This window comes from Chthonobacter rhizosphaerae (genome assembly GCF_013839525.1).
GTDB lineage: Bacteria > Pseudomonadota > Alphaproteobacteria > Rhizobiales > Pleomorphomonadaceae > Chthonobacter > Chthonobacter rhizosphaerae.
The window spans coordinates 1-57,070 of the sequence record NZ_JACDIS010000019.1 but is presented as its reverse complement, the minus strand read 5'-3'; the positions used below and the strand labels follow the sequence as shown (position 1 = coordinate 57,070).

Genomic DNA, 57,070 nt, shown 5'->3' with positions numbered 1-57,070 from the left:
TCAGGATCACCTGGATCTCGCCGCGATAGTCCTCGTCCACGGTGCCGGGGCTGTTCAGCACGGTCACCCCGTGCCGGACCGCGAGCCCGGACCGGGGCCGCACCTGCGCCTCGAAGCCCGGCGGCAGCGCGATCGCGATCCCGGTGGGAACGAGGGCGCGGGCGAGGGGCCCTAGCGTGATCGGCGCGGCGCAGGCGGCGAGGAGGTCCATCCCGGCGGCGCCGGTGGTCTGGTAGGCGGGCAGCGGCAGGTCCGCCCCATGGGGCAGGCGGACGACGGCGACGGTCGGTTCAGTCATCAAGGGTGCGGATCCGGAACGGGTCAGGGAGCGGCGCCGAGGCGCGCGGCGATCACCCGGACGAGGCGCTCGGCGACCTCGTCCTTGGTGAGGGTCGGCCAGTGCTCGGCGCCATCGGCCGAGATCACGTGCACCGTGTTCCTGGTGCCGCCCATGACGCCGGTTTCCGGCGAGACGTCGTTCGCCACGATCAGGTCGGCGCCCTTCCGGGCGAGCTTGGCGCGGCCGTTCGCCTCCACGTCGTCGGTCTCGGCGGCGAAGCCCACGACCACGGCGGGCCGGCCGAAGCCGAGCTGGCCGATCGCCTTCAGGATGTCCGGGTTCTCGGCGAGATCGAGCACGGGCGGCCGGCCGGAACCGTCCTTCTTGATCTTGGACGATGTTTCGGTGGCGACGCGCCAGTCCGCCACCGCCGCCGCCATCACGGCCACGTCCGCCGGCAGCGCCTGCTCCACGGCGGCGAGCATCTGGCGGGCGGTCTCCACCTTGACGACGGTCACGCCCGGCGGATCGGGGATCGCGACCGGCCCGGAGACGAGCGTCACCGAGGCTCCGGCCCGGGCCGCGGCCGCCGCGATCGCATGGCCCTGACGGCCGGACGAGCGGTTGGCGATGTAGCGCACCGGATCGATCGGCTCCAGGGTCGGGCCCGAGGTCACGATCACCCGGCGGCCGGCCAGCAGGGCGCCGCCGCCCGCGCCGGCGAAGAAGCGCTCCACCGCGGCGACGATCTCCAGCGGCTCGGGCAGCCGGCCGACGCCCTCCTCGCCGCGCTCGGCCATGCGGCCGGAGGCGGGCTCTATCACCACCACACCGTCGCGCTTCAGGGTCTCGGCGTTCCGTCGGGTGGCCGGATGGCTCCACATCCGCGGGTTCATGGCCGGGCAGACCATGACCGGCGCCGTGGTGGCGAGAAGGCAGGTGGACGCGAGGTCGTTGGCGAGGCCGTTCGCCATCTTGGCCATCAGGTCGGCGGTCGCCGGCGCCACGAGCACCAGGTCGGCCTCCCGCGACAGGCGGATGTGGCCGATCTCCTGCTCCTCGGTGAGGTCGAACAGGTCCGTGTGGACGCGCGTCTCGGTGAGGGCGCCGACCGCGAGCGGCGTCACGAACTCCGCGCCCGCCCTGGTCAGGATGGCGCGCACACTCGCGCCGCGCTCCTTCAGGCGGCGGATGAGGTCGAGCACCTTGTAGGCGGCGATGCCGCCGCCGATGACGAGGAGGATGCGCTTGGAGGCGAGCATGGGACCGGTCCGTCGGTGGGCCTGAACGGCGGGACCCTAGCGGCAACCGGCCGGGAAGGCAAAGCGGCAGAAGGGGCCGTTCAAAGCTTGCGCAGCATCACGGTCTCGATGGCGTGGCTACCGCCCTTGCGCAGGATCAGGTCCGCCCGCGGCCGCGTCGGCAGGATGTTGTCCTTGAGGTTCGGCAGGTTGATGCGGTCCCAGAGCCCGTTCGCGATCGTGACCGCCTCCTCCTCGGAGACCTCGGCATAGCGCCGGAAGTAGGAGCGCGGATCCCGGAAGGCGGTCTCGCGCAGGCGCATGAAGCGCTCCACGTACCAGCGGCGGAGGTCGTCCTCGTCCGCGTCGATGTAGACGGAGAAATCGAAGTAGTCCGACACGAAGGGCACCGCCTTGCCGTCCTTCGGCAACCGGCTCGTCTGCAGGACGTTCAGCCCTTCCAGGATCAGGATGTCGGGCTTGTCGATGGTGATGGTCTCGCCCGGCACCACGTCGTAGACGAGGTGGCTGTAGACCGGCGCCGTCACCTGGGGCCGCCCCGCCTTCACCTCGGACAGGAAGGACAGGAGCGCGGGCAGGTCGTAGCTCTCCGGAAAGCCCTTGCGCTCCATCAGGCCCTCGGCCTTCAGCACCGCGTTCGGCAGCAGGAAGCCGTCCGTCGTCACCAGGGCCACCTTCGGGCTGGACGGCCAGCGCTGCAGCATGGCCCTCAGGATGCGGGCCGTCGTCGACTTGCCCACCGCCACGGACCCGGCGATGCCGATCACGAACGGCATCTTGGCGTCCGAATGCCCGAGGAAGCTGCGGGTCGCCCGGTGCAGGCCCTGGGTCGCCTCCACGTAGAGGGAGAGAAGCCGCGACAGCGGCAGGTAGATGTCCGACACTTCCGGCAGCGACACGGGGTCGTTCAGCGCGCGCAGGCGCACCACGTCCTCCAGCGTCAGCGTCAGCGGCGTGCCCTGGCTCAGCGAAGACCATTCGGCCTTGGAGAAGACCTGGTATGGCGAGACAGTCGTCCGGGCGGTCTGGTCCATCGGGATCACCTCGACCAGCCGGGGTCGGGCCGATCGCACAACGGCCCGCGCGCGCCGGAAGGGCCGCGAGCTCTGAATATGACGGTCTTCTATCACGACCGATCTTGCGATTGCGTTAGTCTTTCGGCCGTTGCGCCTTCTCGACGAGGCCCGAACGGCCGGTGCGCCCGGCAAGTTCCGCCATGACGGCCTCGAGCTTCACGTCGGCGAGCGCCAGCACCACCAGGAGATGGTAGAGGAGATCGGCGGTCTCGGAGGCGAGCCCGGCCTTGTCGCCCGAGACGGCGGCGATCACCGCCTCCACGGCCTCCTCGCCGAGCTTCTGGGCCGCCTTCGGCATGCCCTTGGCGGCGAGCTTGCGGGTGTAGGAGGTCTCGTCCCCGGTGGCGAGCCGCTCGCGGATCACGGCCTCCAGGTCGTCGAGCGTGAAGTCGCTCATCGGGGCCCCGCGAGTTCGGACGGGTCGAGCCGCATCGGGATGCCGGCCGCCGCCATGTGGGCCTTGGCCTCGCCGATCGTATGGGTGCCGAAGTGGAAGATGGAGGCGGCCAGCACCGCGGTCGCGTGCCCTTGAAGGATGCCCTCCACCAGGTGATCGAGCGTGCCGACGCCGCCGGACGCGATCACCGGCACGGTCACCCGGTCCGCGATGGCGCGGGTGAGCGGCAGGTCGAAGCCGATCTTGGTGCCGTCCCGGTCCATGGAGGTGACGAGGAGCTCCCCCGCCCCGAGCCTCACCACGTCCTCCGCGAAGGCGAGGGCGTCGATGCCGGTGGCCTTCCGGCCGCCGTGGGTGAAGATCTCCCACCGGGGCGCCTCGTCCGGCCCGCTCACCCGCTTGGCGTCGATGGAGACCACGATGCACTGGTCGCCGAACTTGTCGGCGGCCCGGCCGACGAAGGACCGGTCCGCCACCGCGGCGGAGTTGATCGACACCTTGTCGGCGCCGGCCAGCAGCAGCGCGCGGATGTCGTCGTTGGTGCGGATGCCGCCCCCGACGGTCACCGGCATGAAGCAGAGGGCGGCCGTGCGCTCCACCACGTCGAGGAGGGTGCCGCGCGCCTCGTGGCTCGCGGTGATGTCCAGGAAGCAGAGCTCGTCCGCCCCGGCGGCGTCGTAGGCGGCGGCCGCCTCCACCGGGTCGCCGGCGTCGCGCAGGTCGACGAAGTTGACGCCCTTGACGACGCGGCCGTCCTTGACGTCGAGGCACGGGATGACGCGGGCCTTCAGCATGGGCCGGCCTCCTGCCGGGCGATCAGCGCCAGCGCCTCGGCGGCGTCGAGCCGCCCGTCGTAGAGCGCCCGGCCCGTGATGGCGCCGTCGAGGATGCGGGCGTCCGGCTCCAGCATCCGGGCGACGTCGTCGATGGACGCGAGACCGCCGGAGGCGATCACCGGGATCGACACCGCATGGGCGAGCGCCAGGGTCGCCTCCATGTTGAGGCCCTTCAGGATGCCGTCCCGGTCCACGTCCGTGTAGACGATGGCGGCGACGCCGGCGTCCTCGAACCGGCGGGCGAGGTCGACGGCTGAAAGCTCCGAGGTCTCCGCCCAGCCTTCCACGGCCACCTTGCCGCCCTTGGCGTCGATGCCGACCACGATCCGGCCCGGGTGCCGCCGGGCCGCGCCGCGGACGAGGTCCGGGTCGCGGAGCGCCACCGTGCCGAGGATGACGCGCGCGACGCCCTTCTCCAGCCAGCCGTCGATGGCCGCGTGGTCGCGGATGCCGCCGCCGAGCTGGACCTTCATGGCCGGGGTGACCGCCGCCAGGATCGCGTCCACCGCGGCGCCGTTGACGCTCCGGCCCTCGAAGGCGCCGTTGAGGTCGACCACGTGCAGCCACGGGAAGCCCAGCGCCGCGAAGCTGCGGGCCTGGTCGGCCGGGTCCGGGTTGTAGACGGTGGCCTGCCCCATGTCGCCGAGCTTGAGGCGCACCGCCTGCCCGTCCTTGAGGTCGATGGCCGGATAGAGGATCACGTCACGGCCTCCAGGCCAGGAAGTTGCGGATGAGCGCGAGGCCGAGTGTCTGGCTCTTCTCCGGGTGGAACTGGGTGCCGACGACGGTGTCCCGACCGACGATGGCCGTCACCGGCCCGCCGTAGTCGGTGGTCGCCACCCCGTGCGCCGGGTCGTCCGGCACGAAGTGGTAGGAGTGCACGAAATAGGCGTGGAGGCCGCGCTCGCCGGTCGGAACGTCCGCCAGGATCGGGTGCGGCCGGACGAGGTCGAGCGTATTCCAGCCCATGTGCGGCACCTTGAGGGCCGGGTCGGCGGGCGTGATCAGCCGCACCTCGCCGCCGATCCAGCCGAGGCCCTCGGTGGTGGCCTTCTCGCGCCCGCGGGCGGCCAGGAGCTGCATGCCGACGCAGATGCCGAGGAAGGGCTTGCCGCCCCGAAGCACCACCTCGTCGAGGGTCTCCACCATGCCGGGCACCGCGTCGAGGCCCGCCTTGCAGTCGGCGAACGCCCCGACGCCGGGCAGGACGACACGGTCCGCGCGCCGGACGACGTCCGGATCGGCCGTGACCTGGACCGCGCCCGCATAGCCGGCTTCCCGGGCGGCCCGCTCGAACGCCTTGGCGGCCGAGCGCAGGTTGCCGGAGCCGTAGTCGATGATGGCGACGCTCATGTCCGGCGGCCTTCTCGTTCGGGAAAGAGGCCGATCACCCCGGACGCGGCCGACCGGGGCGCGGCGGGTCCGGCGGGGGCGGGCGCGGGGGACGGACCCAGGCCGCTCAGCCAGTCCTCGAAGAAGCGCCGCTCGGCGGTGTCCCGGTCCCGGCCCTCGACGACGCCCACCAGGGCGAAGCCGCGCCGGGCCAGCGTCCAGCGTCGCATGGCGTTCGCCTCCAGGGCGAACCAGACGGAGAACAGGATGGCGATCGCCGTCGAGGGACCCTCGCCGACGAGGCGGCCAAGGAGGCCGATCGCGATCGAGCCGGCCAGGAAGCCGAGGAGCGGCCACCACATGCGCCGGTAGGGCAGCCAGAGGATCGGCACCAGGAGCGCCGGCCAGGCGAAGCCGTCCTTGACGAAGGCCACTCGGTCCGTGTCCGACGCGCTCCGCCCGTCCGCCGACGGCGCGTGCACCGTATAGAGGGTCATGGCCGTCACCCTTCCAGAACGCCCTTCGTGGAGGGCACCTTGTCCGCCTGGCGCGGGTCGATCGCCACCGCCTGCCGCAGCGTGCGGGCCAGCGCCTTGAAGCAGCTCTCGGCGATATGGTGGTCGTTCGAGCCGTAGAGCGTCTCCACGTGGAGCGTCACGCCGGCGTTCATCGCGAAGGCCCGGAACCACTCCTCCACCAGCTGGGTGTCGAAGGTGCCGATCTTCGGCGTGTGGAACGTGGTCCGGAACACCAGGAAGGGCCGGCCGGAGATGTCGATCGCGCAGCGGGTCAGGGCCTCGTCCATGGCGAGGTGGGTGTCCGCGTAGCGGGTGATGCCGCGCTTGTCGCCAAGCGCCTGGCGCACCGCCTGGCCGAGCGCGATGCCGACGTCCTCCACCGTGTGGTGGTCGTCGATGTGGAGGTCGCCCTCCGCCCTGACGGTGAGGTCGATCAGCCCATGCCGCGCCACCTGGGTCAGCATGTGGTCGAAGAAGCCGACGCCGGTGGAAATGTCCGCCGTCCCGGTGCCGTCCAGGTCGACGGCGACGGTGATGTCGGTTTCGTTCGTCTTGCGCGACAGGCGGGCGGTGCGCACGGGCGTCCAGGCTCCGGATCCAAGGTCAGAAAACGCCGGTGTTCTAACAGGCCGGGCGGGCGTTGCAAACCGTCGTTCAGGGCGCGCCGCCGTCCGTCGCCGCGAGCGCCGCCCGCGCCTCCGCCCGGACGGCCTCGTCCGGATCGGCGAGGAGCCGGTCGGCGGCCGCCGCGAGCGCCGCGGGCGCGAGCCGGCCGAGCGCCCACACCGCCGCGCCGCGGACGGGGGCCGAGGCGTCCCGCGTGAGGTCTTCCACGGCTCCGGCGAGGGCCGGCTCGCCGCTGTTCCCGGCCGCGATGGCCACGTTGCGGACGAACCGGTCGCGGCCGATGCGCTTCACCGGCGAGCCGGAGAAGCGCTGCCGGAAGGCCCCGTCGTCGAGCCGGAGAAGCTCCTGGAGCGGCGGCGCCTTCAGGTCGTCGCGGGCGACGAGCTTCGCCTCCCGGGCGGCCTGCGCGAACTTGTTCCACGGACAGGCGGCGAGGCAGTCGTCGCAGCCGTAGATCCGGTTGCCCATGGGCTCGCGGAACTCAGCCGGGATCGGCCCGTCGTTCTCGATAGTCAGGTAGGAGAGGCAGCGGCGGGCGTCGAGCCGGTAGGGCGCCGGGAAGGCCTGGGTGGGGCAGGCGTCCAGGCACGCCCGGCACGAGCCGCAGTGGTCCGCCTCCGGGACGTCCGCCTCCAGATCGGCGGCCGAGAAGATGGTGCCGAGGAAGAGCCACGATCCGAACGCGCGGGAGACGAGGTTGGTGTGCTTGCCCTGCCAGCCGACGCCGGCCCGCTCGGCGAGCGGCTTCTCCATCACCGGCGCGGTGTCGACGAACACCTTCACGTCCCGCCCGGTCTCCCGGGCGAGGAGGTCGGCGACCTCCTTCAGCCGGCCCTTGAGGACGTCGTGATAGTCGCGGTTGCGGGCATAGACCGAAAGGTTGCCCGTCTCGGGTCGGGACAGGGCGGCGAGCGGGTCGTCCGCCGGGCCGTAGTTGAAGCCGAGCACCAGGATGGACCGCACCTCCGGCCACAGCACGCGCGGATCGGCGCGCCGTTCCAGCGTCTCCTCCATCCACGTCATCCGGCCGTGATGTCCGTCCGCTACGAACCGGCGCAGGCGCTCGTCGGCGGGGGCGAGCGAGCCGGCCCGGACGACCCGGACCACGTCGAAGCCGAGCGCCGCTGCACGGTCGCGGACGCGTCTCGGCAGCCCTCCGGCGGAGCGGCCGTCGGTCAGAAGTCCAGGTCCGCGTAGCTCGGCGAGGCCGGCAGGCCCGGGACCTTGTCGGCGAGGAGCGAGCGGAACGACGGCCGGGACTTCACCCGGGCGTACCAGCTCGTCGCGTGCGGATCCTCGTCCCATGGCACCTCGCCCAGATAGTCCACCGCCGAAAGCTCCGCGGCGGCGGCCAGATCCGCGAAGGTCAGCCGGTCGCCGGCGAGCCAGTTTCGGGTTCCGGCCAGATAGCCGATGTAGCGAAGATGGTGACGGATGTTGAGACGCGCAGCCCTCAGGATCTGGCTGTCGGGAGCGCCGCCGCCGCGCGCGGCCGGGATCTCCAGCTTGAAGATGCGTTCATGGACGAAATAGCTGGTCACCTCGTCCTGGACCTTGTGGACGAACCAGTCCACGAGGCGGCGCATCTCGGCGCGCCCGTCCGGGTGGTTCGGCATCAGACGGCGATCGCCGAGCGCGTAGCCGCGGGTCTCGTCCACATATTCCATGATGGCGGACGGGCCCACGATCGGCGGCCCGTCGTTCTCCACGAGGACCGGCACCTGGCCGGCCGGATTGAGGGCCAGGAAGTCGGGCCGCCGCTCCCACGGCCTCTCGATGACCAGTTCCACCTTGGCTTCGTGCTCGGCCAGCATCAGCCGCACGAAGCGGGAGGACGCGGAGAATGGGTGGTGGTAAAGCTTCAGCATCGGCGTCCTGATCCGGGACCATCGCTCCGCCTCGTCCGGGGGCGCACGGAACGACCGGATGCGGCGACGGCATCCCGTTCATTCGTGCAAGGGCGGTTGCGGTCCGTTGGAAAGCGGGCGGCTTCGATATAGAGCCGTCCCGACCGGTGAACAAATAGTTTCAAATCGCCGCCATCCAGGAACGGGGCGGTGATTTTTTCCAAATGCGGAGACAGTTTATGGATCTTGTGGTCCTTATCAAAGCGCTGATTCTGGGTCTGATCGAAGGGCTGACCGAGTTCCTGCCCGTCTCGTCCACCGGGCACCTGCTGCTGGTCGGCCATTTCCTCGGCTTCACGTCCACCGGGCGGACGTTCGAGGTCCTGATCCAGCTCGGCGCCATCCTGGCGATCCTGACCGTCTACGGCGAGCGACTCGCCCGCATCGCCCTCGCGCTGCCGACGGACCCGAACGCGCGGCGCTTCGCGATCGGCGTCCTCATCGCCTTCCTGCCCGCGGTCGTGATCGGCATGCTGGCCCACGACTTCATCAAGACGGTCCTGTTCGAGACGCCGGCCGTCGTCTGCACCACCCTCATCATCGGCGGCGTCATCCTCCTGCTGGTCGACCACATGCACCTGAAGCCGCGGCATACGGACGCCACGCGCTATCCGCTCGGCACCTACCTGGCGATCGGCTTCTTCCAGTGCCTCGCCATGATTCCGGGCACGTCCCGGTCGGGCGCCACCATCGTGGGCGCCCTCCTGCTCGGCGCCGACAAGCGGTCCGCGGCGGAATTCTCCTTCTTCCTCGCCCTGCCCACCATGGCCGGCGCATTCGCCTACGATCTCTACAAGAACCGCGACCTCATCACCTTCGACGACGCGGCCGTGATCGGCGTCGGCTTCGTGGCGTCCTTCGTGGTGGCCGTCCTGGTGGTCCGCACCCTGCTCGACTTCGTGTCCCGCCACGGCTACGCGCCGTTCGCCTGGTGGCGGATCGTCGTCGGCACGCTGGGCTTCCTCGGCCTCTGGCTGGTCGGCTGACCGGCCGGCGCGAACGAAAAGGCCCCGGGCGGGACCGGGGCCTTTGCGTCGGATTCGGTGCCGCGCGACGGGCAGCCGTCCGCCCCCGGCGCGCTGGGGGCGGGTGCCGGAGAGGTTTCAGACCGGCTTGTGACGGTCGTACTGGCCGTGCCGCATGTAGCGGTAGAGATAGGTCGGCAGGATGGCGGCGAGCGAATGCGGCTCGATGCCGAGGCCGGCCAGCGTGCGGTCGTCCCGGATGGCGTCCTCCGAGACCACGTTGTCGGTCTTCAGGAGTTCCACCTGGTCGAGGGTCAGCGGCGCCCCCGGCAGCCAGGCGGTCAGCTTGGCCAATGCCTCGGCCGCCCCGAAGGGCAGGTTCACCAGCGCGCGCTTGCGCTGCGTCTCCTTGAGGACGATCTCCATCAGCTCGCGGAAGCTCTTCACCTCCGGTCCGCCCAGTTCGTAGACCGTTCCGCCCGGCACCCGGCCGTCCGCGGCTTCGGCCACGGCGGTCGCCACGTCGCCCACGTACACCGGCTGGAAGCGGGTGCGGCCGCCGCCGATCAGCGGCAGGGCCGGCGCGAAGCGCGCCATCTCGGCGAAGCGGTTGAAGAAGTCGTCCTCCGGGCCGAACACGATGGAGGGACGCAACACCACCGCGTCCGGCATGGCGGCGAAGGCGGCCGCCTCGCCGGCCGCCTTGGTGCGGGCGTAGGCCGACGCGGAGCGCGGGTCCGCCCCGATCGCCGACACGTGGACGAACCGGGTTGTGCCGGCGGCCTTGGCGGCGTCGGCGACCACGCGGGCCCCCTCGGCCTGCACCGCGTCGAACGTCTGCGCGCCCGACGGCGCCAGGATGCCGACGAGGTTGATCACCGCGTCGGCCCCGGCGACGGCGCGCTCCACGGAGCCGCGGTAGCGCAGGTTGGCCTGGACGGCGTGGATCTGACCGACGATGCCGAGCGGCTGCAGGTGGCCGGCGAGATCCGGTCGGCGCACCGCCACGCGCACGCGCCAGCCCCGCCGGGCGAGCGCCCGGACCACGTGGCGACCCAGGAACCCGGATCCGCCGAACACGGTGACGAGGCGTCCGCTGCCGGTGATGGTGGCCATGGCCTTCAGCCCTTGCGATCTCATGAGACATGGGGGGGACCCGCGCGCGCCGCGCGCGTGGCCTGTCGGCACCGTGTCTAGCCAAGGGCACGGCCCCTGTACAGCCGTGTTTTCGCCGATGTCCGGCCTTCCGGCCCGCCCCGGCGGCGCCGTCCGGGTCCGCCGGGGCTCCTCGCGTCCACCCGCAAAGAGCCGTTGACAAGGCGTTCGGCAGCCCTTATTGACCGCCCTCGACCACAGCCCCTGTGCCCAGGTGGCGGAATTGGTAGACGCGCAGGTTTCAGGTACCTGTGCCGCGAGGCGTGAAGGTTCGAGTCCTTTCCTGGGCACCATCGGCGACAGCCGGTCAGCGTCGGCAGATCCATCGGTCCGCACCGGGCCGGACGGATCGGCCGGTCCTACCAACGATCCGGCCCTGTGATCATCGTGGCGGTCCGCCCGGACCGCCGGTCCTCTGACGGCCGCGGGTCACGGCGGCGAGCCGGAGCCCCGCTCTCCGTCGCGCCACGTCTCATTCCGGTTCCGGGGCCCGATGACGATCCGAATCCATCAGGGCGACCTGCCCGATCTCGACCACTACGGCGACGTGGTGGCCATCGACACCGAGACCCTCGGCCTCAATCCCCATCGCGACCGGCTCTGCGTGGTGCAGCTCTCCCCCGGCGACGGCAGCGCCGACGTGGTGCAGATCGCGCGCGGCCAGACGGCGGCGCCGAACCTGGTGCGCCTCGTGGGCGATCCGGCCCGGGTGAAGGTGTTCCACTACGCCCGGTTCGACCTCGCCGTGCTCTACCGCACCTTCGGCGTGATGGCGACGCCGGTGTTCTGCACCAAGATCGCCTCCAAGCTGACCCGCACCTATACCGACCGGCACGGCCTGAAGGACGTCACGCGGGATCTCCTCGGCGTGGAGATCTCCAAGCAGCAGCAGTCCTCCGACTGGGGCGCGGCGCAGCTTTCCCAGGCGCAGGTCGAGTATGCCGCCTCGGACGTCCTCAACCTGCACGCCCTGCGGGAGAGGTTCCTCGCGCTCCTGGCCCGCGAGGACCGGATGGCGCTCGCGGTCGCGTGCTTCGACTTCCTGCCGACCCGGGCCGTGCTCGACCTTTCGGGCTGGGCCGAGGACGACATCTTCGCCCACATGTGATCGCCGCCGGGCCGTGGGGCGACGCCGACCGGCGTCGTTCGACTAGGAATTTAGAGACTGTTGATCCATATGATGGATCCGACCGGACGTCCGCGACGGATGTCCGGCCTCTTCGTGCGACCCGTGCCGCTCGCCGGCAACCGGCCGCCACACCTTGGGACCGTTCCGTCGTGACCCGCTTGGCCGCCCCCGCCAGCCCAGGACCGACCGCCTCGCGCCCGCGGGCGCTGACCGCGGAGCGCCGCGCCGTCTTCGAGCGGGCCGCGCGGCAGAGCCGGCGCGTGCGCAGGCTTCGGCGCGCCCTTCCGGCGCTCGGGCTCGTGCTCCTCCTGTCCGTGGTGGCGATCGGCGTCGTGACCCGCATCGAGATCGCCCTGTCGGTCGGCGATGTCCGGATCAGCGCCGAAGGCCTCTCGATGGATGCGCCGAAGCTGTCCGGCAGCGACGGCAAGGGACGGACCTACGAGGTGACCGCCGAGCGCGCCGTCCAGGACCTCTCCGATCCGAAGAGGATCCGTCTCTACGGGATCAGCGCCACCGTCCGGCAGGCGGACGGCCGCACCGCCGATTTCACGGCGGGGTCCGGTCTCTACGACGCCGGCGGGCAGAGCCTCGTGCTCGACGAGGATCTCACCATCCGCGGCAGCGACGGAACCAGCGCCGACCTGAAGACCGCCACCATCGACCTCGCCACCGGCGAGGTGGAGAGCGACGCTCCGATCGCCTTCTCGTCGTCCCTCGGGTCCATCGAGGCCAAGGGCATGTCCGTGGGCGAGCGAGGCGGAGCCGTGACCTTCCACGACGGCGTCAGGATGACCGTCGACCCGAACGCCATCAGGCAGCAGGGCAATCCCGTCGAGACATTGGACCAGGGCGATCGAGGCCCGAACAGCGAAGGACAACGATGAGCATGGATCGTATCGGCGCCTTCGGGCGTATCGGCCGGGTCGCTCTGGCCGCCGCCGTCGCGGGTCTCGCGTCCGCCGCTCCGGCGGCCGCCCAGACGGAGCAAAAGGCCCAGACGGAGCAGCCGGCCCAGCAGGCGCCGCAGCGCCAGACGGGCACCCTCTCCAATGCCTTCGAGGGCCTCGGCGTCGCGGGGGACCAGCCGATCCAGTTCGAGGCGGAGTCCCTGGAGGTCCGCGAGCGGGACCGGATGGCCGTGTTCACCGGCAACGTGGTCGTTCGCCAGCAGGATACCGTGCTGAAGACCGCCTCGCTGACGGTCTACTACGAGGGCGAGGCGCCGGGCGAGGGCGCCCAGCAGGTCCGCCGCCTGGAGGCGAACGGCAAGGTCCTCGTCACGTCCGGACCGCAGACCGCCAGCGGCGACAACGCCGTGTTCGACACCAAGGCGAAGACCATCGTGGTCTCGGGCAACGTGGTGCTCACCCAGGGCGACAACGTGATCCGCGGGCCGCGCCTCGTCATCAACATCGACAGCGGCCAGGCCAAGATGGAGGGCGGCCGGGTCCAGATGCTGATCGAGCCGAAGAGCCTCCAGCGCGACGCGAGCGGCAACTGACCAGAGCCCGACGGGGGATTGTTCCGGTGACGAGACCCTACGCCTTCGACGTCCAGCCCCCCGCCGGGCCGGGCCAGCGTCTCGATACCGACGCGGACCTCGTGGTGGCCCACCTGGCCAAGAGCTACCGCAAGCGCCAGGTGGTGCGCGACGTCAGCCTCGTGCTCCGGCGCGGCGAAGCCGTGGGCCTCCTTGGGCCGAACGGCGCCGGCAAGACCACGGTCTTCTACATGATCACCGGCCTCGTGCCGGCGGACAGCGGCCGCATCGTGCTCGACGGCTACGACATCACCGGCTATCCGATGTACCGCCGCGCCCGGCTCGGCATCGGCTACCTGCCCCAGGAAGCCTCGATCTTCCGGGGCCTCAGCGTGGAGAACAACATCCGCGCCGTCCTGGAACTGGTGGAGAAGGACAAGACCCGCCGCGAGGCGGACCTCGACAGCCTGCTCGACGAGTTCGGCCTGAAGCACTTGCGCAAGCAGCCGGCGATCGCGCTCTCGGGCGGCGAGCGGCGGCGCGTGGAGATCGCCCGGGCGCTCGCCACGCGGCCGTCCTTCATGCTCCTCGACGAGCCGTTCGCGGGCGTGGATCCCATCGCGGTCGGCGACATCCGCCACCTGGTGCGCCACCTCACCGCCCGCGGAATCGGGGTGCTGATCACCGACCATAACGTCCGGGAAACGCTCGGTCTCATCGATCGCGCCTACATCCTCCACTCCGGGACGGTGCTGGTGGAGGGCGATCCGGAGACCATCATCAACGACCCGGACGCACGGCGCGTTTACCTCGGCGACCAATTTACGCTTTGACCTGATCGGTCGAAGTGTCATACTCGAAGCAAGAATTGGACCAAGACCCTGGCAGAGTGATCGGGATCCATGGCGCTGTCCGCCCGTCTGGAAATGCGGCAAAGCCAATCGCTGGTGATGACTCCCCAGCTGATGCAGGCGATCAAGCTTCTGCAGCTCTCCAACATGGATCTCGTCGCCTACGTCGAAGCCGAACTGGAGCGCAATCCGCTCCTGGAACGGGCCGACGAAGGCCCCGCCCGCGACGGTCCGGAGGCGGAGCCGGCGCCCGCCGCCCTCGATGGCGAGCAGGCCGACTGGTTCGAGAACGACGGCGCCCCCTCCACCGAGCGGGTCGAGGCGATCCTCGACACCGACGTCGCCAACGTCTTCCCGGACGAAGCCCCCGGCGCCGCCGAGCGGGGCCTCCTCGACGCCGGCGCGCTCGCCGGCGACCAGTGGTCGTCCGTGGGCGCCGGCGGGTCCGGCGCCGGCGAGGACTTCAACCTGGAGAGCATCCTCACCGGCGAGCGGTCGCTGCACGACCACCTGACCGAGCAGCTGGTGCTCGCGGTCAGCGATCCGGTCGAGCGGCTCGTCGGGTCCGACCTGATCGACGCGGTGGACGAGGCGGGCTATCTCAGGGCCGACCTCGACCAGGTGGCCGAGCGGCTCGGCGCCCCGCGCGGGCTGATCGACCGGGTGCTCGCCATCCTGCAGACGTTCGAGCCGATCGGCGTCTGCGCCCGCTCCCTGTCGGAATGCCTCGCCCTGCAGCTCGCCGACCGCAATCGGCTGGACCCGGCCATGCGGGCGCTTCTCGACAACATCGAGCTCCTCGCCCGCCGCGACATGGCGCAGCTGCGTCGTCTCTGCGGCGTAGACGACGAGGATCTCGCCGACATGGTCCGCGAGATCGTGGCGCTCAATCCCAAGCCCGGCAACGCGTTCGGGACCACCGTGATCCAGCCCGTGGTGCCCGATGTGATCGTGCAGGCGGGCCCGGACGGCGGCTGGCTCGTCGAGCTCAACACCGACACCTTGCCGAAGGTGCTGGTCAACCAGACCTACTATGCGGAGGTTGCCCGCACCGCCAAGGGCGACACGGACAAGCTCTACCTCTCCGACTGCCTGCAGACCGCCAACTGGCTGGTGAAGAGCCTGGACCAGCGGGCGAAGACCATCCTGAAGGTCTCCGCCGAGATCGTCCGCCAGCAGGACGCCTTCCTGGCCAAGGGCGTCGCCCACCTGCGCCCGCTCAACCTGCGCATGATCGCCGAGGCGATCGGCATGCACGAGTCCACGGTGTCGCGCGTCACCTCCAACAAGTACATGGCGACCGGCCGCGGCATCTTCGAGCTGAAGTACTTCTTCACGTCCTCGATCGCGTCCGCGGAGGGCGGCGACGCCCATTCGGCCGAGGCGGTCCGGCACCGCATCCGCCAGATGATCGACGGCGAGCATCCGGACGACATCCTATCCGACGACACGATCGTCAAGAACCTGCGCGACGCCGGCATCGACATCGCCCGCCGGACGGTCGCAAAATACCGCGAGGCGATGCGGATCCCGTCCTCGGTCCAGCGTCGCAGACAGAAGCAGATGCTTGCCACATCGTGAAGAGGTGCAGCCGGTCTTTGTTCGTTGACTTCGTGCGGTGAGGTCACTAAAGAGCGCCCGGTTCATGGCTTGGTGCGACCGACGAGGGCCGCGCCGGAACCGCCCGATCGGAGCGTTCGCGGATAGAAGGAAGATCGTCCCCACGTGGCGTCGTCGTCAGACGCGCGACGGCCCTGGAGAGAACCGCACGGCGGCCGCCTCGACGGCCCGGAAGGCGGCGGGACGAGAACAACGCGTCATCCCAAGGGAGGTCCCATGCCGCTTCGCATCTCCGGAAAGAACGTCGACATCGGTCAGGCGCTTCGCGTGCACATCGAAGGCCGGATCTCGGAGGCGCTGGATAAATACTTCGACGGCGGCTACACGGGCCACGTGGTGGTGGAGCGGGAAGGTTCGGGCTATTCCACCGACTGTTCCATCCACCTGGACACCGGAACGGTGCTTCAGTCGCGTGCGACCGCCCACGAAATCTACGCGGCCGCCGACCAGGCGGCGGAACGGATCGGCAAGCGGTTGCGTCGTTACAAGCGCAAGCTGAAAGGCCGTCATCCGGCGGAGAACGGGCGCGACGAGGACCGGAGCTTCGAGGCGCCGTCCTACGTGCTCGCGGCGCCGGACGAGGACGAGGAGGTCGCGGAGGATTTCGCGCCCGTCGTGGTGGCCGAGACGACGCAGCGGATCGCCACGACCACGGTCGGCCGGGCGGTCATGGACCTGGACCTCACCGGCGTGCCGGTGGTGGTGTTCCGCAACGCGGGGAGCGGCGCCATCAACGTCGTCTACCGGCGAGGCGACGGAAACATCGGCTGGATCGACCCGGCGCTCTCCGACATGTCGTCGTGAGGGCGACCGTCACACCCATCAACAGCAAGGGCGCCCCATCGCACCCGGCGGCGCTCTTAGCACAAAGGCTGGCATCATGGATCTGAGCGACCTTCTGCAGGTCGAGGCCGTGCTCCCGCACCTCAAGGCCAACTCCAAGAAACAGGCGCTGCAGGAAATGGCCGCCAAGGCCGCCGCGATCACCCAGCGCCCCGAGCGGGAGATCTTCGACACCCTTCTCCAGCGCGAGAAGCTCGGATCGACCGGCGTCGGCCACGGCGTCGCCATCCCGCACGGCAAGCTCGTGGCGCTCGACCGGCTCGTCGGCGTGTTCGCGCGCCTGGACAAGCCGATCGACTTCGACGCGCTCGACGACGAGCCGGTGGACCTCATGTTCCTGCTGCTGGCGCCGGAGAACGCCGGCGCGGACCACCTGAAGGCGCTTGCCCGGATCGCCCGCGTGCTCCGCGAGCCGACGATCGCGTCCAAGTTGCGCGCCGCCAACGACGCGGCCGCGATCTTCGCGCTCATCACCCAGCCGGTCGCGTCCAACGCCGCCTGAGCGAACGAAAAGGCCCGCCGGGACGGCGGGCCGACACGTTCGTCGAGTGATGGAAGCTCGTCCGGCCGGCGCTCGGTCCCGGCCGAGACGGACCGCGAGGCGTCCCGGCCCCCGTCAGGGGTTTCGGCCGGCCTCGCCGGGCCGGGGTCCGGCAGAAGCGACCCCCGCCGCCGATTGGACGGAAGGCGGCGAAGCAGACCGATCGGCCGAGCCGATCGACGTCAGACCTCGATCGCCGGTCCCCTTGCCGATCGCGCCTGCCGACGGGCTCCGCTTCAGTGCACGCTGACGGTGGTCAGCTCCGCCTCCATGGCGTTCGCCATGGCGGCTTCCCGGCTGTCCGTCAGCATGATCGGCGTGCCGTCGGCCGACAGAAGGGCCCAGAGCTTCAGGCCGGGCGCAAGGTGCGGCGCCTCGGGGAAGAGGGCGCGCACGTCGTCCGACGTGATGCGGCGGATGTAGGCGACCTTGCCGTCGCCAAGCTGCAGGAAAGCCGCGTCGGGCATGACCCGGTGGGCCGCGACCTTGTGGGCATTGTACTCGTTCATCACGAACCTCCTCGCGTCCGATCGGCTCTTTCGACCGTCGGACCAGTCACGAAGTCGCGGCTCGTCCACTGTCGGACCGAAACCGTTCCGTCGCCGTTAATGCGCCGGTCAATCCCGTCGGCGGACCCCTTTCGGGGGGACCCGCTGCCCGTTCTATGATTGGGAACGGACCGGAACCCGCCCCGGTTCCGCCGACCGCCGCACGCCGTCCGCGGGCGGGCATCGGGGCTCGGGGCACGGCCGTCGTCGACGGCTCCCGGTTCCGGTACGTCGGGGCGCCGCTTCGGATCAGCGGGCGTTGATTTCGATCTTGCGGATGACCCGCTCGGGTTGGGGTCGCACGAGGTCGATCGACAGGAGCCCGTCCGAGAGGTCGGCGCCGAGGATCTCGATGCCTTCCGCCAGGACGAAGGTTCTCTGGAACTGCCGGGCCGCGATGCCGCGGTGCAGATACTGGCGCGCCTTGTCGTCCACCTGCCGCCCCCGGATCACGAGCTGGTTCTCCTCCACGGAGACGTCCAGCTGGTCGCGGGTGAAGCCGGCCACGGCAAGCGTGATGCGGATCACGTCCCCGTGGGGGCCGTTGGCGGGAATCCGCTCGATGTTGTAGGGCGGATAGCCGTCGTTGGCGGCCTTGGAGACCCTGTCGAGGGCCCGCTCGATATCGTCGAACCCCAGGAGAAAGGGGCTCGAGAAGGTGGTCATGCGCGTCATCGATCAAAGTCCTCGCAAAGAAGCGACCTTGATGGTCCGGACCCGGTCGTCGGCGTCCGGAGGGCGTCTCCGCCCATCGTTGGCGAATATGGCGAGCCGGAGCGGTCCGTTCAAGACCGCGCCCCGGCTGCCGGAGTCAGCCGGCGCGGCCGGTCGCCGGGATCAGCCGGCGAGGGCGAGCGCCGCGCGCGGGTCCGGCGCCTGGTCGAGCACGACGATCCGGTTGCCGGACGGGTCGGTCACCGTGGCCGGGCCGGTCTCCGCCCCGATCCTGTCCCGGAAGCCGTCGTCGCTCCCCGGCACGACGAGGGTGGCCGCCATAAGGCCGAGCGTGTCCGGAGCCCGGACGCCTCCGCGGCTTGCCCAGACGTTGAGCCCGAGATGGTGGTGGTAGCCGCCGGCCGCTACGAAACAGGCGCCCGGATAGGTGGCCATCAGGTCGAAGCCGAGACGGTCCCGGTAGAAGGAGAGGGACGCGTCCAGATCCGACACTTTCAGGTGCACATGCCCGACCCTGGTGCCCTCCGGCGCGCCGGACCAGCCGCCGCCGGCCTCGTCGCCGGCCGCTACGACGCTCCGGATGTCGAGCGCGACGGTCGCCATCCGGATGCCCGTGTCGGTGAGCGGCCATTCGGACCGGGGCCGGTCCCGGTAGACCTCGATGCCGTTCCCCTCCGGATCGTCCAGGTAGAGGGCCTCGCTCACCAGATGGTCGCTGGCGCCGCCGACGCGCACGCCGGCGTCGGCGAAGTGCCGGACGAACCGGCCGAGATCCGCCCGAGACGGCAGCAGGAAGGCCGTGTGGAAGAGGCCGGGCGCGCGCGGCGAAGCCGGCTTGAAGTCCGGGCGCGCCGAAAGGACGAGGAGCGGAACGCCGTCCCGGGTGCCGAGCGCCACGCCGCGACCGTCCCGTGCCAGCGGCTCAAGGCCGATCACGGACCGGTAGAAGGCCTCCATCCGGTCGACGTCGCGGACGGCGAGGACGACGGGACCCATGCGGGTGGCGGACGGCAGGACGGGCCGGGCGGCGCCTTCGGTGGTGGTCGAAGCGGTCATGGCGGTCGGCTTTCGAGAAGGACCGGCCGTGCCGAGGGGCGCGGCCGGTATCATGGCCTCGAATGTAGGACCGATGACCCCGCCCGCGCGAGACCGCGAACGCTCAACATGCTGTTCGCCGTCGGTGAACGATCGGCCGGACGACCTCCTTCGGAAGATCGTCCAGCTGAACAGAGATCGTCAGCGATCGAGGCCGGCGATCAGCATGTATTTCTTCTCCACGAACTCGTCGATGCCGTGGTGGGAGCCCTCGCGCGAGTTGCCGCTCTCCTTGATGCCGCCGAACGGGGCGAGCTCGGTGGAGAGGAGGCCGGAGTTGATGCCCACCATGCCGTATTGGAGCTTTTCGCCGACCCGGAAGATGCGGCCGACGTCGCGGGCGTAGAAGTAGGCCGCGAGGCCGAACTCCGTGTCGTTCGCATAGGCGATCGCCTCGGCTTCCGTGTCGAACGGGAAGACCGGCGCCATGGGGCCGAAGGTCTCCTCCTTGGAGACGATCATGTCCTGGGTCACCCCGGCGAGCACCGTCGGCTCGAAGAAGGTCCCGCCGAGCGCATGCCGTTTGCCGCCGGTGACCACGCGGGCACCCTTGGCGAGGGCGTCGGCGAGATGCCGCTCCACCTTCTCGACGGCGTCCTCGGTGATGAGCGGGCCCTGGGTGACCCCTTCCTCGGTGCCGTTGCCGACCTTCAGCCGCGCGACCGCCGCCGCGAGCTTCTCCACGAAAGCGTCATAGACGCCGCGCTGGACGTAGATCCGGTTCGCGCAGACACAGGTCTGGCCCATGTTGCGGTACTTGGAGATCATCGCCCCTTCCACGGCCGCGTCGAGATCCGCGTCGTCGAACACGATGAAGGGCGCGTTGCCGCCGAGTTCGAGCGCCACCTTCTTCACCGTGCCGGCGGCCTGGCGCATCAGGAGCTTGCCGACCTCGGTGGAACCGGTGAAGCCGACGAGGCGCACCGCCGGATGGGAGGTCATCACGCCGCCGATCGCCGGCGCGTCGCCGGTGATCACGTTGAGGACGCCCTTGGGCAGGCCGGCCCGGTGGGCGAGTTCGGCAAGCGCGAGGGCCGTCAGCGGCGTCTCCGGCGCCGGCTTCACCACCACGGTGCAGCCGGCCGCGATGGCGGGCGACACCTTGCGGGTGATCATGGCGGCCGGGAAGTTCCACGGCGTGATGGCGGCGACCACGCCGACCGGCTGGCGGATCACCATGATCCGACCGTCCGCCCGATGGGTCGGCAGGGTCTCGCCCTGGATGCGCTTGGCCTCCTCGGCGTAGAACTCCACGTAAGAGGCGGCGTAGTCGATCTCGCCCCGCGCCTCCGCCAGCGGCTTGCCCTGCTCGGAGGTGAGGATGAGGGCGAGGTCGTCCCGGTTCGCCGTGATCAGGTCGAACCAGCGGCGGAGGAGCCGGGACCGCTCCTTCGCGAGGGTCTCGCCCCAGGGCTCCAGGGCGGCGCTGGCGGCATTCACCGCGACCGTGGTCTCGGCCGCGCCGTAGCGAGGCACCTTGGCGAGCACGGCGCCGGAGGCCGGGTTGGTCACCGGATCGACCGGCTCGCCGCCGAACGCGCCGTCGATGTAGCACTGGGTCCTGAGGAGCGACGGATCCTTGAGCGCGAGTGTCATGGTGTTCAACCCTTGGCCTTGACGAGCGCCGCTTCCAGCTTGGCGAGGCCCTCGTCGAGGACCGCGTCCGACACGGTGAGCGGCACCAGGATGCGGATGGCGTTGGAGTAGACCCCGCAGGAGAGGAGGATCAACCCCTCTTCGAGCGCGGCGGCGGTCACGCGCTTCGTCGCCTCCGCGTCCGGCTCGTAGGCGCCGCGCGACTTGACGATGTCGAAGCCGATCATGGCGCCGGGGCCGCGGATGCCGGTGATCGCCACCGTGTCGTTGCGGCGCGCGACGGCGGCGAGCTTGTCCTTCACCCGAGCGCCGAGGGCGTCCGCCCGGTCGCAGAGCTTCTCCTCCTCGATCACGTCGAGGACGGCGAGCGCCGCCGCGCAGGCGACCGGCGAGCCCGCGTAGGTGCCGCCGAGGCCGCCGGGCTCGGCGGCGTCCATGATCGACGCCTTGCCGAGGACGCCGGCAAGCGGGAAGCCGCCGGCGAGCGACTTCGCCATGGTGACGAGGTCCGGCTCCACGCCCGAATGCTCCACGGCGAACAGCTTGCCGGTGCGGGCGAATCCGGTCTGCACCTCGTCGGCGACCAGGAGGATGCCGTGCTCGTCGCAGATCGTCCGGAGCGCCACCATCAGGTCGCGCGGCGCCTCGTAGAAGCCGCCCTCGCCCTGGATCGGCTCGATCATGATGGCCGCGACCCGGGACGGCTCCACGTCGGCGCGGAACAGGAAGTCGAGCGCCTTCAGGCTGTCCTCCACGGTCACGCCGTGGTCGGCGACCGGGAAGGGCAGATGGTAGACCTCGCCCGGCATCGGGCCGAATTTCTTCTTGTAGGGCAGCACCTTGCCGGTCAGCGCCATGGTCAGCATGGTGCGCCCGTGGAAGCCGCCCGTGAAGGCGATGACCGCCGACCGGCCAGTCGCCGCCCGGGCGATCTTGACGGCGTTCTCGGCGGCCTCGGCGCCGGTGGTGAAGAAGATGGTCTTCGCCGGGCCCTTGAAGGGCGCCCGGGCGTTCAGGCGCTCGGCGAGCTCCACGTAGGGCTCGTACGGAGCGACCTGGAAGCAGGTGTGGGTGTAGAGCTCCAGCTGCTCCTTGACGGCGGCGATGACGCGCGGGTGTCTGTGGCCGGTGTTGAGAACCGCGATGCCGCCGGCGAAGTCCACATATCGGCGTCCCTCCACGTCCCAGAGCTCGGCGTTCTCGGCTCTCGCGGCGAACACCGGATAGGCGGAGGCGACGCCGCGCGGGACGGCGAGCTGGCGGCGGGCGGCGAGTTCGGCGTTGGTGGCCATGACGGAAGTCCTTGCGCAGAAAGAGGCGCGGCTTCGAACCGCGGCCCCGATCATCGCGCCGGTTCGCGCCGTCAGGCAGAGGCCGATTCGACGCCGCTCTGGTGACCTGTGGTCACCACCGGCGAGAGGCTGGCGTCCGCCGCCAGGGAGCGGGCCATCTCGTCCTTCAGCCAGCGCCTGAGCTTGACCATGACCGGGTCGGACCAGCGGCCGGTCTCGATCTGGATCACGTAGGCGCCGATCCGGATGTCGGTGCGCATCAGCTCCACGAGCCGGCCATCAGCCCGTTCCGCCTCTATCTGCAAGGGGTTGACCAGCACCACGCCCTGGCCCATCAGGGCCGCCTCGATGGCCACGTTGGCGTACCAGAGCCGCGGACCGTCGAGGGCCGGAACCGGATCGAGGCCGGCGGCGGCGAGCCAGTGGCGCCACTGCTCCCGGCTCTCCTCGTGGATGAGCGGCAGCCGGGCAAGGTCCGCGGCCCGGACCGGGGCGGGTCGACCGGCCAGGAAGGCGGGGCTGGCGACCGGAAAATAGCGAGGCGTCGCAAGGGGTTCGGCGGAGACGCCGGCGACCGGGCGCTCGCGGAAGCGGATCTCCACGTCCGCTTCGCCGCGCAGGAGATCCGGCGCCTGGTCGGTCGGACGGAGCACGATCTCGCGGTCCCGGATGGCGGTTTCGAGGGCTTTCAGGCGGGGCATCAGCCAGCGGGCGGCAAGGCCCGGGACGCACCAGATCCGCAGTTCGCCGCCGGCGGAGCGGGGCTTCAGGGCGTCGGTGGCCTCGCCGATCACGTCGAAGGCGAGACCCACCTGGTGGGCGTATCGTCGGCCGTCCGGGGTCGGCCGGGTGCCCCTCGGACCGCTGTCGAACAGGCGCGTGCCGAGAAAGGCCTCCAGGTTCTTCACGTGCCGACCGACGGCCGCGTGGTCGACGCCGAGCTCCTCCGCCGCCTTGCGGACGCTGCCGAGACGCGCCACCGCCTCGAAGGCGCGAAGGGCGACAAGCGGCGGCAGCGAGCGGGACATCGGGCACCGGCGGGGCGGGACGGAAGGCCGGATCCTAGAGCGCTTTCGCCGCCGAGGCAAAGCCCCGGCGCGACCGGCGGGCGCGCCGGCCCCGATCCGGTCGCGTCCCGGCCCGGCCCCGCGACGGCGCCCGCCAAGGCCCCGGCGTCGGCGGCGCCGATGGGGGCGTGTCGTCGTCGACGTCGGCCGGAAAGGCCGGACATCCGGTCGCCGCCGATCCCACATGACGGCGACGAACCGGGCCCTGTCGGAAGGCCGGGCCCGGAGCGCCCCGGCGGACGGAAACACCCGGCCGACGGGAGGGATGTGCCCGGTCGGCGGGACGGCCGTGACCGGTGCATTGACCAGTCGGCGCCGGACGGCGGGACGGTCGTCCCCGGTCAGCGGGTCCGGCCGGCCTCGTCGAGCGGGGGTATCCGCATGCGCAGGGCCGCGCCGGACGGGGCGGCAAGCATGCAGGCGAGCCGCCGCTCGCCCCGGTCCGGGTTCCGGCCGATGCCGAGCGCCAGCTCCTCCTCGGGGGAGCGTTCAGGCGGCGTCCAGCCGGTCGCCGCCTCCACCAGAACCTGGCACGACCCGCAGACGCCCTCGCCGGCGCACTCGCCGCACAGATGGGGCACGTCGTGGAGGGCGGCGGCGTAGAGCACGTTGAGGCCGGCCGCCGCCCGGATCGTGCGCTGCGTACCGTCGGGCATGACGAAAGTGAGCATCTGCACGGGTTGGCGTCTCCAGATCGCGCGGGGACCTTACGCAATGATGTCAGGCGGTGAGTTCAGGCGGGCAGTTCGACGGGACCGGGGATCTCGGCCGCCAGCGGATCCCCGACGGAGATGTCCCCGCCGACCCGGACCGACAGGTGGACGCCGAAATCCACGTGGCCGTAGGCGCGGACCATGGCGACCCAAAAGCTGCCGTCGCGCCGGGCCGTCCGCGGATCCACGTCGACCGCGGCGCAGCGTCGGACCCTCGAGACGGCCTGGAAGCCGGCCTCGGCGAAATCCACGGACCGCCCGATCCAGTCGAACTCCGACCAGGCCGGCAGGCCGTCCACCACGATGTTGGCCCGGAACCGACGCGGATCGAGGGGCCGGCCGAGCCGGGCCTCGACCTCGCGCAGCGTTTCAAGGTTGATGAGCGTCAGGGTGTTCATCATGCCGGCGGACACGATGCTGGCGTCGGTGAAGCGCAGGCCCGGCGCCTCCACGAGCGTCAGCCCGTCCGGATCGTCCGGCCTGAGGACGCGGCCGAGCGCCCGGGCCACCATCCGCCGGTCGGCCTCCACCGTCAGGTGGCCCGCCGCGAGCGGCTCGCCTCGCGCCGCGATCTCGACCCGGGTGGAGCGCTCGTCGTAGCGCAGCGACAGGAGCGCGGTCTCGGCGGTCCGCATGGTGGTGACGAAACGGGTCTTCGGCAGCGGCATGCCGTCGTCCGGATCGAACCGGGTGCCGGGAAGAAGGAGGGCGAACCGACGGTCGTCCTCCAGGCCGCGGGTGCGTGTCACCGGCGTGGAGGAGAGCGCCTCGCCGGGCAGGCTCTTGATGGGATAGCGATGGATCGAGTCAATGCGGCCGTTCACATTCCATTCCTCGCCGTCCCGTCGCGCCGAAATGTCGCGCCGCCCGCCTGTTCGTCATTAATGCCTATGTGCAAACGCAATGCTATTTACATTACGTAATATGGCTATGCAAAAAGTCCGACTAGACACGTAGAAATTGCCATAGTGGTTCTCAAGTAGAGAGCGGCGCGAGGCGAAGGCGGCGAGTAGAATATGGAGAGAACAACCGTAGATCTTGCACATCTACCGGAGACGGCCCGGGTGGATGTCTGGACGACCATGGTCGAGAGCGCGCTGGTGCCGCTGACGCCCGAGCCTCTGTCGGTCGATCACTTCCGCGGGCGGTTCGAGTCCCTCACCCATGCGGGCTTCCAGATCGTCAGCATGACACTCACCGGACATCGGGTCACCCGCCATCCGGCGGACATCGCCCGCCGGGCCGACGGCTCCTTCCACCTCGCCCTGGTCCAGGGCGCGCCGGTGACGCTGGAGCAGTTTGGCCGGTCGTCCGTCGGCGAGCCGGGCGATCTCCTCCTCATCGACACCGACGAGCCCTATACGATCGACTGCCCCGCCGGTGCCGCCAGCATCGGGGCGGTTCTCGGCGGCGAGCCCCTGCGCCGGTATCTCACGTCGGCGGGCGATCCACCACTCTCGGTTCTGAAGGGACGCGGCGCCGGCCGGATGGCCGGCACCATGCTGCAGGATCTCTACGACGACCCGCGCACCATGGAGGACGTCGCCGACATCGCCGAGGACCAATTGACCGCCCTCCTGCTGCGCGCCATCCCGGCCGGGGGCGACACGGCGGCCGCCGAAGCCGAGATCCTGCGCCGGATCCGCCGGTTCATCGCCGACGAGATCGCCAACCCGAACCTGTCGGCCAAGCTCATCGCCACCGAACTCGGCATCTCGCGGACCACCGTGTTCGGCACGCTCGCCAAGGCGGGCTTCTCCCTGAAGGACTGCGTGCACCGCGAGCGGCTGAAGCGCATCCACGAGGACCTGCGCGATCCCCGGCTGTCGGGCCTTCGGATCAACGAGGTGGCGCGCCGCTGGGGCTACGCCAACCCGGTCAGTTTCTCGCGCGCCTTCCGGGGCGCCTTCGGGACGACCCCGACCGCCGTGCGGGTCGGCTGCCGGCACTAGACCGATTTCCGACCTCTCGGACCTGTCAGGTCGACGGGACATCGCTCCGGATTCGAGACCCTGGCGCACTCTCTCGGCGATCAAGTCGTGCAACTCGCTCGGAGAATGCGCTAGCGCACGGCCGGGCCGACCAGGCGTCGCCGGACGCGTCCGGCGGGGGATCGGACCGGCGCGGCCGTGGCCGGGATCAGGCGAGCCGGACAACGGCGCCGGTGCGCACGCTCTCCACCGCCGCGTCGGCGATCAGGAGCGCCTTCAGGCCGTCGTCGCCGGTCGGGCTGATCGGGGCGTCGCCGGCGAGCGCCTTCAGGAAGGCCGCGATCTCGTTGGCGTAGGCGGCCGTGTAGCGCGTCATGAAGAAGTCGAGGAGCGGAGCCCGGCGGTACCCGGCCTCGTTGGCGACCTCCAGGGTGGTGAGGCGCACGTTCTCGGCGCTGGCGAGGCCCTTGGAGCCGTGCACCTCGATGCGCTGGTCGTAGCCGTAGGTGGCCCGGCGGGAGTTGGAGATCTGGGCGATCCTGCCGGACCGGGTGGTGAGGATGACCGAGGCGCTGTCCACGTCGCCGGCCTTGCCGATGGCCGGGTCCACCAGGTTGGAGGCGGCGGCGTAGACGGTCGCCGGCTCCTCGCCGAGCAGCCAGCGCGCCATGTCGAAGTCGTGGATGGTCATGTCGCGGAAGAGGCCGCCCGAGCGGGCGATATAGTCCACCGGCGGCGGGGCGGGATCGCGGGACGTGATGGAGACCATCTCGACGTCGCCGATGGCGCCGGCCTCGATCTCGGCCTTCACGGCCATGAAGTTCGGATCGAACCGGCGGTTGAAGCCCACCATCAGCTTGGCGCCGGTTTCGGCCACCACCTTCAGGCACCCGCGCACCCGGCCGGCGTCGAGATCGACCGGCTTCTCGCAGAAGATGGCCTTCCCGGCCCGGGCGGCCTGCTCGATCATGGTGGCGTGCACGTCGGTCGGCGTGGTGATCAGGACCGCGTCGATGTCCGGCGACGCCATGATGGCGTCCACGTCGCGCACCTCGGCGCCATGGCGGTCCGCGAGGGCGCGGGCCGCGTCCGGGAAGGCGTCCGCCACGGCGACGAGCGTCGCGCCCGGCGTTGCCGCGATGGCCCCGCCGTGCACCTTGCCGATGCGCCCGGCGCCGAGAAGTCCCAATCTGACGGTCATGCTGGCCTCGTGGTTCGGTGAGGAGATCCGCGGGTCCCGTGCGGGCGTCCGCGCTCCGGTGTGGCGGTCGGCGGACCCGGCCGGCCCGCGGCGGACATCGTGGCCGCCGGGCGGCGGAGTGGCCCGCGCGGGCCGACCGCCCATCCGACGATCGGCGCCGGCAGGCGCCGGTCCCGGAATAGGTTTTGACTGAAACGGACTGATGTGGAACATGTATTCCAGTTTCGTCGCGGGCGTCAAGCGGCGCGGGGAGGTGGGTTTGACGGATCGGGGCGGGATCTTGGAGGAGGGTGCGGCGGACGGTCCGCCGCGCGATTTCCAGAGCCTCAGGGACCTGATGGCGAGCGGCCGGATCCGGCTGCCGAAGCGGCTCGCCCAGGTGGGCGCCTTCGCGATGGCCAACCCGGACGAGATCGCCTTCGGGACGGTGGCGAGCATCGCCGAGAAGGCGGCCGTGCAGCCCTCCACCCTGGTGCGCTTCTCCCAGGCGATCGGTTTCCAGGGCTTTTCCGACCTGCAGGCGGTGTTCCGCGACCGCCTGCGCGACCGAGTCGCCCCCTATGACGACCGGCTGAGATCGCTGCGCGCGGACGGGCGCGGCGCCTCCGCGGCCGCAGCGGTGTTCGACGGCTTCTGCGCGGCGGCCACCCGGTCCATCGAGGCCCTGCACGAGCGGGCGGATCTCCAGGCGATCGACGCCGCCGTGGCGCTTCTCGCCCGGGCCGAGACCATCTACCTGATCGCCCAGCGGCGGTCCTACCCGATCGCCAGCACCCTGAACTACGCCTTCGGCAAGCTCGGCGTGAAGACCGTGCTGGTGGGCTCGCCGAACGGGGTGGACGCGGAGACCGTGTCGTTCGCCACCGAGCGGGACGCCGCCATCGCGATCAGCTTCACGCCCTATGCGTCGGCGACGGTCGACCTCACCCGGCAGATCGCCCGGCGGACGCCGGTGGTGGTGGTGACCGACAGCCCGTTCAGCCCGCTGGTGGCCGACGGGCGGATCTGGTTCGAGGTGGTGGAGGCGGACTACCAGGGCTTCCGTTCCCTCGCCGCCACCATGGCGCTCGCCATGACGCTGGCCGTGGCGGTGGCGGAGGCCCGGCGCCGGTCCGCCGAGAATGGAACATACGTTCCAGATTGACCGGGGCGGAAACGTATGCTTCATTTCGGGCGGCGGCTCGGCCGGGCGCGCCGCGGGCGGGGCCGCCGTCCGCGCCGGATCGCGTGGACCGCGCTGACCGTCGCCTGATGGGCGGATCGCGCGGGACGGAGGCGCGGCCAGCCGGCCGGACCGGCGCCGGGAGGAGCGACATGGCCAAGACCCTGGACGTGGTGACGATCGGACGGGCCTCGGTCGACCTCTACGGGCAGCAGATCGGCTCGCGCCTGGAGGACATCGCGTCCTTCGCCAAGTCGGTGGGCGGCTGCCCGGCCAACATCGCGGTCGGCACCGCGCGGCTCGGGCTCAAGTCCGCCCTCCTGACGCGGGTGGGCGCCGAGCAGATGGGCGGCTTCATCCGCGAACAGCTGGCGCGCGAGGGCGTCTCGACCGACGGCGTCAAGGTGGACCGGGAGCGGCTGACGGCCCTCGTCCTCCTCGCCGTGGAGGACGAGGGCGTCTCGCCGATGATCTTCTACCGCACGGACTGCGCCGACATGGCCCTCGACGAGGGCGACGTGGACGAGGCGCTGATCGGCTCGGCCGCCGCCGTCGTGGTGACCGGCACGCACTTCTCGCGCCCGAACACCGCCGCCGCGCAGGCGAAGGCGATCCGGATCGCCCGGGCGACGGGCGGCAGGGTGGTGTTCGACATCGACTACCGGCCGAACCTCTGGGGTCTCGCCGGCCACGACGCCGGCTTCTCCCGCTACGTGAAGTCGGACGCGGTGAGCGAGCGGCTGCGGCCGGTGCTGGCCGACTGCGACCTGGTGGTCGGCACCGAGGAGGAGATCCTGATCGCCTCCGGCGCCGACACGGTGCCGGAGGCCCTCAGGGCGATCCGGGCGCTGACGGCCGCCACCATCGTGCTGAAGCGCGGCGCGGAGGGGTGCGTGGTCTATGACGGGCCGATCCCGGAGGACCTCGCGGACGGCATCGTGGGCGAGGGTTTCCCGATCGAGGTCTACAACGTGCTCGGCGCCGGCGACGCCTTCATGTCGGGCTTCCTGCGCGGATGGCTGCGGGGCGAGCCGCACGCGACCTCGGCCACCTGGGCGAACGCCTGCGGGGCGTTCGCGGTGTCGCGCCTCCTCTGCGCGCCCGAATACCCGACCTTCGAAGAGCTGCGGCACTTCCTGGAGAAGGGCGCCCGCACCCGGGCGCTGCGCAAGGACCCGGACCTCAACCACATCCACTGGGCGACCACCCGGCGCGCCCAGCCGGCGGGCCTGATGGCGCTCGCCATCGACCACCGGGCGCAGCTGGAGGAGATCGCCGACCGGGCGGGAGCGGACCGGGGCCGGATCGCCGACTTCAAGGTGCTGGCCGTGGAGGCGGCCGCCCGGGTCGCCCGCGGGCGGGAGGGCTTCGGCATGCTGCTCGACGGCACCCATGGCGGCAAGGCGCTGTTCAAGGCGGCGCGCCATCCGTTCTGGATTGGCCGGCCGGTGGAGAAGCCGGGCTCCCGACCGCTCGACTTCGACCGGATGCCGGACCTCGGCAGCCACCTGACCGAATGGCCCGTGGGCCACACGGTGAAATGCCTCTGCTTCTACCATCCGGACGATCCGGACGACCTGAAGGCCCGCCAGGAGCGCGAGCTCCTGCGCCTCGCCGACGCGGCCCGCACGGTGGGGCGCGAGCTGCTGGTGGAGATCATCGCCGGCCGGCACGGGCCGCTCGGCGACGACACGGTGGCGGCGGTGCTGACCCGGCTCTACGATCTCGGCATCAGGCCGGACTGGTGGAAGCTGGAGGCGCAGGCGAGCCCGGCGGCCTGGGCGAGGATCGAGGCGGTGATCGCGGCCAACGACCCCTGGTGCCGGGGCATCGTGCTGCTCGGCCTGGAGGCGCCGGCCGAGGAGCTGGCCGAGGCCTTCCGGGTGGCCGCGACCTCCCGGCTCGTGAAGGGCTTCGCGGTCGGCCGCACCATCTTCGCCGACGCGGCGCCGCGCTGGCTGGCCGGGTCGATCACCGACGAGGCGGCGGTCGCCGACATGGCCGGGCGGTTCGAGGGCCTGGTGGCCGCCTGGGACGCGGCCGCCCGGACCCGGGCGGCCTGAGCGGGCGCTGACGGAAAACCACGACGAGACCGGACCTGGCGAGGACACGACCGCGATGACGACGATCCGCTTGACCATGGCGCAGGCGCTGGCGCGCTTCCTCGCCGCGCAGAAGACCGAGATCGACGGCGCCGTCGTGCCGCTCTTCGGGGGGGTCTGGGCGATCTTCGGCCACGGTAACGTGGCCGGCATGGGCGAGGCGCTGCACGGGGTGCGCCACTTGCTGCCGACCTTCCGGGCCCACAACGAACAGGGCATGGCGAACGCCGCCGTCGCCTTCGCCAAGGCGAGCGCCCGCCGGCGCATGATGGCGGTGACCACGTCGATCGGGCCGGGCGCCACCAACCTCGTCACCAGCGCGGCCCTCGCCCACGTGAACCGGCTGCCGGTGCTGCTCCTGCCGGGCGACGTGTTCGCCAACCGCCGGCCGGATCCGGTGCTGCAGCAGGTGGAGGCCTTCGGCGACGGCACCGTCTCGGCGAACGACTGCTTCCGGCCGGTGTCGCGCTACTTCGACCGGATCACCCGGCCCGAGCAGATCGTGCCGGCGCTCCGGCGCGCCATGGCGGTGCTGACCGACCCGGGCGAATGCGGGCCGGTGACGCTGGCGCTCTGCCAAGACGTGCAGGCGGAGGCGTTCGACTGCCCGGCCGGCTTCTTCGACGAGACGGTCTGGCGGCCGCGCCGGGTGCGTCCGGACGCGGACGAGCTGCAGGCGGCGGCCGCGCTTCTCAAGGGCGCGTCGAAGCCGCTGATCGTCGCCGGCGGCGGCGTGCTCTACGCGGGGGCCTCGGACGCGCTCGCGGCCTTCGCGGAGGCCCACGGCGTGCCGGTGGCCGAGACGCAGGCGGGCAAGTCGTCGCTGCCGGCGAGCCATCCGCTCAACATGGGGTCGATCGGCGTCACCGGGTCGTCGGCGGCGAACGCGCTCGCCGCCGAGGCGGACGTGGTGCTGGCGGTCGGCACGCGGCTGCAGGACTTCACGACCGGGTCCTGGGCGCTGTTCCAGAACGACGCCAGCCGGCTGATCGGCCTCAACGTGCAGCCGTTCGACGCCGGCAAGCACCGGGCGCAGCCGCTGGTGGCGGACGCCCGGGTGGGGCTCGGCGAACTCGGCGAGCGGCTCAGGGGCTGGGCGGCGCCGGCCGGCTGGCAGGCGGCGGCGGTGAACGGGCGGACGGAGTGGCTGCAGGCGGTGGCCGCCGCGACCGTCGCCACGAACCGGACGCTGCCGTCCGACGGCGAGGTGATCGGGGCGGTGCAGCGGGCGCTCGGGCCGGACGCCACGGTGGTGTGCGCGGCGGGCGGCCTGCCGGGCGAGCTGCACAAGCTGTGGCAGGCGGGCGCGCCGGGCAGCTATCACCTGGAATATGGCTACAGCTGCATGGGCTACGAGATCGCCGGCGGCCTTGGCGTCAAGATGGCCCGTCCGGACGACGAGGTGGTCGTCATGGTGGGCGACGGGTCCTACCTGATGCTGAACTCGGAGATCGCCACCAGCGTGATGATGGGCGTGAAGCTCACCGTCGTGGTGCTGGACAACCGGGGCTACGGCTGCATCAACCGGCTGCAGATGGCGACCGGCGGGGCCAACTTCAACAACCTTCTGAAGGACGCCCACCACGTGCGCTTGCCCGAGGTGGACTTCGCCGCCCACGCGGCCGCGCTCGGGGCGATCTCCGCCAAGGTGGGGTCGATCGGCGAGCTGGAAGCGGCCCTGAAGGGGGCGAGGGACAACGACCGCACCACGGTCGCCGTCATCGACACCGATCCGCTGATCACCACCGAGGACGGCGGCCACTGGTGGGACGTGGCGGTGCCGGAGGTGAGCGACCGGCCCGAGGTGCGCCGGGCGCGCGCCGACTACGAGGCCGCCATCGCCCGCCAGCGGCCGCTCTGACCCGAGATCCGCGCGGGACGTCCGGACGTCGCATAAAGAGACCTTTTCTTCTGGAGAGAGCTTCCATGATCCGTATCGGGGCCAATCCGATCTGCTGGTCGAACGACGACATGATCGAGATCGGCGGCAACATCAGCCTGGAACAGTGCCTCGGCGAGGCGCGCGATATCGGCATCGAGGGCATGGAGCTCGGCAACAAGTTCCCGAAGACCGCCGAGGCCCTGAAGGCCAAGCTCGCCGACTTCGGCCTCGTGTTCGTGTCGGGCTGGTATTCCACCTTCCTCCTGACACGCGACGCCGACGCCGAGCTGGAGGCCGCCCGCGAGGCCATCGCGCTTCGCAAGGGCGCGGGTGCGGAGGTGCTGATCGTGTGCGAATGCACCGGCACGGTGCACGGCGACAAGGGCGCGCCGCTGTCGCGCCGGCCGGTGATGACCGAGGAGGACTGGGCGGTCTTCCTGCCGCGCATGACCCGCTTCGCCGAGCTCGTGAAGGCGGAGGGCCTGCAGCTCGTCTACCACCACCACATGGGGACGGTGATCCAGACCGAGGCGGAGATCGACCGCTTCATGGCCGGCACCGGCCCGGCGGTGAAGCTTCTCCTCGACACCGGCCACGCCACCTGGGGCGGCGCCGACCCGGTGCGCCTCGCCCGGCTCCACCGCGACCGCATCGGCCACGTGCACTGCAAGGACGTGCGGGCGGACGTGCGCGCCCGGTCCGAGGCGGAGGACTGGTCCTTCCTCGATTCGGTGCTCTCGGGCGTCTACACGGTGCCGGGCGACGGGACCGTGGACTACGTGTCGGTGTTCCGGCAGATCCCCGACTATGACGGCTGGGTGGTGATCGAGGCCGAGCAGGACCCGGAGAAGGCCAACCCCTACCACTATGTCTCCATGGGCTACCGGAACCTCACCGGTTTCCTGCGCGAGGCCGGCCTCAGGGCCTGACCGCCGGTCCACCGACGGGCACCGACGAGACACCGACGAGATTGGAACGAGCCGCCATGCCGAACCTCCTCCTCCGACCGGCCGGCGACGCCGGGCGCGTGCACCACGTGACGCCGGAGAGCGCCGGCTGGACCTATGTGGGCTTCGACCTCCACCGGCTGCGGCCGGGCGAGACGGCGTCGGCCACGACCGGGGACCGGGAGGTCTGCCTGGTGCTGGTATCCGGACGGGCGGCGGTGACGGTGGGGGAGGCGGACTTCGGGGTGATCGGGGAGCGGATGAGCCCGTTCGACGGCAAGCCCTGGTCGGTCTACGCGCCCGCCGGCGACCGGTGGACGGTGGCGGCCGAGACGGAGGTGACGCTCGCGGTCTGCTCCGCGCCGGGCGTTCCGGGCGCGCGGCCGCCCCGGCTGATCGGCCCGGACGCGGTCGGCCAGGAGACCCGCGGCAAGGGCGCCAACGTGCGCCATGTGGCCAACATCCTGCCGGAGACCGAAGAGGCGGATTCGCTCCTCGTCGTGGAGGTGATCACGCCCGGCGGCAACACGTCGAGCTACCCGCCCCACAAGCACGACGAGGACAACCTGCCGCACGAGTCCGCCCTGGAGGAGACCTACTACCACCGCGTCCAGCCACCCCAGGGCTTCGCTTTCCAGCGGGTCTACACGGACGACCGGAGCCTCGACGAGGCCATGGTGGTGGAGGACGGGGTGGTGACGCTGGTGCCGAAGGGCTACCACCCGTGCGCCACGATCGCGGGCTATGACCTCTATTATCTCAACGTGATGGCGGGGCCGACGCGCACCTGGAAATTCCACAACGCGCCGGAGCATGCGTGGCTGCTGAAGGCGTGAGGGCCGGGGCGGCGGGTCGGTCGCCGACATCGCGGGCGAACACCGGTTCATCGGCCCGTCACCGTTCCGCCAACCGGCTGTGACCGGCCGGCGCTAGCGATGGTGCCCTCGGACACGTCCGGAGGGTTTTCCCGATGCGCCTTTCGCTTCCCGCCACCCTGTCGCTCGCCGCCCTGACCACCGCCGCCCTGACCGTCGCCGCCCCGGCGGCCGACATGAAGCCGGCGGTCCTCGCCGGGCACGCCGTGCTGCCCGCGGCCTCCTTCGTGCCGGCGCCCGCCGACGCCCCGGAGGCGCTGCAGGTTTCCGGCAAGTTCACCACGGACAAGGACCCCGCCCGCATCCGCGCCGAAGCGGGCAGCGGCGCGACCCTGCCGGTAAAGGGCCAGCCGCTGCAGGGCTTCTCCGGCATCAAGGCGCTCGGCGACGGCAGCTACCTGGTGCTGACCGACAACGGCTTCGGCGCCAAGGCCAATTCCGAGGACGCCATGCTGATGGTCCACGTGGTGAAGCCGGACTTCGCCGCCGGCACCGTGGAGGTGGTGAAGACCACCTTCCTCAACGACCCGGACAAGGTGATTCCGTTCGCGATCGCCATGGAGGGCACGAAGGAGCGCTACCTGACGGGCTCGGACCTCGACCTCGAAGGCGTCCAGCCGGTGGGCGACCTTCTCTTCATCGGCGAGGAGTTCGGCCCCTACCTGATCGCGGTGGAGCGGGAGACCGGCAAGGTCGTCTCCTTCCAGGAGACCAGGGTGGGCGACCTGACGGTGCAGTCGCCCGACCATTATCGTCTCGCCCTGCCGGCCAGCCCGGACGGCGCCCTGCCGGCCTTCAACGCCAAGCGCTCGCGCGGCTACGAGGGGCTCGCCGCCTCGGTGGACGGCACGAAGCTCTATCCGCTGCTGGAGGGCCCGCTCCACCTGAACGGCGCCTACGAGACGGTGAACGGCACTGAGGCGCTGCGGATCTTCGAATACGACGTGGCGACGAAGAGCTTCACCGGCACCTGGTGGCATTATCCGCTGGAGGCGAACGGCAACGCCATCGGCGACTTCAACATGATCGACGCGACCCGCGGTCTCGTCATCGAGCGCGACAACGGCCAGGGCGACGCGGAACTCGCCTGCAAGGACGGCCAGACCGCCGACTGCCACAAGCAGCCGGCGCAGCTGAAGCGGATCACTATGATCGACTTCGCGGGCGTGGAACCGGGCCAGCCGGTGAAGAAGGTGGCGGCTCTCGATCTCCTCGCCATCGACGACCCGAACGGCGTCGCCCGCCAGGGCAACCGGGACGACAAGACCTTCCGGATGCCCTTCGTCACCATCGAGAACGTGGAACGGGTGGACGAGCGCCACATCCTGGTGGTGAACGACAACAACTTCCCCTTCTCCAAGGGCCGCTCCGTGTCGGCGATCGACGACACCGAGTTCGTGCTCCTGGAGGTGCCGGACTTCCTGGCCGCCAAGGCGGAGTGACGCGAAGGACCGGACAGGTCCAGCGGCCGGATCCGCGCGGCGGCGGCGGTCAGGCCGCCGCCAGCCGCTCCGCCTCCAGGACGGCCGCCGCCACGGCGGAGGACGCGCCGTGGTGGACCATGTGGCCGAACCCGGGCAGCACCACGAGCCGGCTGCCCGGGATGGCCCTGTGGAGCGCGCCCGACTGGTAGGCGGTGTCGACCATCCGGTCGTCCGCGCCGGCGATCACCACGGTCGGGACGGCGATGTGCCCGTAGTCGCGGCTGAGGCCCGCGGCCGCCGGGATCATGTCGAGCGCCTCGGCGGCGCTCGCCCGGAGCGGGCCGGGGCGGAGCGCGAGGCTCTTCGGAAAGCCGCGCCGGAAGCTCTCCGGCTCGGGCTTCGGGCCGAAGATCACCCGCATCAGGCCGGGCCAGATCAGCCGCGTGAGGACCGGCGAGACCGTGTGGCGGAGGACGTCGCCGAGCACCGGCACGGCGGCGAGGCCGAACACCGGCGCTTCCGGCCGGACGGACGGGAAATAGTAGCCGGAGGCCAGCACGAGCGCCTTGATCGCCTCCGGGTGGCGCACGCCGATGGCGGCGGCGACGAGCGCTCCGTAGGAATGGCCGAGCACGATCGGCCGGTGGAGCCCGAGGGCCGCGAAAGCCTTCACGAACAGGTCCGCCTGGGCCTTCGGGGTGAAACGGCGTCCGCGCGGCCGGGTGGAGTAGCCGTATCCCGGCCGGTCGAACACGATCACCCGCCAGCGGAGCGCCGCCTCGCGGACGAGCGCGCTGGAGGCGAAATCCTGGATCATGCTGCCGTTGCCGTGGAGGAGCACGAGGGGCGGGCCGTCGCCCTCGGCCACGTAGTGGAGGCGGACGCCGTCCACCTCGACGAAGTCGCCCATGGGCGGATGCCGCCGCTCGGCGCGGCGGGCCGCCTCCCGGACGACGACGGCGGAAGCGGCGGCCAGCGCGGCAAGGCCGAGGACGGTGGCGGCACGGGACTTGGCGATGGGCATGGAGGGCTCCGGTCGGCGGCGCGCCCGGAGGTGTCCCGGCGGCGAGGTCGCCGACGGAACGGGGCGGTGGAGCCCGAGGTTCCGCACGGCCGCGCGTCCAGTCGAGAACTTGAGCCGGGAGCGGTTGGCCGCTCCCGGCCGGCGTGCCGTGGGCCGGCGCTTGCGGGCGCCGGCGCTGTCGCGGGGGTAGCCGCTCAGGCGGCGCTCGCCTCGCCGAGGGTCGGATAGTCCGTGTAGCCCTTGGCGTCGCCGCCGTAGAAGGTGGCGCGGTCCGGCTCGGCGAGCGGCGCGTTGCGGCGCAGGCGCTCCACGAGGTCCGGGTTGGCGATGAAGGGCCGGCCGAAGGCCACCACGTCCGCTTCGCCGGTCGCCACCGCCTCCATGGCGAGGTCGCGGTCGTAGCTGTTGTTGCCCATCCAGGCGCCCTTGAAGACGGACCGGAGATCGCGCGGGTCCCAGCCGCCGAGGTCGCGCGGACCGCCGGTGGCGCCCTCGATCACGTGCAGGTAGGCGAGGCCGCGGGCCGAGAGCGCCTCCACGAAGGGCACGAACACGGCCTTCGGGTCGCTGTCGTCGATGTCGTTGGCGGGGCTGACCGGCGAGATGCGGATGCCCACGTGGTCCTTGTCCCAGGCGCCCACGACCGCGTCGACCACCTCCAGCGGGAAGCGCATGCGGTTCTCCACCGAGCCGCCGTAGGCGTCGGTGCGCCGGTTGGTCTTGTCCTTCAGGAACTGGTCCAGGAGGTAGCCGTTGGCGCCGTGGATCTCCACGCCGTCGAAGCCGGCGCGGCGGGCGTTGACCGTGGCGCGGCGGAAGTCGTCCAGGATGCCGGGGAGTTCGGACGCCGCGAGGGCCCGGGGCGTGACGAGGTCCTTGAAGCCTGCCTCGGTGAAGGCCTTGCCCTCCGGCCGGACAGCCGAGGGCGCGACCGGGAGGGCGCCGTCCGCCTGGAGGTCCGGGTGGGAGATGCGGCCCACGTGCCAGAGCTGGATGACGATCCGGCCGCCGGCGGCGTGGACCGCGTCGGTGACTTTGCGCCAGCGCTCCACCTGCAGGTCGGTGAAGATGCCGGGCGTGTAGGCGTAGCCCTTGCCCTGGCGGGAGATGGGCGAGCCCTCGGTGACGATGAGGCCGGCGGACGCGCGCTGGCGGTAGTATTCCACCGTCAGGTCGGTGACGGCGTCGTCCTTGTCGGCGCGGCTGCGGGTGAGCGGCGCCATGACGACGCGGTTGGCGAGCTCGATCGCCCCGAGGCGCACGGGGGAGAACAGATCAGGTCGGGAGGTCATGAGAACACGTCCTGGACGTCGATGAGGAGGGCCGGGGCCGGCAGGGCCGGTCCCGGGAAAAGGCCGGGGGAGGCGTCCGGCCCGACCGGGACGTCGGTGCTGCGCCGCGGGATGTCAAGGCGTCCGGAGGGCCGCACGGGCGTGGGACCGGTATTTGTATGAGCAAATCCGGGCAATCTCCGGCCGACCGTCACGATCTGTTGAACGATGAGGGATTTTCCGCAGGGCGGTTGCCCCGGCGGCACGTCGCCGAAGGGCGAATTGGCCCGCCCGCACGCGGGCCGCTATGCTGCACCGCGAAGACGGGGTTTCACCCCGCGACCGGCGAGACGGGCCCGGCGACCACCGGGCGTCGCCCCGCCCATTGACGAGGAGGTCCCCCATGGCCGTGGTCCGTCCGCGCCGGAGCGTGCTCTACATGCCGGGTTCCAACAGCCGCGCCCTGGAGAAGGCGCGCGCCCTGCCGGCCGACAGCCTGATCCTGGACCTGGAGGACGCGGTGGCGCCCGACGCCAAGGAGGAGGCGCGCGCCCGGGTGGCGGAGGCGGTGACGGCCGGCGGCTACGGCGCCCGGGAGGTGTTCATCCGGGTGAACGGCCGCGACACGCCCTGGGGCCCGGCCGACCTGGACGCGGCCGCGGCGGCCCTGCCGGACGGAGTGCTGATCCCGAAGGTGAGCTCGGCTGAGGATCTGGCCGCCGCCGCCGGCGTGATGGACGCCGCCGACCCGGCCGGGACCGTCGCGCTCTGGGCCATGATCGAGACGCCGCTCGCCATCCTGAACATCCGCGAGATCGCCGCCTACGCCCGCGAGCCGGGGAGCCGGCTCGCCGGCTTCGTGATGGGGACGAACGACCTCGCCAAGGAGACCGGCGCCCGCATCGTGTCGGGCCGCGCCCCCATGGTGCCCTGGCTGATGCAGGCGCTTGCGGCCGCGCGGGCCTATGGCATCGCCATCGTGGACGGCGTCTATAACGACCTCGACGACGCCCGCGGCTTCCTGGAGGAGTGCGTGGCGGCGCGCGACATGGGCTTCGACGGCAAGACCCTGATCCACCCGATGCAGATCGAGACCGCCAACCGCACCTTCACGCCGAGCGCCACGGAGGTCGCCTGGGCCCAGAAGGTGGTGGAGGTGTTCGCCGAGCCGGAGAACGCCGACAAGGGCGCAGTGAGGGTGGACGGCCGCATGGTGGAGCGGCTGCACGCCGACATGGCCGCCCGCACGCTGGTGCTGATGGAGGCGATCGCCATGCGGGAGCTGACCGCGACGGCGAGCTGACGGGCGGTTCGGCCCGAGGGCGCCGGGAGGCCGGGGGTGGGCGGTCGTCGCAGGCGACAGGCCTTCCAAGCGCGCCCCCGACCCGCTAGGGAGACGGACCGCGCGTGCGCTTCGCGACGCGCCGCACTCTTCCCGCTTCCGACCGGACCCTTCTTCCCATGAAACTCTACCGCTTCATCACCGGACCTGACGACAGCGCCTTCTGCCACCGGGTCACCGCCGCGCTCAACAAGGGCTGGCGCCTCGCCGGCCCGGCCTCGCTGACCTTCGACCCCGTGCAGGGCCGAGTCATCTGCGGCCAGCCGGTGGAGAAGGAGGTGGACGGGGTGGACTACACGCCGGACGTCAAGTTGTCGGACTGGTGAGGGGGCGAAGGGGGGGCGGCAGGGAGGATGGGCCGCCTAGGCGTCACCCCGGCGAAGGTCGGGGCCCGACTGACGGTGGATCATCCGCGCCGGTGGGGATTGCGGCGACGTCGGCTGGATCCTGGCGTTCGCCGGGATGACGGTTGAGATGGGAGCGCCGGTGGCGTCGGGGAGGACGGGGCGTCCTGTCGTTAGGCGTCACCCCGGCGAAGGCCGGGGTCCAATCGACGGCGGATCATCCGCGCCGGTGGGGATTGCGGCGGCGTCGGCTGGATCCCGGCGTTCGCCGGGATGACGGTTGAGATGAAAGCGCCGGTGGCGTCGGGGAGGACGGGGCGTCCTGTCGTTAGGCGTCACCCCGGCGAAGGCCGGGGTCCAATCGACGGTGGATCATCCGCGCCGGCGGAGAACGCGGTGGTGTCGGCTGGATCCCGGCGTTCGCCGGGATGACGGTTGAGATGGGAGCGCCGGTGGCGTCGGGGAGGACGGGGCGTCCTGTCGTTAGGCGTCACCCCGGCTAAGGCCGGGGTCCAATCGACGGCGGATCATCCGCGCGGGTGGGGATTGCGGCGGCGTCGGCTGGATCCCGGCGTTCGCCGGGATGACGGTTGAGTGGGGTGTGCCAGTGGCCTTGTCGGCGAGGGCGTCGCCGCACTGGTTTCGAGCGGCATTTCCTGCGGTGCAGGGAGGATATAAAGGGATGTTTATATCCTGATTGCCTTTCCGCGCGGGCTCGCCTATAAGGGCGGCCATGATGGGCGCCGTGCAGGTGCGCGCGCCGCTTCCACCGAGGAGACACCCATGGCCGCCGCCACCGATTATCTCGTCAAGGACATCGGGCTCGCCGACTGGGGCCGGACCGAGATCGAGATCGCTGAGACCGAGATGCCGGGCCTGATGGCCGTGCGCGAGGAATATGCGAGCGCCCAGCCGCTGAAGGGCGCGCGCATCGCCGGCTCGCTGCACATGACCATCCAGACCGCCGTGCTGATCGAGACCCTCGCCGCCCTCGGCGCGGACATCCGCTGGGCCTCGTGCAACATCTTCTCCACCCAGGACCACGCGGCGGCCGCCATCGCGGCGAGCGGCATTCCGGTGTTCGCCTTCAAGGGCGAGACCCTGAAGGAATACTGGACCTTCACGGACCGCATCCTCGACTGGGGCAATGGCGAGACCGCCAACATGATCCTGGACGACGGCGGCGACGCGACGCTCCTCGTCATCCTCGGGTCCAAGGCCGAGAAGGACCCCTCGGTGATCGCCAACCCGGGCAACGAGGAGGAGGAGTGCCTGTTCGAGGCGATCCGCACCCGTCTCGCCAAGGACCCGACCTTCTACTCGCGGGCGAAGGCGAGCATCCGCGGCGTTTCCGAGGAGACGACGACGGGCGTGATGCGCCTCTACCAGATGCAGGAGCGGGGCGAGCTGCCCTTCCCGGCCATCAACGTCAACGACAGCGTCACCAAGTCGAAGTTCGACAACAAGTACGGCTGCCGCGAATCGCTGGTGGACGCCATCCGGCGCGGCACGGACGTGATGATGGCCGGCAAGGTGGCCGTGGTGTGCGGCTACGGCGACGTCGGCAAGGGCTCGGCCCAGTCGCTCGCCGGCTCCGGCGCCCGCGTGCTCGTCACCGAGATCGACCCGATCTGCGCCCTCCAGGCCGCCATGGACGGCTTCGAGGTGGTGACGCTGGAGGACGCCGCGCCGCGCGCCGACATCGTCGTGACGGCGACCGGCAACAAGGACGTCGTGACGATCGAGCACATGCGCAAGTTCAAGGACATGGCGATCGTCTGCAACATCGGCCACTTCGACAACGAGATCCAGGTCGCGGCGCTCAGGAACTACAAGTGGCGGAACGTGAAGCCGCAGGTGGATCTGGTCGAGTTCCCGGACGGCAAGCGGATGATCCTCCTCTCCGAGGGGCGGCTCGTGAACCTCGGCAACGCCACCGGCCATCCGAGCTTCGTCATGTCGGCGTCCTTCTCCAACCAGACGCTGGCGCAGATCGAGCTCTGGACGCGCAACGACCAGTACGAGCGCAAGGTCTACGTGCTGCCCAAGCACCTCGACGAGAAGGTGGCGGCGCTGCACCTCGCCAAGCTCGGCGCCAAGCTGACCCAGCTGTCGTCCGACCAGGCCGCCTACATCGGCGTGCAACCGCAGGGGCCCTTCAAATCAGCCCACTATCGGTATTGATGACATCTTGTAATTCCGACTGATTAACGCGCTCCGGAGGTCTCCTCCGGGGCGTATTCTTGACAGGACTCAAGGAACATAAAGCGAACCTTAACGGCCAGTTCGGCAGACGTGCCACACTGGAACGATAACCGCCGCCGCGTCTTCTTGTGCTCGCTGAAGTTCGGTATTTTTGGACCGAATCGTCTCGTCTCCGAAGGCCACCGGACGACGGGACGGCGTAGGGGCGAACCTCGTTCAGCGCGGCGGAGAAGGACAGGACATGCCGGATTTCGGCCGGAAACGGCGACGGATTCGCTCGGCCGCGCGTCGCCCTCGATGGCTGATCGGGTCCTTCGCCGCGGCATCCCGTCCGGTCGCTCCGTCCCTCCTCGGCGCGACCGTCCTGGCGACCCCGGCGTTCGCCCAGGCGGTGCGGTTCCAGAACGACGGCGTGCAGTTCGACACCATCCAGGTGGCCTGGTTCTCCGCCCTCGTGGGCGCCATCTGCTTCGCGGTGGTCTCCGCCGGCGCGCTCATCCGCGCGCGGGGGCGGGCCGAGAAGGACCGGGCCGACCTCATCGTGCAGACCGCCGACCTGAAGCTGGCGGCCGACCGGGCCGAAGCGGTGCTGAACGCGGACGACCAGCGCGTGGTGATCTTCCCGACGGGCTCCGAGGCGCCGATCGTGATGGGGTCCCTGCCGGAGGGCGCCGGCGCCCCCAAGGGCAAGATGGCTTTCCTGGCGTTCGGCCAGTGGCTGGACGCGCCGTCGTCCCAGCGGCTCGCCGAGCGCCTGGACGCCCTGCGCAACCGCGGCGAGCCCTTCTCCGACATCCTGCGCACCGCCTCCGGCACGCACCTGGAGGCGACCGGCCGGGTGGCCGGATCGCGCGCCTTCGCGCGCTTCCGCAACCTCACCCGCGAGCGGCTGCAGTACGTGGAGCTCGCCGAGCGCCACGAGCGCCAGCGCCGGGAGGTGGACACGCTCCACAGCCTGCTGGAGGCGCTGCCGATGCCGGTGTGGACCCGGGACCGGGACGGCCGCATCACCTGGGTGAACAAGGCCTATGCCCGGGCCGTGGAGGTGGCGAACACGACCGTCGCCGTGGACGCCGGCCACGAGCTTCTGGACACCGCCGGCCGGCAGGCGGTGGCGGCGAGCCGGGCCGACACGGACGTGTTCCGCCAGCGCCTGTCGGTGGTGACCGCCGGCACGCGCCGGGTGTTCGACGTGGTGGACGCGGTGAGCCCGGAAGGGAGCGCCGGCATCGCCACCGACGTGAGCGACCTGGAGCGGGCGCAGGTGGAGCTGAAGCGCACCCACGACAGCAACGCCAGCACGCTCGACCAGCTGGCGACCGCCGTCGCGATCTTCGGCGCCGACCGGCGCCTGCAGTTCTACAACGCCGCCTACCGGTCGCTGTTCGGGCTCGACACCAAGTTCCTGGAATCGAAGCCGGAGGACGGCGCCATCCTCGACCAGCTCCGGGCGCTGCGCAAACTGCCCGAGCAGGCCGACTACCGCTCCTGGCGGCGCGACATGCTGGCGTCCTACCAAGCCATGGAGCCGCGCGAGACCTGGTGGCACCTGCCGGGCGGCCAGACCCTGCGCGTGGTCGCCAACCCGCACCCGCAGGGGGGCGTCACCTACGTCTACGAGAACGTCACCGAGCGCCTGGAGCTGGAGAGCCGCTACAACGCCCTCATCCGCGTCCAGGGCGAGACCCTGGACCACCTGTCCGAGGGCGTCGCGGTGTTCGGCTCCGACGGGCGGCTGCGCCTCTGGAACCCGGCCTTCGCGGGCCTCTGGCGGCTGGACGACGCCGCCCTGACCGGCCGCCCGCACGTGAACGACGTGGTCGGCCGGTGCCGGATCCTCCACGACGACGACGAGGTGTGGGAACGGATCCGCATGGCGATCGCCGGCCTCGCCGACACCCGCACCCGGCTCTCCGGCCGGCTGGAGCGGCGCGACGGCGGCGTGATCGACTTCACCACCGTGCCGCTGCCCGACGGGGCGACGCTGGTGACCTTCGTGAACGTGACCGACACGGTGAACGTGGAGCGGGCGCTCGTCGACAAGAACGAGGCGCTGGAGGCGGCGGACCAGCTGAAGAACACCTTCATCCAGCACGTCTCCTACGAGCTGCGCTCGCCGCTGACCAACATCATCGGCTTCGCCCAGCTGCTCGGCGACGAGAACGCCGGCCCGCTGAACCCGAAGCAGCGCGAGTACACCGGCTACATCCTGGGATCGTCGTCGGCGCTTCTGGCCATCATCAACGACATCCTGGACCTCGCCACGGTGGACGCGGGCGTGATGGAGCTCGACCTCGCGGACGTGGACATCGCCGCCACCGTGGACGCGGCGGCCGCGGGCCTGCGCGACCGGCTGACCGAGGCGCGCATCAACCTGAAGCTCGACGTTCCGGCCTCCATCGGCCACTTCGTGGCGGACGAGAAGCGGATCCGGCAGATCCTCTACAACCTCCTCTCCAACGCGGTCGCCTTTTCCGACGACGGCGGCGTGGTGGAGGTGGTGTGCCGGCGCGAAGGCCGCTCCATCCTGTTCACGGTGCGCGACCATGGACGGGGCATTCCGGAGGACTATCTGGATGCGGTGTTCGCACGCTTCGAGAGCCGGCCGGTGGGCGCCCGGCGGCGCGGCGCCGGCCTCGGCCTCTCGATCGTGAAGAGCTTCGTGGAGCTCCACGGCGGCACCGTGGAGATCGTCTCCAACGAGGGGCAGGGGACCACCGTGACCTGCCGGCTGCCGGACACGCCGGGGGTCACCCGGACGTCCGGCGTCGAGGAGCTCGCCGCGCCGTCCATGCCCGCCGAATAGGAAGGGCCGTCGATGACGGAGAGGACCGGGGCCAGCGCGCCCGCGCCGGGCGAGGCCGTTTTCAGCGAGACCGTGACGGTGGCCGACGAGGCCGGCACCCGCGACCTCGCGGAGGATCTTGCCGCCGTCCTCGCCGTCGGCGACGTGGTGGCGCTGTCCGGCGATCTCGGCATGGGCAAGAGCGCCTTCGCGCGCTTCGTGCTGCGCGCGCTCTCGGGCGACGACGCCCTGGAGGTGCCGAGCCCGACCTTCACCCTGGTGCAGACCTACGAGACGACCCGCCTGCCGGTGGCGCACTTCGACCTCTACCGGTTGGGCGACGAGGCGGAGCTTGCCGAGATCGGCTTCGACGACGCGCTCCGCACCGCCGTCAGCCTGGTGGAGTGGCCGGAGCGCGCGCCTGGCGCCCTGCCGGCGGACACGCTGGTGGTGGCGATCCGGCCGGGCGAGGGGGCGACCGGCCGCACGGTGACGATCGCCGGAGCGGCGGGCGCCTGGGCCGAGCGGCTGTCGCGGAGCCGGGCCGTGCGCCGGCTCCTCGACGCGGCCGGCCTGCCGGGCGCGCGCCGCCGGCACCTGCAGGGCGACGCCTCCAACCGGTCCTACGAGCGCGCGCGCTCCGGATCGCGCTCGGCCGTGGTGATGACCTGGCCGGAGCCGCCGAAGGGGCCGGTGATCCGGGACGGGCTGACCTATGCCGAGCTCGCCCACATCCAGACCCGGGCGAGCGCCGTGGTGGCGATCACCGGGACGCTGCGCGAGAAGGGCTTCCGGGCGGCCGGCGTGCTGGCGGGCGACATGGACCGGGGCCTCCTGGTGCTCGACGACCTCGGCAGCGGGCCGATGGTGGCCGAGGGCCGGCCGATCCCGGAGCGCTACGTGGCGGCGGCGGAAATCCTCGCCGACATCGCCGGCGAGACCTGGCCGGACAGGGTGCCGCTGCCGGACGGGTCCGTGCACCGGGTGCCGGCCTACGACCTCCGCGCGCTTCTGACGGAAGTGTCGCTCTTCCTCGACTGGTACCTGCCGTTCGCCCACGACCGCGTGGCGGGGGACGGGGAGCGCGCCGACTTCCTCGGCGCCTGGACCGAGGCGCTGACCCGCCTCGGCGGGGCGCAGACCACCTGGACCTTGCGCGACTATCATTCGCCGAACCTCCTGTGGCACGAGGGCGGCGTCGGCCGGCAGCGGATCGGCCTCGTGGACGTGCAGGACACGGTGGTCGGGCCGGCCGCCTACGACGTGGCGGCGCTCGTGACCGACGCCCGGGTGGACGTGCCGGCGGACCTGAGGGCCGCGATGTTGGACGCCTACGCGGCGGCGCGCCGACGGCGGGACTCGTCCTTCGACCGGGCCGCCTTCGACGAGGCCCTGGCGCTTTCGGCCGCCCAGCGCAACGCCAAGATCCTCGGCGGCTTCGCCCGGAGCGCGAAGCGGGACGGCAAGACCATCTATCTCGACCATCTGCCGCGGGTGCGGGCCGCGCTGCGGGATGCGCTGAACCACGAGGTTCTCCGACCGGTCCGGCTCTGGTATGAACGCGGAACGAACCTCGGGTGAGCCGCCAGCCGGACCGCCCGCGCCAGACACGCCGCCGCGCCCAGTCCCGAACGAACCGCATTCCATGACCCAGCTGCCGAGAAGCCTCACCGCCGCCCTGACCGCCGCCGCCGTGCCGAGGACCGCCATGGTGCTCGCCGCCGGCCGCGGCAAGCGGATGCGCCCGATCACCGCCACCACGCCGAAGCCGCTGGTGGAGGTGAACGGCCGCGCCCTGATCGACCACGCCCTCGACCGGCTGGCCGCCGCCGGGGTCGCCCGGGCGGTGGTCAACGTGCACTATCTCGCCGACCTCATCGAGGTGCACGTGATGAAGCGCACCGCGCCGGCCGTGGTGGTCTCCGACGAGCGCGGCAAGCTCCTCGACACGGGGGGCGGGGTCGTGAAGGCGCTCGACCACCTCGGCGACGAGCCCTTCTTCCACCTCAACTCCGACAGCATCTGGATCGAGGGCGCGCGCCCGAACCTGGAGGTGATGGCCGAACGGTGGAACGGCGACGCGATGGACGGCCTCCTGATGCTGGCCTCCACCGTCACGAGCGTCGGCTACGACGGTTTCGGCGATTTCCAGATGGACCGGACGGGCCAACTGACCCGCCGCAGGGAGCGGACCGTGGCGCCCTTCGTCTACGCGGGCGTCGCCATCCTGCATCCGCGCCTGTTCGAGGGCCTCGCCGCCGAGCCGTTCAGCCTCAACCGGGTGTTCGACCGGGCCATCGCCGACGGGCGGCTCCACGGGATGCGGATGGACGGGATCTGGCTGCACGTGGGCACGCCGGAGGCGATCCGCGAGGCGGAGACCGCCATCGCGCTGTCGGCGGCCTGAGCGGGCGATGGCGCGTCCGGTCCCCCGCGTCTTCACCATCCCGCCGGGGGCGCCCTTCCTGCCGACCCTGGTGGATGCGCTGCTCGACGGCGTGCTGATCGAGGGGCGGCGGTTCAGGGACGACCCGCTGGCGCTCGCGGACGTGACGCTCTACCTGCCGACCCGCCGCGCCGCGCGGGCCCTCTCCGGCACGCTGCTCGCCGCCTTCGGCGGCCGGGCGGCCCTGCTGCCGCGCATCCTGCCGCTCGGGGACGTGGACGACGACCTCGTGGAGCGGCTGGCCGACCCGTCGGACCTCGATTTGCCGCCGGACCTGCCGGAGGCCGACCGGGTGCTCGGGCTCGCCCGCCTCATCCGCGACTGGCGGCGGTTCGTGACGCCGGACCGGCACCTGTCGCCGGCCGGGGAGCCGCTCCGGGTGCCCCATTCGACCGCCGACGCGGTCCACCTCGCCCGCGACCTCCTCGCGCTCCTCGACCAGGCGACCGCCGAGAGCGTGGACTGGTCGAGGCTGTCCGGCCTGGTGCCGGACGACTATGCGGCCTGGTGGCAGCTGACGCTCACCTTCCTGACCATCGCGACCGACGCCTGGCCGGCCCATCTGGCCGAACGGGGCCGCATCGACCCGGTGGCCCGGCGGGTGCGGGTGACCCATGCGATCGCCGAGCGGCTGGAGCGGGACGGGGCGCGAGGACCGGTGATCGTCGCCGGGTCCACCGGCTCCATGCCGGCGACCGCCCGGCTGATCGCCGCCATCGCGCGCCAGCCGGAGGGCGCCGTGGTGCTGCCGGGGCTCGACCTCGGGCTCGACGAGGCGACCTTCGCGGGCATGCCGCCGGACCTTGCCGGCGTCGCCGACGTGGCGAGCCACCCGCAGGGCGCGATGGCGCGGCTTTTGGCGGCGATCGGCATCGGCCGGGAGGAGGTGGCGAGCCTCGGCCGGGAGCCGGAGAACGCGGCCCGCCGCTTCCGCCTCGTCTCGGAGGCTATGCGGCCCGCCGACAGCACGGACCGCTGGCCGGCCTTCGCGGCGTCGCTCGCCCCGGACGGGCTGGAGACGGCGCTCGACGGCATGGCCCTGGTGGTCGCCGCCAACGAGGCCGAGGAGGCGCTCGCGGTCGCGCTGGCGCTGCGCGAGACATTGGAGACCGAGGGCGCCACCGCCGCCCTGGTGACGCCGGACCGGACGCTCGCCCGGCGCGTCTGCACCGAGCTCGCCCGCTTCGGCGTGACCGTGGAGGACAGCGCCGGCACGCCCTTGGAGCGCACGCCGACCGGCGTCCTCCTGGAGCTCGTCGCCGAGGCGGCGCTCGACGGCATGAAGCCGCAGACCGTGGTGTCGCTCCTCTCCCACCCGCTGGCGACCTTCGGGTTCGACAAGGCGCGCGCCAAGGCGGCCGCGCGGGCGCTGCAGCTCGCCGTGCTGCGCGGGCCGAGGCTGGCGCCCGGCACGGCCGCGCTGCTGGCCGCCGCCGAGCGGCTGGCTGTGCCCGGGCGGACCGGCCACGGGGTGCACCCGGCCGTGACGGCGCTCGGGCCGGACCGGCTCGCCGACGCGCGCCGGCTCGCCGCGCGCCTCCACGAGGCGCTTCGGCCGCTGGAGGACGCGGCGGCGCGGGGCGCGGACGACCTCAGGGTCTGGCTGGACCTCCACGTCGCGGCCGTCCGGGCGGTGTGCACCGATGCCGGCGGGGTGGACGACCACGCCTTCGACGGGCCGGCCGGCGGCGTGGCGGCCGAACTGCTGACCGGCTATCTGGACAGCACCGCCGAGCCGCTGGAGGTGCCGCCGGACCAGTATCCGGCCGTGTTCCGGGCCCTGATGCGCGGCGCCGTGGTGCGCCGGCCGACCCACGGCCACGCGCGCGTGTTCATCTGGGGGCCGCTGGAGGCGCGGCTGATGACCGTGGACCGGCTGGTGGTCGGCGGGCTCAACGAGGGCGTCTGGCCGCTCTCGACCGACACCGGGCCGTGGCTGTCCCGGCCCATGCGGGCGGGCCTCGACTTCGCGCCGCCGGAGCAGCGGATCGGCCTCTCCGCCCACGATTTCGTGCAGGCGCTCGGCCACCGGGACGTGGTGCTGACCCGCTCGGAGCGGCGCGACGGCGCCCCCACGGTGGCGACCCGCTTCCTGCAGCGGGTGCTGGCGCTCGCCGGCGAGGACCGCACCCGGACGATGATGGAGCACGGCGCCTGCTATCTGGACTGGGCCCGGCGGATCGACGACGGCGACAGCGAGCCGAGGGCGGAGCGCCCCGAGCCGAAGCCGCCCCTCGCGGCCCGGCCGAAGCGGCTGTCCGTGACCGAGATCGAGACCTGGATCCGCGACCCCTACGCCATCTACGCCCGCCGGATCCTGAAACTGGAGCCGCTGCCGGCGCTCGGCGAGCGCCCGGACTTCGGCACCCGCGGCCAGGCGGTGCACGAGGCCTTGAGCCTTTTCGCCGACAGCTGGTCCGGGCCGTTCGACGAGACCGCCGTGGAGGCCCTGATCGCCGCCGGCCGGGAGACCTTCCGGCAGCTTGAGGCCTATCCGGAGGTGCACGCCCTCTGGTGGCCGCGCTTCATGGCGGCGGCGCGGTACGTGGTGCGGGAGTTCGAGGCCGCGCGCCCGGGGGTGGAGCGCGTGTCGGAGGTCTCCGGCCGCCTGGAGGTGGTGCCGGGCGACGACGGCTTCGTGCTGACCGGCCGGGCGGACCGGATCGACCTTCTGCCGAACGGACGGGTCTCCATCGTGGACTTCAAGACCGGGACCGCGCCCTCCGCCCGGCAGATCGCCGCCCTGAAGGCGCCGCAGCTGCCGCTGGAGGCCGCCATGGTGCGGGCGGGTGGCTTTCCGACCGTGAAGGCCGCGGAGGCGGACGAGCTCGTCCACGTGGTCCTCCGCGGCATCGAGGGCAAGGACGAGATCCGGCCGTTCGCCGGCTACAGCGGCAAGGACTTCGCCCGCACCCTGCCGGAGGTGGTGGTGGAGGCCGAACTGGCGCTGACGCGCCTCGTCCACGCCTACCGCGACCCGGACCGCGGCTATCGGTCGAAGGCGCATCCGTTCCGGGTGACCGACAGGAGCGACTACGACCACCTCGCCCGGGTGCGCGAATGGTCGGTCGCCGAGGACGGGGAGGGCGAGGCGTGAGCCAGATCCCGCCGGAGACCCGCCGCCGCCAGCGGCTCGCCACCGACCCGGCCGCCTCGGTCTGGGTGTCGGCCAACGCCGGCTCGGGCAAGACCTACGTGCTGTCGCGCCGGGTGATCCGCCTGCTCCTCGCCGGCACGGACCCCGGCCGCATCCTCTGCCTGACCTTCACCAAGGCGGCCGCCGCCGAGATGGCGAACCGGGTGTTCGACGTGCTCGGCCGCTGGGCGGTGCTGCCCGACGACCGGCTGGCCGCCGAGATCGAGGACCTGGAGGGCGAGCCGCCGCGGCCCCGGCAGGTGACCGACGCGCGACGCCTGTTCGCCCGCGCCCTGGAGACGCCGGGCGGCCTGAAGGTGCAGACCATCCATGCCTTCTGCGAGGCGCTCCTGCAGCGCTTCTCCCTGGAGGCGAACCTCACCGGCCGGTTCGAGGTGCTGGACGACCGGGGCGCCGCGCTCCTCCTCGCCGAGGCCAAGGCCGAGGCGATCCGGCTCGCCGCCGCCGACGAGGACGGCCCGCTCGGGGCCGCCTTCCGGACCCTGCTCGCCGTCGCGACGGACGCCGCCGTCGACGACGCCCTCAAGGCCTATGTGAAGGACCGCGAGGCCTTTTCCGCCTGGATCGCGGCCGCCGGCGGGCTCGACCCGGCGATCGCCGGCCTGTCGACCGCCCTCGGCGCCCCGCCGGGCGTGACCGCCGAGGACCTCATGGACCGGACGCTCGCCTCGCCCGACTTCGACGGCGCCGTCCTCGACCGGCTGGTGCCGGTGCTCGACACCGCCGGCAAGAAGGCGGCCGCGATGGCCGACGCCTTCCGGGCGGCGGCGATCGCCACGGACCAGGACGAGCGCCGGGCGCTCTGGCGCGGCATCTTCCTGACCGACAAGGGGCAGCCGAAGAAGGAGAGCGCCATCGTCAACGACGTGGAGGCGGCGCTTCCCGGCACCCGCGAGCGCTTCGCCCGCGAGGCGGACCGGCTGGCCGCCCTCGACCGGGCGATCGCCGCCGTCCGGACGGCGGAGCGGACGGCCGCCGTGGCGCGGGTGGCCGACCGGGTGATCGGCCTCTACCAGGCCATGAAGGCCCGCGACGGGGCGCTCGACTATGACGACCTGATCCTTCGGACCGCCGGCCTCCTCGCCCGCGCGGACGCCGCCCAGTGGGTGCAGTACAAGCTGGACCAGGGCCTCGACCACGTGCTCGTGGACGAGGCGCAGGACACCAGCCCCAAGCAGTGGGAGATCGTGGAGGCCCTGACCGCGGAGTTCTTCGCCGGGGCGGGGGCCCGCGGCCGGACCCGCCGGACCGTGTTCGCGGTCGGAGACGAGAAGCAGTCCATCTATTCCTTCCAGGGCGCGGCCCCGCGCCTCTTCGGCGAGACCCGGGCGAAGTTCGGCCGGCAGGCGGTGGAGGCCGACGCCCGCTTCCACGACCTGAAGCTCGACCTGTCGTTCCGCTCCACCCCGGACGTCGTGAAGGCGGTGGACCGGATCTTCGCGCCGCCGACCGCCCATCGGGGTCTCGGCACCGACCTGGAGCCGCCCTCCCACGAGACCGTCAGGGCGAGCGAGCCCGGCCTCGTGGAGCTCTGGCCGGAGGTGGTGGCCGCCAAGGCGCCCGAGCCGGAGCATTGGGAGGACCCGGTCGACGCGGTCGGCTCCGGCAGCCCGGAGGTGGTGCTGGCGACCCGCATCGCCGACACGGTGGCGGGCTGGATCCGGGACGGCGAGCGCCTGCCCTCCACCGGCCGGCGGATCCGCGCCGGCGACGTGCTGATCCTGGTGCGCAAGCGCGGCCCGTTCGTGGACGCGGTGAACCGGGCGCTGAAGCAGCGGCGCGTGCCGATCGCCGGCGCCGACCGGCTGGACGTGGTGAACCACATCGTGGTGGCCGATCTCCTGGCCGCCGCCCGGGTGGCCCTCCTGCCGGAGGACGACCTGTCGCTGGCGGCGGCGGCGAAATCGCCTCTCGTGGGCCTTTCCGAGGACGATCTCTTCCGCCTCGCCCACGGCCGCGCGGGCAGCCTGTGGGCGGCCGTGGAGGCGGCCGCCGAGACGGGCGACCAGGCCGCCCGGACGCTTCGCGACGCGGTGGCCGGCTGGCGGCGCCGGGCCGAGCGGGTGGACCCGTTCGCCTTCTTCGCCGCCCTCGGGTCCGACGGCGCCAGGGCGCGCTTCCGCGCCCGGTTCGGCCACGAGGCCGACGAGGTGATCGACGAGTTCCTGCGCCTCGCGCTCGCCTTCGAGATGCGCGAGACGCCGACCCTCCAGGGCTTCCTGTGCCTCGCCGAGGACGCGGACGACGACGTGAAGCGCGAGGTGGTGGAGGGCCGCGACGAGGTGCGCGTGATGACCGTGCACGGCGCCAAGGGCCTGGAGGCGCCCGTGGTGTTCCTGATCGACCCGGGCTCGGCCCCCGTCTCCGGCCAGCACGACCCCTCGGTGGTTCTGGCCGGGACCGCCGCCGGCGCGCCGCTGGTGTGGGCCGGATCAGGCGTGAAGCCCGCGCCCGTGGAGGCGGCGCTCGCCGGCTTCCGCCAGGCCCAGGAGGAGGAATACCGCCGGCTCCTCTACGTGGGCCTGACCCGCGCGCGCGACCGCCTGATCGTGGCCGGCGTCGCCAAGACCGGCAAGCCCGACGGCCGCTGGCACACCCTGGTGCGCGAGGCGCTGGCGCCGGAGGCCGAGCCGGTGATCGACGCGGCCGGCGCCACGGTGGCGTGGCGCTGGCGGCTCGATCCGTCGCGCGCCGCCAGGGCGCCGGTGGACGAGGCGGACCGGACCCGGACGCCCGCGCCGCTGCCCGCCTGGATCGGCGTGAAGCCGGTGGAGCCGCCGACGCCGCTGGTGCTGACCCCGTCGTCGGCCGGCGCCGGCGTGGAGGTGGCCCCGACGCGGACCGCCCGGGTGGACGCGTTCGAGCGCGTCCGCCGGCCGGACGCGCCCGCCGCCCAGCGCGGCCGGCTGGTGCACCGGCTGCTGGAGGGCCTGCCGGAGGTGCCGCCGTCCGAACGGCGCGCGAAGGCGGCCGCCTTCCTGGCCCGCGAGGCGAGCGCCTTCGACCCGGACGAGCGGGAGCGTTTGCGGCGCGCCGTGGAGGCCCTGCTGGACGACCCCGCCTTCGGGCCCGTGTTCGCCGCCCACGGCCGGGCGGAGGTGGGGCTCGTCGGCGTGATCGACGCGCCGGACGGCCGGCGCGTGGAGGTGAGCGGCCAGGTGGACCGGCTGTTGATCGCGCCCGACGCCATCCGGATCGTCGACTTCAAGACCAACCGGATCGTGCCCGACCGGGTGCCGGACGCCTATGTGGCGCAGCTCGCCCTCTACCGCCGGCTCCTCGCCGACCTCCATCCGGGCCGGCCCGTGGAGGCGGCCATCCTGTGGACCGAGGCGCCGCGGCTCGACCCGGTGCCGGCCGGGATGCTCGACGCCATGCTCACGCGCCTTCTCACCCAAACGGGATCGGAGCGCGACGGCGGGCGTTCTTGACGCTCACGGCGGCGGCTCCTACGTTCCGCCAACCGAGGGGCCGCCGCGACGCCGCGACCCGCTTGCGGACAACACCCTCCAGGAGAGGTGGAGTAATGGCTACCAAGAAAGTGACGGACCAGACGTTCGACAGCGACGTCCTCGGCAGCGACGAACCGGTCGTGGTCGACTTCTGGGCCGAGTGGTGCGGCCCCTGCCGGATGATCGCGCCGGCCCTCGACGAGATCGCCAGCGAGCTCGACGGCAAGGTGACGATCGCCAAGCTGAACATCGACGAGAACGCCAACACGGCCATCAAGTACGGCGTGCGCTCCATCCCGACCCTGATCATCTTCAAGAACGGCCAGCCGGCCGCCATGAAGGTGGGCGCCGCCCCGAAGGGCGACCTCGCCAACTGGATCAAGGCCGCGATCTGACCCGGACCCGTCCGGGACAAGACGCAAAGGGCGTCCGGCGAGGCCGGGCGCCCTTTTTTCACGGCTCCCCTTGTCATGGCCCCCCGACGACGCTCCGGCGCAAGGCCCGCCCGGCGGAGCGGCGTGCGGGGCGCGTCGGGCCGCCCCCCGCTCCGGGCGCGGGCGGAACAGGCGCGCCGGTCCCCCGTTCCTCGATCGTCCACCAAGGGAGACGAGCGCATGGACCTGGAGACCAAGATCCGCGAAACCATCCTGGAAGAGCTGAAGCGCCAGTTCGAGACGACCGGCGGTACGGTGACCGAGGACCCGGACGACGCCTCCTCGGCGCTGATCGAGGGCCGGGTCGACCTCGACGCCCTCGCCATGGCGATCGCCGGCGCGATGGCGGGCGGCCCCTGACGTTTCGCGCCTGACGTCCCGCGCCTGACGATCCGGCCCCTGACGATCCGGCCCGTACCGGGGTGGGAGCCGGACGCGCGGCTCGGCGGTCCGCGCCCGGCACAGATCCGGACGGACGAGGCGCCGGCTCGCCGCCGGCCCCCGTCCGCCCGACACTCCGCTTCGGCGCGCCGTCACTCCGCGGCGGCGACCTTCGCGGGATCCTGCTCCTCGGAGCCGTCCGTGAAGGTCGGGCGCGGCCGGTCCGCGCCCGGCGCCGGCTTGCCCGGCAGGGGCGGCAGGGCGAGCGCCTCCTGAAGGTCGATGCCGGTCCCCTCGGCAAGGCGGCGGCCGTAGTCCTCGTCGCAGTGCCAGAAGTGCCAGATCATGCGCAGCGCGATCGGCTTCGGGCACTGGCGGAAGGCGTCCGACAGGTTGGCGATCAGGTCGTCCCGCTCCCGGTCGTCGAAGCTGCGGTAGCGCACGCCCGCCTGGGCGTAGTCGGCGGCGGTCCGGCTGGTCTGGTACCGGCCGAGACGGCCTTCCACCGCCTGGCGGTATTCCGCGCGCGGCCGCGGCGCCTCCGACAGGCCCCGCATGGAGCTCGGCTCGTAGTTCACGTGCGGGTTCTCGCCGCCCGTGTCCACGAAGAAGGCCATCTGGCCGTCCCGCTGGTTGGTGCGCGCCGGCACCTTCGGGGCGTTGACCGGCAGCTGCAGGTAGTTGGGGCCGACCCGGTAGCGCTGGGTGTCCGAGTAGGAGAGCGTGCGGCCCTGGAGCATCTTGTCGTCGGAGAAGTCGATGCCGTCGACGAGCACGCCGGTGCCGAAGGCCGCCTGCTCGGTCTCGGCAAACACGTTCGACGGGTTCCGGTCGAGCACCATGCGGCCGACGGGGAGAAGCGGGAACCGGTCCTCCGGCCACCGCTTGGTGTCGTCGAGCGGGTCGAAGTCGAGCTCCGGATGCTCGTCGTCCGACATGATCTGGACCGCGAACTCCCACTCCGGATGCAAGCCGCGCTCGATCGCCTCGTAGAGGTCCCGGGTGGCGTGGCCGACGTCCTTGGCCTGGATTGCCGAGGCCTCGTCCTGCGTCAGGTTCCGCACGCCCTGCTTCGGCACCCAGTGGAACTTGACGAGATGCGCGACGCCCTCGTCGTTGACGAGCTTGTAGGTGTTGACGCCGGACCCCTCCATCTCGCGATAGGTGGCCGGGATGCCCCAAGGGCTGAACACCCAGGTGATCATGTGCAGCGCCTCCGGGTGGTGCTGCACGAAGTCGAACATGCGCCAGGGCTCCTGCCGGTTGGTCACCGGATCGGGCTTGAAGGCGTGGATCATGTCCGGGAACTTCACGGCGTCCCGGATGAAGAAGATCTTCAGGTTGTTGCCGACCAGGTCCCAGTTGCCCTCCTCGGTGTAGAGCTTGACCGCGAAACCGCGCGGGTCGCGGGCGGTCTCGGGCGAATCCTTGCCGCCGATCACCGTGGAGAAGCGCACGAACACCGGCGTGCGCTTGCCGGCCTCGGTCAGCACCTTGGCGCGGGTGTAGCGGCTCGCCGGCTCGTCGCCGATCCGGCCGTAGGACTCGAACCAGCCGTGGGCGCCGGTGCCGCGGGCGTGCACCACCCGCTCGGGGATGCGCTCCCGGTCGAAGTGGGTGATCTTCTCGATGAACTGATAGTTCTCCAGCGTCGCCGGCCCGCGCTCGCCGACGCTGCGCAGGCTCTGGTTGTCCCGGACAGGGTGGCCCTGCCGGGTCGTCAGGATGGGGTCGTTCTCGGCCATGGCGGCTTCACCTCGCGTCTCGTTTCGCAGGAAGGGGGTCGTCAGCCCAACCCGCGACGCGCCCGGGCGTTCCCCTCGCGCTCGAGCGCCCAACGACGGGATCGCGCGGGTTTCCGCCGCGCTCCGGCCAGCATGTCGGTTTTTTGAAAACCCCGTGTTGACACCCGGAGTCCGCCCGCTTATATCCCGGCCGGAAGGCGGCGGTTTTCCGGGATCCGGAGCCTTGGGCCCTTGGGCCGGGCGGTGTGTCGGCGAAGCCGACGCCATGGAGGATCCCGCCCTGAATTCATGTCGAATGTCAGGTGTTCTTTGCCGCTGGGCGGCGCTTGTCCTCATGTCCGGGTTCGGGCGGTCGAGGGGAGCGGGCCCGGTGGTCGCTTGCGGTCCTTCGGGGTTTGCGGGTGCCTGGATGACGGGCGCCGCGAATGCCGGACGGGGTTCGCCAAGGCTCGTGCGAACGGGCAGTGCGGACGTCGGGATCGGGGCGGGTCGAGGGTCGGCCGGGCGGTTTGAAAATCGCTTCGACGGGCGCTTGACACCGGATCCGGCAGGACTTATCTGAGCGCTCCCCGCCGACGCGGCGCGGGACGGACCGGCGCCGAAGGGCGACGGCTCGGCGCGAAGGACCGGATCAAAGGATCCGGATCGAAGGACCGGTCCGCGGGGCCGGGACCGACACGAGTTTCGGCCGATCGGCAGGGCCGCCAAAAGGGCGGGATCAGCGGATCGGACGCACGGACGGGACACCGTCCGGACCTGGTTTGAGGGGCCTCGGCTCTTCAAGTCTCGAGGGCCTGGCCCTCCGCTCTTTGACAAGTGAACGAGAAGAAAGAGAAACGTGGACGGCGGTCTTGCCCGCGGACTTCGTTGATGGGACTGGGCCTTCGGGTCCGGTGTCCGGAGAAGTCGCTCGATGGGACAAGAACGGTGTCGGACACGGTTTCTCTCGATGAGACCGGAGCCGTTTGGCGCGAGCCGAGCGGGTCTGGAAACCTCGTCGAGTTTTATGCGTGACCTAGACGCCGGGCGCAAAATCTCATTGAACCTGAGAGTTTGATCCTGGCTCAGAACGAACGCTGGCGGCAGGCTTAACACATGCAAGTCGAGCGCCCCGCAAGGGGAGCGGCAGACGGGTGAGTAACGCGTGGGAAC

At 71.6% G+C, this 57,070-nt stretch carries 49 protein-coding genes, 1 tRNA gene and 1 rRNA gene (1 of these 51 cut by a window edge); 27 read left to right on the top strand and 24 right to left on the bottom strand.

Annotated elements, in window-relative coordinates:
• The 11 genes from dut to HND91_RS21385 all read right to left on the bottom strand — a co-directional run.
• On the bottom strand, nt 1-298 hold the 5' portion of the coding sequence (gene dut / locus HND91_RS21435) for a dUTP diphosphatase (protein ID WP_181708654.1). The gene continues 155 nt to the left of window position 1, outside the view; only the first 298 of its 453 coding nucleotides appear in the window; it begins with the start codon at nt 296-298; its stop codon lies beyond the left edge, outside the window.
• A gap of 23 nt (nt 299-321) precedes the next feature.
• Complete coding sequence (coaBC, locus tag HND91_RS21430) at nt 322-1,542, bottom strand: bifunctional phosphopantothenoylcysteine decarboxylase/phosphopantothenate--cysteine ligase CoaBC (protein WP_181708653.1); 1,221 nt, start codon at nt 1,540-1,542, stop codon at nt 322-324.
• A gap of 80 nt (nt 1,543-1,622) precedes the next feature.
• Nucleotides 1,623-2,576, bottom strand: coding sequence for a type I pantothenate kinase (gene coaA / locus HND91_RS21425; RefSeq protein WP_181708652.1), 954 nt, complete (start codon nt 2,574-2,576; stop codon nt 1,623-1,625).
• A 115-nt stretch (nt 2,577-2,691) separates the two neighbouring features.
• Entirely contained in the window at nt 2,692-3,015 is a 324-nt protein-coding gene (locus HND91_RS21420) for a phosphoribosyl-ATP diphosphatase (RefSeq protein ID WP_181708651.1), read from the bottom strand.
• Nucleotides 3,012-3,809, bottom strand: coding sequence for an imidazole glycerol phosphate synthase subunit HisF (gene hisF / locus HND91_RS21415; protein WP_181708650.1), 798 nt, complete (start codon nt 3,807-3,809; stop codon nt 3,012-3,014). Before hisF ends, HND91_RS21420 begins: the two co-directional genes overlap by 4 nt.
• A complete protein-coding gene (gene hisA / locus HND91_RS21410) occupies nt 3,803-4,552 on the bottom strand; it encodes a 1-(5-phosphoribosyl)-5-[(5-phosphoribosylamino)methylideneamino]imidazole-4-carboxamide isomerase (RefSeq protein WP_181708649.1) in 750 nt (249 codons plus the stop codon). The genes hisF and hisA overlap by 7 nt, the downstream gene beginning before the upstream one ends.
• A gap of 1 nt (nt 4,553) precedes the next feature.
• Entirely contained in the window at nt 4,554-5,204 is a 651-nt protein-coding gene (hisH, locus tag HND91_RS21405) for an imidazole glycerol phosphate synthase subunit HisH (protein ID WP_181708648.1), read from the bottom strand.
• The gene (locus HND91_RS21400; protein WP_181708647.1) at nt 5,201-5,680 is read right to left on the bottom strand and encodes a DUF2628 domain-containing protein; all 480 of its coding nucleotides are present in this window, start codon (nt 5,678-5,680) and stop codon (nt 5,201-5,203) included. Before HND91_RS21400 ends, hisH begins: the two co-directional genes overlap by 4 nt.
• Before the next feature lie 5 nt (nt 5,681-5,685).
• Entirely contained in the window at nt 5,686-6,279 is a 594-nt protein-coding gene (gene hisB / locus HND91_RS21395) for an imidazoleglycerol-phosphate dehydratase HisB (protein ID WP_181708646.1), read from the bottom strand.
• Nucleotides 6,280-6,355: 76 nt separating this feature from the next.
• Nucleotides 6,356-7,507 (bottom strand): tRNA epoxyqueuosine(34) reductase QueG, encoded by a 1,152-nt coding sequence (gene queG / locus HND91_RS21390; protein WP_181708662.1) that lies wholly within the window; start codon nt 7,505-7,507, stop codon nt 6,356-6,358.
• The gene (locus HND91_RS21385) at nt 7,504-8,196 is read right to left on the bottom strand and encodes a glutathione S-transferase family protein (RefSeq protein WP_181708645.1); all 693 of its coding nucleotides are present in this window, start codon (nt 8,194-8,196) and stop codon (nt 7,504-7,506) included. Before HND91_RS21385 ends, queG begins: the two co-directional genes overlap by 4 nt.
• 218 nt (nt 8,197-8,414) lie before the next feature.
• Here HND91_RS21385 and HND91_RS21380 point away from each other — a divergent pair, with 218 nt between their 5' ends.
• Complete coding sequence (locus HND91_RS21380) at nt 8,415-9,221, top strand: undecaprenyl-diphosphate phosphatase (protein WP_181708644.1); 807 nt, start codon at nt 8,415-8,417, stop codon at nt 9,219-9,221.
• 117 nt (nt 9,222-9,338) lie between these two features.
• On the opposite strand, the gene HND91_RS21375 is transcribed toward HND91_RS21380, so the two are convergent.
• Entirely contained in the window at nt 9,339-10,316 is a 978-nt protein-coding gene (locus HND91_RS21375; protein WP_181708643.1) for a complex I NDUFA9 subunit family protein, read from the bottom strand.
• 247 nt (nt 10,317-10,563) lie between these two features.
• Between HND91_RS21375 and HND91_RS21370 the strand changes: the two genes are divergently transcribed.
• The 8 genes from HND91_RS21370 to ptsN all read left to right on the top strand — a co-directional run bounded on the left by HND91_RS21370 (nt 10,564) and on the right by ptsN (nt 16,783).
• Nucleotides 10,564-10,648: transfer RNA gene (locus tag HND91_RS21370), tRNA-Leu, on the top strand.
• 200 nt (nt 10,649-10,848) lie between these two features.
• Nucleotides 10,849-11,463: a ribonuclease D gene (locus HND91_RS21365; protein WP_181708640.1), complete on the top strand. Its 615-nt coding sequence runs from the start codon at nt 10,849-10,851 to the stop codon at nt 11,461-11,463.
• A gap of 170 nt (nt 11,464-11,633) precedes the next feature.
• Entirely contained in the window at nt 11,634-12,371 is a 738-nt protein-coding gene (gene lptC, locus HND91_RS21360) for an LPS export ABC transporter periplasmic protein LptC (RefSeq protein ID WP_181708638.1), read from the top strand.
• 2 nt (nt 12,372-12,373) lie between these two features.
• Nucleotides 12,374-12,988 (top strand): LptA/OstA family protein, encoded by a 615-nt coding sequence (locus tag HND91_RS21355; protein WP_181708636.1) that lies wholly within the window; start codon nt 12,374-12,376, stop codon nt 12,986-12,988.
• A 17-nt stretch (nt 12,989-13,005) separates the two neighbouring features.
• Nucleotides 13,006-13,800, top strand: a complete 795-nt coding sequence (lptB, locus tag HND91_RS21350) for an LPS export ABC transporter ATP-binding protein (protein WP_425485516.1) — start codon at nt 13,006-13,008, stop codon at nt 13,798-13,800.
• A 69-nt stretch (nt 13,801-13,869) separates the two neighbouring features.
• Entirely contained in the window at nt 13,870-15,399 is a 1,530-nt protein-coding gene (gene rpoN, locus HND91_RS21345) for an RNA polymerase factor sigma-54 (RefSeq protein WP_181708635.1), read from the top strand.
• A gap of 255 nt (nt 15,400-15,654) precedes the next feature.
• Nucleotides 15,655-16,242, top strand: coding sequence for a ribosome hibernation-promoting factor, HPF/YfiA family (gene hpf / locus HND91_RS21340; RefSeq protein ID WP_181708634.1), 588 nt, complete (start codon nt 15,655-15,657; stop codon nt 16,240-16,242).
• A 76-nt stretch (nt 16,243-16,318) separates the two neighbouring features.
• Nucleotides 16,319-16,783, top strand: coding sequence for a PTS IIA-like nitrogen regulatory protein PtsN (ptsN, locus tag HND91_RS21335; protein ID WP_181708633.1), 465 nt, complete (start codon nt 16,319-16,321; stop codon nt 16,781-16,783).
• Nucleotides 16,784-17,058: 275 nt separating this feature from the next.
• Here ptsN and HND91_RS21330 read toward each other — a convergent pair whose 3' ends face one another.
• The 8 genes from HND91_RS21330 to HND91_RS23275 form a co-directional block, all read right to left on the bottom strand.
• On the bottom strand, nt 17,059-17,289 hold the full coding sequence (locus tag HND91_RS21330; protein ID WP_075214371.1) for a BQ00720 family protein: 231 nt from the start codon (nt 17,287-17,289) through the stop codon (nt 17,059-17,061).
• Nucleotides 17,290-17,619: 330 nt separating this feature from the next.
• On the bottom strand, nt 17,620-18,045 hold the full coding sequence (locus HND91_RS21325; protein ID WP_181708631.1) for an Hsp20 family protein: 426 nt from the start codon (nt 18,043-18,045) through the stop codon (nt 17,620-17,622).
• 162 nt (nt 18,046-18,207) lie between these two features.
• The gene (locus HND91_RS21320) at nt 18,208-19,101 is read right to left on the bottom strand and encodes a VOC family protein (protein WP_181708630.1); all 894 of its coding nucleotides are present in this window, start codon (nt 19,099-19,101) and stop codon (nt 18,208-18,210) included.
• Between the two features lie 180 nt (nt 19,102-19,281).
• Nucleotides 19,282-20,736, bottom strand: a complete 1,455-nt coding sequence (locus HND91_RS21315; protein ID WP_181708629.1) for an NAD-dependent succinate-semialdehyde dehydrogenase — start codon at nt 20,734-20,736, stop codon at nt 19,282-19,284.
• 5 nt (nt 20,737-20,741) lie between these two features.
• Nucleotides 20,742-22,028 carry a 4-aminobutyrate--2-oxoglutarate transaminase gene (gene gabT / locus HND91_RS21310; RefSeq protein ID WP_181708628.1) on the bottom strand — a complete coding sequence of 429 codons (1,287 nt, stop codon included), beginning with the start codon at nt 22,026-22,028 and terminating at the stop codon, nt 20,742-20,744.
• Nucleotides 22,029-22,099: 71 nt separating this feature from the next.
• Complete coding sequence (locus HND91_RS21305; RefSeq protein WP_181708627.1) at nt 22,100-23,056, bottom strand: LysR substrate-binding domain-containing protein; 957 nt, start codon at nt 23,054-23,056, stop codon at nt 22,100-22,102.
• Nucleotides 23,057-23,436: 380 nt separating this feature from the next.
• Nucleotides 23,437-23,766, bottom strand: coding sequence for a 2Fe-2S iron-sulfur cluster-binding protein (locus HND91_RS21300; RefSeq protein WP_246329626.1), 330 nt, complete (start codon nt 23,764-23,766; stop codon nt 23,437-23,439).
• A 62-nt stretch (nt 23,767-23,828) separates the two neighbouring features.
• Nucleotides 23,829-24,632: an MOSC domain-containing protein gene (locus HND91_RS23275; protein WP_181708625.1), complete on the bottom strand. Its 804-nt coding sequence runs from the start codon at nt 24,630-24,632 to the stop codon at nt 23,829-23,831.
• Between the two features lie 240 nt (nt 24,633-24,872).
• Between HND91_RS23275 and HND91_RS21290 the strand changes: the two genes are divergently transcribed.
• The gene (locus tag HND91_RS21290) at nt 24,873-25,760 is read left to right on the top strand and encodes a helix-turn-helix domain-containing protein (RefSeq protein WP_181708624.1); all 888 of its coding nucleotides are present in this window, start codon (nt 24,873-24,875) and stop codon (nt 25,758-25,760) included.
• Nucleotides 25,761-25,947: 187 nt separating this feature from the next.
• Here HND91_RS21290 and iolG read toward each other — a convergent pair whose 3' ends face one another.
• Nucleotides 25,948-26,940, bottom strand: a complete 993-nt coding sequence (iolG, locus tag HND91_RS21285) for an inositol 2-dehydrogenase (protein WP_181708623.1) — start codon at nt 26,938-26,940, stop codon at nt 25,948-25,950.
• Nucleotides 26,941-27,277: 337 nt separating this feature from the next.
• Here iolG and HND91_RS21280 point away from each other — a divergent pair, with 337 nt between their 5' ends.
• The 6 genes from HND91_RS21280 (at nt 27,278) to HND91_RS21255 (ending at nt 35,350) form a co-directional block, all read left to right on the top strand.
• Nucleotides 27,278-28,084, top strand: coding sequence for a MurR/RpiR family transcriptional regulator (locus HND91_RS21280; RefSeq protein ID WP_246329623.1), 807 nt, complete (start codon nt 27,278-27,280; stop codon nt 28,082-28,084).
• Between the two features lie 170 nt (nt 28,085-28,254).
• Complete coding sequence (locus HND91_RS21275) at nt 28,255-30,165, top strand: bifunctional 5-dehydro-2-deoxygluconokinase/5-dehydro-2-deoxyphosphogluconate aldolase (protein ID WP_181708621.1); 1,911 nt, start codon at nt 28,255-28,257, stop codon at nt 30,163-30,165.
• Nucleotides 30,166-30,220: 55 nt separating this feature from the next.
• Nucleotides 30,221-32,065: a 3D-(3,5/4)-trihydroxycyclohexane-1,2-dione acylhydrolase (decyclizing) gene (gene iolD, locus HND91_RS21270; RefSeq protein WP_181708620.1), complete on the top strand. Its 1,845-nt coding sequence runs from the start codon at nt 30,221-30,223 to the stop codon at nt 32,063-32,065.
• Between the two features lie 65 nt (nt 32,066-32,130).
• Entirely contained in the window at nt 32,131-33,015 is an 885-nt protein-coding gene (gene iolE / locus HND91_RS21265; RefSeq protein ID WP_181708619.1) for a myo-inosose-2 dehydratase, read from the top strand.
• 56 nt (nt 33,016-33,071) lie between these two features.
• Nucleotides 33,072-33,869, top strand: coding sequence for a 5-deoxy-glucuronate isomerase (iolB, locus tag HND91_RS21260; protein ID WP_181708618.1), 798 nt, complete (start codon nt 33,072-33,074; stop codon nt 33,867-33,869).
• A gap of 134 nt (nt 33,870-34,003) precedes the next feature.
• Entirely contained in the window at nt 34,004-35,350 is a 1,347-nt protein-coding gene (locus HND91_RS21255) for an esterase-like activity of phytase family protein (RefSeq protein WP_181708617.1), read from the top strand.
• Between the two features lie 49 nt (nt 35,351-35,399).
• Here HND91_RS21255 and HND91_RS21250 read toward each other — a convergent pair whose 3' ends face one another.
• Together HND91_RS21250 and HND91_RS21245 are read right to left on the bottom strand one after the other, a co-directional pair.
• Nucleotides 35,400-36,356, bottom strand: coding sequence for an alpha/beta fold hydrolase (locus HND91_RS21250; RefSeq protein ID WP_181708616.1), 957 nt, complete (start codon nt 36,354-36,356; stop codon nt 35,400-35,402).
• 194 nt (nt 36,357-36,550) lie between these two features.
• Complete coding sequence (locus HND91_RS21245; RefSeq protein WP_181708615.1) at nt 36,551-37,648, bottom strand: alkene reductase; 1,098 nt, start codon at nt 37,646-37,648, stop codon at nt 36,551-36,553.
• Between the two features lie 382 nt (nt 37,649-38,030).
• On the opposite strand from HND91_RS21245, the gene HND91_RS21240 reads away from it, so the two are divergent.
• The 10 genes from HND91_RS21240 (at nt 38,031) to HND91_RS21195 (ending at nt 54,152) form a co-directional block, all read left to right on the top strand.
• A complete protein-coding gene (locus HND91_RS21240) occupies nt 38,031-38,930 on the top strand; it encodes an HpcH/HpaI aldolase/citrate lyase family protein (protein WP_181708614.1) in 900 nt (299 codons plus the stop codon).
• Between the two features lie 158 nt (nt 38,931-39,088).
• Nucleotides 39,089-39,295 carry a DUF1737 domain-containing protein gene (locus tag HND91_RS21235; RefSeq protein ID WP_181708613.1) on the top strand — a complete coding sequence of 69 codons (207 nt, stop codon included), beginning with the start codon at nt 39,089-39,091 and terminating at the stop codon, nt 39,293-39,295.
• Nucleotides 39,296-40,096: 801 nt separating this feature from the next.
• Nucleotides 40,097-41,497: an adenosylhomocysteinase gene (gene ahcY, locus HND91_RS21230; protein WP_181708612.1), complete on the top strand. Its 1,401-nt coding sequence runs from the start codon at nt 40,097-40,099 to the stop codon at nt 41,495-41,497.
• A gap of 262 nt (nt 41,498-41,759) precedes the next feature.
• Nucleotides 41,760-44,324: a PAS domain-containing sensor histidine kinase gene (locus tag HND91_RS21225; RefSeq protein WP_181708611.1), complete on the top strand. Its 2,565-nt coding sequence runs from the start codon at nt 41,760-41,762 to the stop codon at nt 44,322-44,324.
• Between the two features lie 12 nt (nt 44,325-44,336).
• Nucleotides 44,337-45,884: a tRNA (adenosine(37)-N6)-threonylcarbamoyltransferase complex ATPase subunit type 1 TsaE gene (gene tsaE, locus HND91_RS21220; RefSeq protein ID WP_181708610.1), complete on the top strand. Its 1,548-nt coding sequence runs from the start codon at nt 44,337-44,339 to the stop codon at nt 45,882-45,884.
• Nucleotides 45,885-45,948: 64 nt separating this feature from the next.
• Nucleotides 45,949-46,710 carry a nucleotidyltransferase family protein gene (locus HND91_RS21215; RefSeq protein ID WP_181708609.1) on the top strand — a complete coding sequence of 254 codons (762 nt, stop codon included), beginning with the start codon at nt 45,949-45,951 and terminating at the stop codon, nt 46,708-46,710.
• A gap of 7 nt (nt 46,711-46,717) precedes the next feature.
• Nucleotides 46,718-49,846 (top strand): double-strand break repair protein AddB, encoded by a 3,129-nt coding sequence (addB, locus tag HND91_RS21210; protein ID WP_181708608.1) that lies wholly within the window; start codon nt 46,718-46,720, stop codon nt 49,844-49,846.
• Nucleotides 49,843-53,337 carry a double-strand break repair helicase AddA gene (gene addA, locus HND91_RS21205; protein WP_210272827.1) on the top strand — a complete coding sequence of 1,165 codons (3,495 nt, stop codon included), beginning with the start codon at nt 49,843-49,845 and terminating at the stop codon, nt 53,335-53,337. The genes addB and addA overlap by 4 nt, the downstream gene beginning before the upstream one ends.
• 95 nt (nt 53,338-53,432) lie before the next feature.
• A complete protein-coding gene (gene trxA / locus HND91_RS21200; protein WP_181708606.1) occupies nt 53,433-53,753 on the top strand; it encodes a thioredoxin TrxA in 321 nt (106 codons plus the stop codon).
• A 219-nt stretch (nt 53,754-53,972) separates the two neighbouring features.
• The gene (locus HND91_RS21195; RefSeq protein ID WP_181708663.1) at nt 53,973-54,152 is read left to right on the top strand and encodes a hypothetical protein; all 180 of its coding nucleotides are present in this window, start codon (nt 53,973-53,975) and stop codon (nt 54,150-54,152) included.
• Between the two features lie 173 nt (nt 54,153-54,325).
• Here HND91_RS21195 and HND91_RS21190 read toward each other — a convergent pair whose 3' ends face one another.
• Nucleotides 54,326-55,918 carry a catalase gene (locus HND91_RS21190; RefSeq protein ID WP_181708605.1) on the bottom strand — a complete coding sequence of 531 codons (1,593 nt, stop codon included), beginning with the start codon at nt 55,916-55,918 and terminating at the stop codon, nt 54,326-54,328.
• A 1,041-nt stretch (nt 55,919-56,959) separates the two neighbouring features.
• Between HND91_RS21190 and HND91_RS21185 the strand changes: the two genes are divergently transcribed.
• A 16S ribosomal RNA gene (locus HND91_RS21185) occupies nt 56,960-57,070 on the top strand; the annotation flags it as partial.

Excerpts from the sequence above, each read along its gene's own strand:
- coaBC (WP_181708653.1), bottom strand. The coding sequence starts at position 1,542 with ATGCTCGCCTCCAAGCGCATCCTCCTCGTCATCGGCGGCGGCATCGCC.
- coaA (WP_181708652.1), bottom strand. The coding sequence starts at position 2,576 with ATGGACCAGACCGCCCGGACGACTGTCTCGCCATACCAGGTCTTCTCC.
- HND91_RS21420 (WP_181708651.1), bottom strand. The coding sequence starts at position 3,015 with ATGAGCGACTTCACGCTCGACGACCTGGAGGCCGTGATCCGCGAGCGG.
- hisF (WP_181708650.1), bottom strand. The coding sequence starts at position 3,809 with ATGCTGAAGGCCCGCGTCATCCCGTGCCTCGACGTCAAGGACGGCCGC.
- hisH (WP_181708648.1), bottom strand. The coding sequence starts at position 5,204 with ATGAGCGTCGCCATCATCGACTACGGCTCCGGCAACCTGCGCTCGGCC.
- HND91_RS21400 (WP_181708647.1), bottom strand. The coding sequence starts at position 5,680 with ATGACCCTCTATACGGTGCACGCGCCGTCGGCGGACGGGCGGAGCGCG.
- HND91_RS21385 (WP_181708645.1), bottom strand. The coding sequence starts at position 8,196 with ATGCTGAAGCTTTACCACCACCCATTCTCCGCGTCCTCCCGCTTCGTG.
- HND91_RS21380 (WP_181708644.1), top strand. The coding sequence starts at position 8,415 with ATGGATCTTGTGGTCCTTATCAAAGCGCTGATTCTGGGTCTGATCGAA.
- HND91_RS21375 (WP_181708643.1), bottom strand. The coding sequence starts at position 10,316 with ATGGCCACCATCACCGGCAGCGGACGCCTCGTCACCGTGTTCGGCGGA.
- HND91_RS21365 (WP_181708640.1), top strand. The coding sequence starts at position 10,849 with ATGACGATCCGAATCCATCAGGGCGACCTGCCCGATCTCGACCACTAC.
- HND91_RS21355 (WP_181708636.1), top strand. The coding sequence starts at position 12,374 with ATGGATCGTATCGGCGCCTTCGGGCGTATCGGCCGGGTCGCTCTGGCC.
- rpoN (WP_181708635.1), top strand. The coding sequence starts at position 13,870 with ATGGCGCTGTCCGCCCGTCTGGAAATGCGGCAAAGCCAATCGCTGGTG.
- hpf (WP_181708634.1), top strand. The coding sequence starts at position 15,655 with ATGCCGCTTCGCATCTCCGGAAAGAACGTCGACATCGGTCAGGCGCTT.
- ptsN (WP_181708633.1), top strand. The coding sequence starts at position 16,319 with ATGGATCTGAGCGACCTTCTGCAGGTCGAGGCCGTGCTCCCGCACCTC.
- HND91_RS21330 (WP_075214371.1), bottom strand. The coding sequence starts at position 17,289 with ATGCCCGACGCGGCTTTCCTGCAGCTTGGCGACGGCAAGGTCGCCTAC.
- HND91_RS21325 (WP_181708631.1), bottom strand. The coding sequence starts at position 18,045 with ATGACGCGCATGACCACCTTCTCGAGCCCCTTTCTCCTGGGGTTCGAC.
- HND91_RS21320 (WP_181708630.1), bottom strand. The coding sequence starts at position 19,101 with ATGACCGCTTCGACCACCACCGAAGGCGCCGCCCGGCCCGTCCTGCCG.
- HND91_RS21315 (WP_181708629.1), bottom strand. The coding sequence starts at position 20,736 with ATGACACTCGCGCTCAAGGATCCGTCGCTCCTCAGGACCCAGTGCTAC.
- gabT (WP_181708628.1), bottom strand. The coding sequence starts at position 22,028 with ATGGCCACCAACGCCGAACTCGCCGCCCGCCGCCAGCTCGCCGTCCCG.
- HND91_RS21305 (WP_181708627.1), bottom strand. The coding sequence starts at position 23,056 with ATGTCCCGCTCGCTGCCGCCGCTTGTCGCCCTTCGCGCCTTCGAGGCG.
- HND91_RS21300 (WP_246329626.1), bottom strand. The coding sequence starts at position 23,766 with ATGCTCACTTTCGTCATGCCCGACGGTACGCAGCGCACGATCCGGGCG.
- iolG (WP_181708623.1), bottom strand. The coding sequence starts at position 26,940 with ATGACCGTCAGATTGGGACTTCTCGGCGCCGGGCGCATCGGCAAGGTG.
- HND91_RS21280 (WP_246329623.1), top strand. The coding sequence starts at position 27,278 with ATGGCGAGCGGCCGGATCCGGCTGCCGAAGCGGCTCGCCCAGGTGGGC.
- HND91_RS21275 (WP_181708621.1), top strand. The coding sequence starts at position 28,255 with ATGGCCAAGACCCTGGACGTGGTGACGATCGGACGGGCCTCGGTCGAC.
- iolD (WP_181708620.1), top strand. The coding sequence starts at position 30,221 with ATGACGACGATCCGCTTGACCATGGCGCAGGCGCTGGCGCGCTTCCTC.
- iolE (WP_181708619.1), top strand. The coding sequence starts at position 32,131 with ATGATCCGTATCGGGGCCAATCCGATCTGCTGGTCGAACGACGACATG.
- iolB (WP_181708618.1), top strand. The coding sequence starts at position 33,072 with ATGCCGAACCTCCTCCTCCGACCGGCCGGCGACGCCGGGCGCGTGCAC.
- HND91_RS21255 (WP_181708617.1), top strand. The coding sequence starts at position 34,004 with ATGCGCCTTTCGCTTCCCGCCACCCTGTCGCTCGCCGCCCTGACCACC.
- HND91_RS21250 (WP_181708616.1), bottom strand. The coding sequence starts at position 36,356 with ATGCCCATCGCCAAGTCCCGTGCCGCCACCGTCCTCGGCCTTGCCGCG.
- HND91_RS21245 (WP_181708615.1), bottom strand. The coding sequence starts at position 37,648 with ATGACCTCCCGACCTGATCTGTTCTCCCCCGTGCGCCTCGGGGCGATC.
- HND91_RS21240 (WP_181708614.1), top strand. The coding sequence starts at position 38,031 with ATGGCCGTGGTCCGTCCGCGCCGGAGCGTGCTCTACATGCCGGGTTCC.
- HND91_RS21235 (WP_181708613.1), top strand. The coding sequence starts at position 39,089 with ATGAAACTCTACCGCTTCATCACCGGACCTGACGACAGCGCCTTCTGC.
- ahcY (WP_181708612.1), top strand. The coding sequence starts at position 40,097 with ATGGCCGCCGCCACCGATTATCTCGTCAAGGACATCGGGCTCGCCGAC.
- HND91_RS21225 (WP_181708611.1), top strand. The coding sequence starts at position 41,760 with ATGCCGGATTTCGGCCGGAAACGGCGACGGATTCGCTCGGCCGCGCGT.
- tsaE (WP_181708610.1), top strand. The coding sequence starts at position 44,337 with ATGACGGAGAGGACCGGGGCCAGCGCGCCCGCGCCGGGCGAGGCCGTT.
- HND91_RS21215 (WP_181708609.1), top strand. The coding sequence starts at position 45,949 with ATGACCCAGCTGCCGAGAAGCCTCACCGCCGCCCTGACCGCCGCCGCC.
- addB (WP_181708608.1), top strand. The coding sequence starts at position 46,718 with ATGGCGCGTCCGGTCCCCCGCGTCTTCACCATCCCGCCGGGGGCGCCC.
- trxA (WP_181708606.1), top strand. The coding sequence starts at position 53,433 with ATGGCTACCAAGAAAGTGACGGACCAGACGTTCGACAGCGACGTCCTC.
- HND91_RS21195 (WP_181708663.1), top strand. The coding sequence starts at position 53,973 with ATGGACCTGGAGACCAAGATCCGCGAAACCATCCTGGAAGAGCTGAAG.
- HND91_RS21190 (WP_181708605.1), bottom strand. The coding sequence starts at position 55,918 with ATGGCCGAGAACGACCCCATCCTGACGACCCGGCAGGGCCACCCTGTC.